At 45.7% G+C, this 57,671-nt stretch carries 56 protein-coding genes, 1 pseudogene and 2 riboswitches (2 of these 59 running past the window's edge); of the genes and pseudogenes, 46 read left to right on the forward strand and 11 right to left on the reverse strand.

Annotated features, from left to right (window positions below):
- The 24 genes from NYE38_RS03275 to purD form a co-directional block, all read left to right on the forward strand.
- Nucleotides 1-571: the 3' portion of an ATP-grasp domain-containing protein gene (locus NYE38_RS03275; protein WP_017419013.1), read on the forward strand. Its footprint begins 692 nt before the window's first position; only the last 571 of its 1,263 coding nucleotides appear in the window; its start codon lies beyond the left edge, outside the window; it ends in the stop codon at nucleotides 569-571.
- The gene (locus NYE38_RS03280; RefSeq protein WP_340803127.1) at nucleotides 534-1,745 is read left to right on the forward strand and encodes an ATP-grasp domain-containing protein; all 1,212 of its coding nucleotides are present in this window, start codon (nucleotides 534-536) and stop codon (nucleotides 1,743-1,745) included. Before NYE38_RS03275 ends, NYE38_RS03280 begins: the two co-directional genes overlap by 38 nt.
- An 8-nt stretch (nucleotides 1,746-1,753) precedes the next feature.
- Nucleotides 1,754-2,053 carry an isocitrate lyase/phosphoenolpyruvate mutase family protein gene (locus tag NYE38_RS03285; protein WP_032864365.1) on the forward strand — a complete coding sequence of 100 codons (300 nt, stop codon included), beginning with the start codon at nucleotides 1,754-1,756 and terminating at the stop codon, nucleotides 2,051-2,053.
- Nucleotides 2,037-2,246 carry an aminotransferase class I/II-fold pyridoxal phosphate-dependent enzyme gene (locus NYE38_RS03290; protein ID WP_327945690.1) on the forward strand — a complete coding sequence of 70 codons (210 nt, stop codon included), beginning with the start codon at nucleotides 2,037-2,039 and terminating at the stop codon, nucleotides 2,244-2,246. The genes NYE38_RS03285 and NYE38_RS03290 overlap by 17 nt, the downstream gene beginning before the upstream one ends.
- A 64-nt stretch (nucleotides 2,247-2,310) precedes the next feature.
- Nucleotides 2,311-3,543 (forward strand): MFS transporter, encoded by a 1,233-nt coding sequence (locus NYE38_RS03295; RefSeq protein ID WP_340803126.1) that lies wholly within the window; start codon nucleotides 2,311-2,313, stop codon nucleotides 3,541-3,543.
- A gap of 318 nt (nucleotides 3,544-3,861) precedes the next feature.
- Nucleotides 3,862-4,395: a sigma-70 family RNA polymerase sigma factor gene (locus tag NYE38_RS03300; protein ID WP_025649887.1), complete on the forward strand. Its 534-nt coding sequence runs from the start codon at nucleotides 3,862-3,864 to the stop codon at nucleotides 4,393-4,395.
- Nucleotides 4,377-5,819 (forward strand): DUF4179 domain-containing protein, encoded by a 1,443-nt coding sequence (locus NYE38_RS03305; RefSeq protein ID WP_340803125.1) that lies wholly within the window; start codon nucleotides 4,377-4,379, stop codon nucleotides 5,817-5,819. The genes NYE38_RS03300 and NYE38_RS03305 overlap by 19 nt, the downstream gene beginning before the upstream one ends.
- Nucleotides 5,820-5,942: 123 nt before the next feature.
- Nucleotides 5,943-6,044, forward strand: a riboswitch (purine riboswitch).
- 131 nt (nucleotides 6,045-6,175) lie between these two features.
- The gene (locus NYE38_RS03310; protein ID WP_007408891.1) at nucleotides 6,176-7,498 is read left to right on the forward strand and encodes an NCS2 family permease; all 1,323 of its coding nucleotides are present in this window, start codon (nucleotides 6,176-6,178) and stop codon (nucleotides 7,496-7,498) included.
- 197 nt (nucleotides 7,499-7,695) lie between these two features.
- Nucleotides 7,696-8,478, forward strand: coding sequence for a hypothetical protein (locus tag NYE38_RS03315; protein WP_276786953.1), 783 nt, complete (start codon nucleotides 7,696-7,698; stop codon nucleotides 8,476-8,478).
- A gap of 138 nt (nucleotides 8,479-8,616) precedes the next feature.
- Nucleotides 8,617-8,790 (forward strand): Fur-regulated basic protein FbpA, encoded by a 174-nt coding sequence (locus NYE38_RS03320; protein WP_003155777.1) that lies wholly within the window; start codon nucleotides 8,617-8,619, stop codon nucleotides 8,788-8,790.
- Between the two features lie 121 nt (nucleotides 8,791-8,911).
- Nucleotides 8,912-9,466 (forward strand): DUF5698 domain-containing protein, encoded by a 555-nt coding sequence (locus NYE38_RS03325; protein ID WP_014469850.1) that lies wholly within the window; start codon nucleotides 8,912-8,914, stop codon nucleotides 9,464-9,466.
- Nucleotides 9,463-9,660, forward strand: a complete 198-nt coding sequence (locus NYE38_RS03330) for an NETI motif-containing protein (protein WP_007609843.1) — start codon at nucleotides 9,463-9,465, stop codon at nucleotides 9,658-9,660. The genes NYE38_RS03325 and NYE38_RS03330 overlap by 4 nt, the downstream gene beginning before the upstream one ends.
- Before the next feature lie 78 nt (nucleotides 9,661-9,738).
- A riboswitch (purine riboswitch) is annotated at nucleotides 9,739-9,840 on the forward strand.
- 132 nt (nucleotides 9,841-9,972) lie between these two features.
- Nucleotides 9,973-10,461, forward strand: coding sequence for a 5-(carboxyamino)imidazole ribonucleotide mutase (purE, locus tag NYE38_RS03335; protein WP_003155768.1), 489 nt, complete (start codon nucleotides 9,973-9,975; stop codon nucleotides 10,459-10,461).
- Nucleotides 10,415-11,596, forward strand: a complete 1,182-nt coding sequence (gene purK / locus NYE38_RS03340) for a 5-(carboxyamino)imidazole ribonucleotide synthase (RefSeq protein WP_050586600.1) — start codon at nucleotides 10,415-10,417, stop codon at nucleotides 11,594-11,596. The genes purE and purK overlap by 47 nt, the downstream gene beginning before the upstream one ends.
- Nucleotides 11,596-12,888 carry an adenylosuccinate lyase gene (gene purB, locus NYE38_RS03345; protein ID WP_014417100.1) on the forward strand — a complete coding sequence of 431 codons (1,293 nt, stop codon included), beginning with the start codon at nucleotides 11,596-11,598 and terminating at the stop codon, nucleotides 12,886-12,888. The genes purK and purB overlap by 1 nt, the downstream gene beginning before the upstream one ends.
- A 75-nt stretch (nucleotides 12,889-12,963) precedes the next feature.
- Nucleotides 12,964-13,683, forward strand: coding sequence for a phosphoribosylaminoimidazolesuccinocarboxamide synthase (gene purC, locus NYE38_RS03350; protein WP_017419023.1), 720 nt, complete (start codon nucleotides 12,964-12,966; stop codon nucleotides 13,681-13,683).
- On the forward strand, nucleotides 13,683-13,937 hold the full coding sequence (purS, locus tag NYE38_RS03355) for a phosphoribosylformylglycinamidine synthase subunit PurS (RefSeq protein WP_017419024.1): 255 nt from the start codon (nucleotides 13,683-13,685) through the stop codon (nucleotides 13,935-13,937). The genes purC and purS overlap by 1 nt, the downstream gene beginning before the upstream one ends.
- Nucleotides 13,934-14,617 (forward strand): phosphoribosylformylglycinamidine synthase subunit PurQ, encoded by a 684-nt coding sequence (purQ, locus tag NYE38_RS03360; protein WP_017419025.1) that lies wholly within the window; start codon nucleotides 13,934-13,936, stop codon nucleotides 14,615-14,617. Before purS ends, purQ begins: the two co-directional genes overlap by 4 nt.
- Nucleotides 14,601-16,829: a phosphoribosylformylglycinamidine synthase subunit PurL gene (purL, locus tag NYE38_RS03365; protein WP_017419026.1), complete on the forward strand. Its 2,229-nt coding sequence runs from the start codon at nucleotides 14,601-14,603 to the stop codon at nucleotides 16,827-16,829. The genes purQ and purL overlap by 17 nt, the downstream gene beginning before the upstream one ends.
- Nucleotides 16,805-18,235: an amidophosphoribosyltransferase gene (gene purF / locus NYE38_RS03370; protein ID WP_007609856.1), complete on the forward strand. Its 1,431-nt coding sequence runs from the start codon at nucleotides 16,805-16,807 to the stop codon at nucleotides 18,233-18,235. The genes purL and purF overlap by 25 nt, the downstream gene beginning before the upstream one ends.
- Nucleotides 18,236-18,326: 91 nt before the next feature.
- Complete coding sequence (gene purM / locus NYE38_RS03375) at nucleotides 18,327-19,367, forward strand: phosphoribosylformylglycinamidine cyclo-ligase (RefSeq protein WP_007609857.1); 1,041 nt, start codon at nucleotides 18,327-18,329, stop codon at nucleotides 19,365-19,367.
- Entirely contained in the window at nucleotides 19,364-19,951 is a 588-nt protein-coding gene (gene purN / locus NYE38_RS03380) for a phosphoribosylglycinamide formyltransferase (protein WP_007408902.1), read from the forward strand. Before purM ends, purN begins: the two co-directional genes overlap by 4 nt.
- Nucleotides 19,948-21,486, forward strand: coding sequence for a bifunctional phosphoribosylaminoimidazolecarboxamide formyltransferase/IMP cyclohydrolase (purH, locus tag NYE38_RS03385; protein ID WP_017419028.1), 1,539 nt, complete (start codon nucleotides 19,948-19,950; stop codon nucleotides 21,484-21,486). The genes purN and purH overlap by 4 nt, the downstream gene beginning before the upstream one ends.
- Nucleotides 21,487-21,501: 15 nt before the next feature.
- Nucleotides 21,502-22,770 (forward strand): phosphoribosylamine--glycine ligase, encoded by a 1,269-nt coding sequence (purD, locus tag NYE38_RS03390; RefSeq protein WP_017419029.1) that lies wholly within the window; start codon nucleotides 21,502-21,504, stop codon nucleotides 22,768-22,770.
- Between the two features lie 156 nt (nucleotides 22,771-22,926).
- Here purD and NYE38_RS03395 read toward each other — a convergent pair whose 3' ends face one another.
- Nucleotides 22,927-23,157 carry a DUF2892 domain-containing protein gene (locus NYE38_RS03395; protein WP_017419030.1) on the reverse strand — a complete coding sequence of 77 codons (231 nt, stop codon included), beginning with the start codon at nucleotides 23,155-23,157 and terminating at the stop codon, nucleotides 22,927-22,929.
- Between the two features lie 121 nt (nucleotides 23,158-23,278).
- Between NYE38_RS03395 and NYE38_RS03400 the strand changes: the two genes are divergently transcribed.
- Genes NYE38_RS03400 through NYE38_RS03410 form a run of 3 tightly spaced genes read left to right on the forward strand, consistent with a single transcriptional unit; the run spans nucleotide 23,279 to nucleotide 26,355 of the window.
- Nucleotides 23,279-25,021: an adenine deaminase gene (locus NYE38_RS03400; RefSeq protein WP_263612283.1), complete on the forward strand. Its 1,743-nt coding sequence runs from the start codon at nucleotides 23,279-23,281 to the stop codon at nucleotides 25,019-25,021.
- Nucleotides 25,022-25,045: 24 nt separating this feature from the next.
- Nucleotides 25,046-26,041 (forward strand): DUF3048 domain-containing protein, encoded by a 996-nt coding sequence (locus NYE38_RS03405; RefSeq protein WP_017419031.1) that lies wholly within the window; start codon nucleotides 25,046-25,048, stop codon nucleotides 26,039-26,041.
- A gap of 2 nt (nucleotides 26,042-26,043) precedes the next feature.
- Nucleotides 26,044-26,355, forward strand: coding sequence for a YerC/YecD family TrpR-related protein (locus NYE38_RS03410; RefSeq protein WP_003155745.1), 312 nt, complete (start codon nucleotides 26,044-26,046; stop codon nucleotides 26,353-26,355).
- A 34-nt stretch (nucleotides 26,356-26,389) separates the two neighbouring features.
- On the opposite strand, the gene NYE38_RS03415 is transcribed toward NYE38_RS03410, so the two are convergent.
- Nucleotides 26,390-27,964, reverse strand: coding sequence for an FMN-binding glutamate synthase family protein (locus NYE38_RS03415; RefSeq protein WP_095273376.1), 1,575 nt, complete (start codon nucleotides 27,962-27,964; stop codon nucleotides 26,390-26,392).
- A 195-nt stretch (nucleotides 27,965-28,159) separates the two neighbouring features.
- On the opposite strand from NYE38_RS03415, the gene NYE38_RS03420 reads away from it, so the two are divergent.
- From NYE38_RS03420 to NYE38_RS03440, 5 genes are all read left to right on the forward strand, one after another.
- Nucleotides 28,160-28,849, forward strand: a complete 690-nt coding sequence (locus NYE38_RS03420) for a heptaprenylglyceryl phosphate synthase (protein WP_003155740.1) — start codon at nucleotides 28,160-28,162, stop codon at nucleotides 28,847-28,849.
- A 57-nt stretch (nucleotides 28,850-28,906) separates the two neighbouring features.
- Nucleotides 28,907-31,126, forward strand: a complete 2,220-nt coding sequence (pcrA, locus tag NYE38_RS03425; RefSeq protein ID WP_017419033.1) for a DNA helicase PcrA — start codon at nucleotides 28,907-28,909, stop codon at nucleotides 31,124-31,126.
- Nucleotides 31,127-31,150: 24 nt separating this feature from the next.
- Nucleotides 31,151-33,157 (forward strand): NAD-dependent DNA ligase LigA, encoded by a 2,007-nt coding sequence (gene ligA, locus NYE38_RS03430; RefSeq protein WP_025649898.1) that lies wholly within the window; start codon nucleotides 31,151-31,153, stop codon nucleotides 33,155-33,157.
- A 15-nt stretch (nucleotides 33,158-33,172) separates the two neighbouring features.
- Nucleotides 33,173-34,369 (forward strand): CamS family sex pheromone protein, encoded by a 1,197-nt coding sequence (locus NYE38_RS03435; RefSeq protein ID WP_017419035.1) that lies wholly within the window; start codon nucleotides 33,173-33,175, stop codon nucleotides 34,367-34,369.
- A gap of 236 nt (nucleotides 34,370-34,605) precedes the next feature.
- Nucleotides 34,606-35,601: a phosphotransferase enzyme family protein gene (locus NYE38_RS03440; protein WP_104843148.1), complete on the forward strand. Its 996-nt coding sequence runs from the start codon at nucleotides 34,606-34,608 to the stop codon at nucleotides 35,599-35,601.
- Between the two features lie 37 nt (nucleotides 35,602-35,638).
- Here NYE38_RS03440 and NYE38_RS03445 read toward each other — a convergent pair whose 3' ends face one another.
- Both NYE38_RS03445 and putP read right to left on the reverse strand, forming a co-directional pair.
- On the reverse strand, nucleotides 35,639-36,331 hold the full coding sequence (locus NYE38_RS03445) for an MgtC/SapB family protein (protein WP_014417117.1): 693 nt from the start codon (nucleotides 36,329-36,331) through the stop codon (nucleotides 35,639-35,641).
- A gap of 120 nt (nucleotides 36,332-36,451) precedes the next feature.
- Nucleotides 36,452-37,930, reverse strand: a complete 1,479-nt coding sequence (gene putP / locus NYE38_RS03450) for a sodium/proline symporter PutP (RefSeq protein ID WP_021495172.1) — start codon at nucleotides 37,928-37,930, stop codon at nucleotides 36,452-36,454.
- Nucleotides 37,931-38,351: 421 nt separating this feature from the next.
- Here putP and gatC point away from each other — a divergent pair, with 421 nt between their 5' ends.
- The 3 genes from gatC to gatB are packed head-to-tail and all read left to right on the forward strand — an operon-like array spanning nucleotide 38,352 to nucleotide 41,558.
- Complete coding sequence (gene gatC / locus NYE38_RS03455; RefSeq protein ID WP_003155732.1) at nucleotides 38,352-38,642, forward strand: Asp-tRNA(Asn)/Glu-tRNA(Gln) amidotransferase subunit GatC; 291 nt, start codon at nucleotides 38,352-38,354, stop codon at nucleotides 38,640-38,642.
- Nucleotides 38,643-38,656: 14 nt separating this feature from the next.
- Nucleotides 38,657-40,114, forward strand: coding sequence for an Asp-tRNA(Asn)/Glu-tRNA(Gln) amidotransferase subunit GatA (gene gatA, locus NYE38_RS03460; protein ID WP_017419037.1), 1,458 nt, complete (start codon nucleotides 38,657-38,659; stop codon nucleotides 40,112-40,114).
- 13 nt (nucleotides 40,115-40,127) lie between these two features.
- Nucleotides 40,128-41,558, forward strand: a complete 1,431-nt coding sequence (gene gatB, locus NYE38_RS03465; RefSeq protein WP_003155730.1) for an Asp-tRNA(Asn)/Glu-tRNA(Gln) amidotransferase subunit GatB — start codon at nucleotides 40,128-40,130, stop codon at nucleotides 41,556-41,558.
- Between the two features lie 62 nt (nucleotides 41,559-41,620).
- Here the strand turns inward: gatB and NYE38_RS03470 are convergent, their stop codons facing one another.
- A complete protein-coding gene (locus tag NYE38_RS03470) occupies nucleotides 41,621-42,469 on the reverse strand; it encodes a TetR/AcrR family transcriptional regulator (protein ID WP_017419038.1) in 849 nt (282 codons plus the stop codon).
- Nucleotides 42,470-42,597: 128 nt separating this feature from the next.
- Between NYE38_RS03470 and NYE38_RS03475 the strand changes: the two genes are divergently transcribed.
- From NYE38_RS03475 to rlmD, 3 genes are all read left to right on the forward strand, one after another.
- Nucleotides 42,598-45,741: an efflux RND transporter permease subunit gene (locus NYE38_RS03475; RefSeq protein ID WP_340803124.1), complete on the forward strand. Its 3,144-nt coding sequence runs from the start codon at nucleotides 42,598-42,600 to the stop codon at nucleotides 45,739-45,741.
- A 152-nt stretch (nucleotides 45,742-45,893) separates the two neighbouring features.
- Entirely contained in the window at nucleotides 45,894-46,805 is a 912-nt protein-coding gene (locus tag NYE38_RS03480) for a diacylglycerol kinase (RefSeq protein ID WP_015239327.1), read from the forward strand.
- Between the two features lie 147 nt (nucleotides 46,806-46,952).
- Nucleotides 46,953-48,341, forward strand: coding sequence for a 23S rRNA (uracil(1939)-C(5))-methyltransferase RlmD (rlmD, locus tag NYE38_RS03485; protein ID WP_167859955.1), 1,389 nt, complete (start codon nucleotides 46,953-46,955; stop codon nucleotides 48,339-48,341).
- Nucleotides 48,342-48,423: 82 nt separating this feature from the next.
- On the opposite strand, the gene NYE38_RS03490 is transcribed toward rlmD, so the two are convergent.
- Complete coding sequence (locus tag NYE38_RS03490) at nucleotides 48,424-49,026, reverse strand: response regulator transcription factor (protein WP_017419041.1); 603 nt, start codon at nucleotides 49,024-49,026, stop codon at nucleotides 48,424-48,426.
- A 610-nt stretch (nucleotides 49,027-49,636) separates the two neighbouring features.
- Here NYE38_RS03490 and NYE38_RS03495 point away from each other — a divergent pair.
- Genes NYE38_RS03495 through NYE38_RS03530 form a run of 8 tightly spaced genes read left to right on the forward strand, consistent with a single transcriptional unit; the run spans nucleotide 49,637 to nucleotide 55,683 of the window.
- Nucleotides 49,637-50,200 (forward strand): hypothetical protein, encoded by a 564-nt coding sequence (locus NYE38_RS03495; RefSeq protein ID WP_017419042.1) that lies wholly within the window; start codon nucleotides 49,637-49,639, stop codon nucleotides 50,198-50,200.
- A 17-nt stretch (nucleotides 50,201-50,217) separates the two neighbouring features.
- A complete protein-coding gene (locus NYE38_RS03500; RefSeq protein WP_025853972.1) occupies nucleotides 50,218-50,481 on the forward strand; it encodes an acyl carrier protein in 264 nt (87 codons plus the stop codon).
- 1 nt (nucleotide 50,482) lies between these two features.
- The gene (gene fabZ, locus NYE38_RS03505; protein WP_007609902.1) at nucleotides 50,483-50,923 is read left to right on the forward strand and encodes a 3-hydroxyacyl-ACP dehydratase FabZ; all 441 of its coding nucleotides are present in this window, start codon (nucleotides 50,483-50,485) and stop codon (nucleotides 50,921-50,923) included.
- Nucleotide 50,924: 1 nt separating this feature from the next.
- Entirely contained in the window at nucleotides 50,925-52,124 is a 1,200-nt protein-coding gene (locus NYE38_RS03510; protein WP_017419044.1) for a beta-ketoacyl-[acyl-carrier-protein] synthase family protein, read from the forward strand.
- An 18-nt stretch (nucleotides 52,125-52,142) separates the two neighbouring features.
- Nucleotides 52,143-53,093: a beta-ketoacyl synthase N-terminal-like domain-containing protein gene (locus NYE38_RS03515; protein WP_017419045.1), complete on the forward strand. Its 951-nt coding sequence runs from the start codon at nucleotides 52,143-52,145 to the stop codon at nucleotides 53,091-53,093.
- 10 nt (nucleotides 53,094-53,103) lie between these two features.
- Nucleotides 53,104-53,817: an SDR family oxidoreductase gene (locus tag NYE38_RS03520; protein WP_017419046.1), complete on the forward strand. Its 714-nt coding sequence runs from the start codon at nucleotides 53,104-53,106 to the stop codon at nucleotides 53,815-53,817.
- A gap of 36 nt (nucleotides 53,818-53,853) precedes the next feature.
- Nucleotides 53,854-54,807 carry an ABC transporter ATP-binding protein gene (locus tag NYE38_RS03525; protein ID WP_025649904.1) on the forward strand — a complete coding sequence of 318 codons (954 nt, stop codon included), beginning with the start codon at nucleotides 53,854-53,856 and terminating at the stop codon, nucleotides 54,805-54,807.
- Complete coding sequence (locus NYE38_RS03530; protein ID WP_003155719.1) at nucleotides 54,808-55,683, forward strand: ABC transporter permease; 876 nt, start codon at nucleotides 54,808-54,810, stop codon at nucleotides 55,681-55,683.
- Nucleotides 55,684-55,750: 67 nt separating this feature from the next.
- Here NYE38_RS03530 and NYE38_RS03535 read toward each other — a convergent pair.
- The 5 genes and pseudogenes from NYE38_RS03535 to NYE38_RS03555 all read right to left on the reverse strand — a co-directional run.
- Nucleotides 55,751-55,994, reverse strand: a pseudogene (locus tag NYE38_RS03535) (TIGR01741 family protein); the annotation flags it as partial.
- Between the two features lie 101 nt (nucleotides 55,995-56,095).
- The gene (locus NYE38_RS03540) at nucleotides 56,096-56,566 is read right to left on the reverse strand and encodes an antitoxin YezG family protein (RefSeq protein ID WP_252053037.1); all 471 of its coding nucleotides are present in this window, start codon (nucleotides 56,564-56,566) and stop codon (nucleotides 56,096-56,098) included.
- A gap of 24 nt (nucleotides 56,567-56,590) precedes the next feature.
- Nucleotides 56,591-57,061, reverse strand: a complete 471-nt coding sequence (locus tag NYE38_RS03545) for an immunity protein YezG family protein (protein ID WP_252053036.1) — start codon at nucleotides 57,059-57,061, stop codon at nucleotides 56,591-56,593.
- Complete coding sequence (locus NYE38_RS03550; protein ID WP_340803123.1) at nucleotides 57,051-57,524, reverse strand: antitoxin YezG family protein; 474 nt, start codon at nucleotides 57,522-57,524, stop codon at nucleotides 57,051-57,053. The genes NYE38_RS03545 and NYE38_RS03550 overlap by 11 nt, the downstream gene beginning before the upstream one ends.
- 5 nt (nucleotides 57,525-57,529) lie before the next feature.
- A protein-coding gene (locus NYE38_RS03555; protein WP_339075659.1) for a T7SS effector LXG polymorphic toxin crosses the window boundary here: on the reverse strand, nucleotides 57,530-57,671 show its end. 1,865 nt of this gene lie beyond the right edge of the window; only the last 142 of its 2,007 coding nucleotides appear in the window; its start codon lies off the right edge, out of view; its stop codon occupies nucleotides 57,530-57,532.

Consider the following 57,671-nt stretch of genomic DNA (forward strand, 5'->3'; position numbering starts at 1 on the left):
ATACCAGCATGCATTTCCCGCCAGGCTGCCGGAGGCTGTGGAACGTGAATTATTCCACATCACCAGTGAAGGGATAAAAGCTTTGGAGCTGAACAATTGTGGTTTTCATGCCGAGGTCATGATCACAGAGAAAGGGTGCAAGATTATCGAGATCAACGGTCGTCTGGGCGGCGATTTTATTACTACCCATTTGGTTCCTCTAGCCAAAGGTATAAATATAACGCGCGCAAACCTATTGGCTGTATTAGGAGAAACAATAAGCTTTGAAGCTTCGAAAAGAAGAGCTGCCTGCGTCAGGTTTTTAATTGCAGACCGTGCTGGTGTGATAGAAAAGTGGGAAGGTGTCGAATCGATCAAAGAAATGCCCGGGGTCGTTGAATTTGTTTTAGAAAAGCAGCCGGGCGATCATGTTGGCCTGCCGCCTGAAAAGTTTCATGATTCCCGGATTGCTTATGTCATCACAGAAGCTGAAGATACAGAAAAAGCGATCGAATATGCTGAAAATGCTTTATCTGAAGTGAGGTGTTTCATCAATGGAGAGGAAAAGACTGTTCCTGATCGGGATTCCTGAAACGCATATTGAGAAGGCCGTTACGAGGGCAAAACAACTTGGTTTTGACGTCTTATTAGGAGATACAGAAGCTTCATTAAAAAAATATGAGCATTTAATAAAGGAAGCTGACCAAAAAATCGCATTAGATTATACCAATCATGAGAATCTATTCTCAGTCGCTAAAGAAATCCATGACAAAGAGCCTTTAGATGCCATATTTACTTTCAAAGAAGCCGGCTTATTCAATGTATCCAAACTTCAGCAGGCATTTCATTTAAAAGGAAATCCTCCGTCTGTGGTGCAAGCATGCCTTGATAAATATACAACGCGCCGGCTTTTAAAAAAGGCAGGACTAAACTCTCCCGATTTTGGATTGTGCAGGAGCGTGGAAGACGTATACGATTTTTGGAATACATCTCAGCATCCTATCATTTTAAAGCCGAGATCTCAGCAAGGCAGTATAGGCGTCATAAAAGTTGAGAAAAAAGAGGACATTGAGGCGTGTTTTAAAGAGTGTTCAAAACATGACGAGGAGAAGTCAGTATTAGCCGAAGAATTTATAGAAGGGCAGGAAATTTCAATAGAAGCCGTTGTCTGCCAAGGCAAGGCCGACATATTTGGTGTGACCGAAAAGCTGCTATACCCCGGGACTTTTGTAGAATCTGGGCATATATCGCCGTATAAACATAAAGAAAAACATCAGGATTTGTATAAGAATCTGGTCAAGGAAGTTGTTCATGTCATGGGGATCGTATTTGGCCCCTTGCATATTGAAGGGTATCACACAAATAAAGGATTTGTGGTTGGCGAGGTACACACCCGCTATGGCGGAGACAACATAGTGACCATTACAGAAATCGCCATGAAATGTGATATGCATACACCTATTTTTGCGGAACTGGCGGGCATCCCATATCAACCGGAAAGGAAACATGCTCAAAGCGAAGTATGCGCCGTTCGTTTTTTAGAAACGAACCAAGGGGTTGTACGCGCAATCAAAGGGATCAGCGATCTCAAAATGATGGGGAATGTAGTAGATTTTCATGTAAATTGCAGTGTCGGTGATAGAATCAGACCGATCAAAAACAGCTACGATAGAGCAGGATGGATGATTGTAAAGGGGAAAAATGAGCGAGAAGTCAATCACGCATTACATGATGCGATTGACAAAATAAAAATAATCATTAGGTGAAGGGGAGAATGATGGTGAAAAACAGAAAATCATCAATTTTTAGAGATGCTTTAAACAGTAAAGGTTTGGTGAAAGTTGCGGGAGCTCATGACGGTTTAAGCGCCAAATTAGCAGAGAAAAACGGATTTAATGCCGTATGGGCAAGCGGTTTGGGAATCTCGGCTGTGCAAACTGTACCTGATGCCAGTATATTAACGATGACTGAATTTCTTGAAGCCGCCGTCATTATGAATGAATCATGCAATTTGCCGGTCATCGCTGACTGTGATTCCGGCTACGGGAACATTCACAATGTCACCCGCGTTTGAAGATCAACAAATAATTGATGCGGAGACATTTTGTCATCTTCTGTTGGAAAAACAGCACGTGTCAGCTGTTCCCGGCACAGCATTCGGAGAGCCGAACAACATTCGTTTGAATTTTGCCATACCAAAGGATCTTATCACAGAGGCTTTGAAAAGAATTAATAATTTTACAACTCAGCTGGCAGTTAAGGTATAACAGAGCGCTGAAAGCTTAAACGAGCCTCTTTATATCTGCATCTAATGTTTAGGCAGGTGGTTTTTTGAAAGGCATACGATTAAGAATTCACCCTGTGGGCTGGAATATCATTTTAGGCACCTTGTTTAGCAGAATGTCAGTCTCGATGAGCATTCCCTTCCTTTCTATTTACCTAACACAAGTAAAAGGTGTTTCTCCTGCTTTAACCGGCATCATTGTTTCAGTAAGTTCGCTGGCTGGGATTGTAATAAGCTTTTACGGAGGGTATTTGTCTGATCTTTTTGGCAGGAAAATTGTGATTATAACGTCTGTATTTTGTTGGGCGCTTGTTTTTGTAAGTTTTATGTTTGCAGATAGTGTACTCGCATTTTTTGTCATCAATGCGCTTAACGGGCTGTGTCAATCTATCTTTGAACCGGCGTCAAGAGCATTATTATCCGATATAAGCAAAGAAGAAAATCGTTTGAAGATGTTTAATTTGCGGTATACTGCGATCAATATCGGCGTAGTTTTCGGTCCTCTTTTAGGCCTTAGATTGGGAGCTGCCAAGACGGCTCTCCCATTTCTGTTCGCAGGTTTTACATATTTTCTTTATGGTCTATCTCTCGTATTTTCATTCCGAAAATTTAAATTAGACGAGAACATTCGAAAAGAAAATAAAACGACTATTGCTACGGCTTTTAATGTGACAAGGAAAGACAAGGTTTTTCTTATCACATTACTTGGAGTGATATTATCAATATCCGGATATGCGCACTTTTCTACAACATTGCCCCAATATTTTGCCGCCAAAATAGAGGACGGGGTGACCATATTTTCATGGCTTTTAGCTTTGAATGCAATTGTCGTCTTAATTGTTCAATACCCTATTGTGAATATCATGAAAAAGTTCCCGCCGATTCATTCAATCATTCTGGGAAATGCTTTAATTAGTTTCAGTTTATTATTTTTTTCGCTATCGGCTAACCCATTCATATGGGGCTCTATCGTCGTGTTTTTCACAATAGGGGAAGTTTTGATTTTTTCGATGGTTGATATGCTGGTGGATGAAATTGCAAAACCAGGCTTCAAAGGGACATACTTTGGAGCAGCAGGCTTTAACCGTTTAGGAAATGTAATCGGTCCTTGGCTGGGAGGGATTCTTCTTTCCTTTTTTGGTGTAAACGGGTCCTTCTATATGTTTTTGATCATTTTTATAACGACAGCCTCGGGAATTCCGGTTTTATTTTTGGCAAAAAAACATCTTGATAAGAGCGGACATTCAAAAGTTGATGTAACAGAATCTCATAGGAGTTAAATGTTTTAACACAATGAAGAATTAATGGCAAAGTCTTTGAACCTCAAAGGTTTAAAGGCTTTTTTCTTTTCAGCAGCGCCCCATCAGAATGGGAAACAAGAGTGTTTATATTTTTGGGGAGAGGAATACAGACTGAACGGCGAACAAAGAAGGTATTAATCTAAGGGACTGACCCCATAAGATGAGACAAATAAAAAACACCTTCAAGTTTGAAAACGGATCGTTGTTATCCGAAATTAGACTTTGAGGCGTTTTTTTTTCATCTTTTTGAAACCGTTTTGCCTTGATTCATATCTAACAGCATAGGAGGTGGATAAGGTGAAGGAAGAACGATTGATCAAAAAGGCGAAAAAAGGTGATGCCTCAGCCTTTGAAAAACTGATCACAACCCATCAGGAGACTTTATATAAAACAGCTTATCTCTATTTGCATCACAAGGAAGATACACTGGACGCTGTTCAGGAAACGGCTTACAAGGCTTTTCTTCATATCGCGCAGCTGAAGGAGCCGAAATATTTTAAAACGTGGCTGATCCGGATTCTGCTTCATACGATTTTTGCGATGAGGAAAAAGCACGGAGACGTCATTCCGTTTGAGCCGCAGCATGATACGCGCGCGGAGAATAAGAACATTGAAGAATACATAGATCTTCGGAATGCCCTTGAAACGCTTGACGAACATATACAGCTGACCATTCAGCTTTATTATTTTCAAGATTTCTCGATTGCTATGATCGCTGAACAGACCGGAATGGCGGAAGGCACTGTAAAAACGCATCTGCACAGGGCGAGAAAAGCATTGAAGCAGGAGCTGGAAAAGGAGGATAAACACATATGGAAAAGCATCAAATGAAGCAATTGTATCAGAACATTGACGTGCCGAAAGCTGAATTGAAAAACGTGATACATAGCGCCGCTGTCCGTGCCGGAAAAGAAGGCGCCGTCAGACGGAGATGGGGACGAAAAGTGATAAACGGCCTTGCGGTTGCTGCTGCTTTGTTTATTCTGTATCTGTCCTCAGGCTTGTTCATGCCCTCCGTTAATACGGCTATGGGAAACATTCCTGTTGCCGGACAAATTTACAGTCTGTTTCAGGATAAGGCAGGTTCTGCGCTGTTTAAAAGCAATTTGGTGACAAAACTGAACGAGAAAGCGGAATCACGCGGAATCACGGTGACAGTGAAAAGTGTGTATTACGACAGCGGACAGCTCGTTTACAATTTTATCGTTGATAATTTGAAATCAGATGAGGAGAGCATCTCTTTTCAAGTTGATTATAAAGATCCACGGAATATGTTAGCAGAGGATTATGACAGCAGTGATATGAAAAAAATGAAAGACGGGCGGTACGCGGGGCAGCTTCGCCTGTTCACGGACGGCTCAAAGCTGAAAGACGGTGATAAGCTTCCGCTTGTCATTACACAAATCAAGGATATCCCCGGAAACTGGCGCTTTACACTCCCTATTAAAAAACAAAAGTCCGTTTCTCTTGAAGGAACGAAAGCTGTGAATGTAAATCACGGATTATACCGCTTTTTCGATATCCGGGCGGAAAACGGAACGACGGGATCGGCTCTCCTGTATTCTATCGACTTCTATGATGCAGCCAAAAATGATGCCATCTCGATTTACGAGGCAACGGATGATGCCGGAAACCATTATGAAATGACGGCGTCGAATATTGAACTTGGCGGCAGAAAGAATCTTCCCGGCGGCGGGAAAAGAATACGCGGCCAAACTCAATTCAGCAAACCGATAGACCCGAAAGCGAAAACACTTTTCATAACGGGCGATATAAAAACAGAATCAGAGCCGGGAGAAATCGTGCCTCTGAAAACAAAACTGCCCGTCAGTTATAAAACGAAACATCATCATGTCGGCATTACCATCAAAAAGATCAAACAGCAAGACAGACGGGTAATTGTCGATTATCAATTCAGCGGAATTGATGTAAGCAAGGCGGATGAAGATCAGCTGATGAATGTCGGTGAATCAATCGGTCTCGGCAATACGAAAAAAATGAAAACTTGGCCATCGCTTAATGAGTATGAAAAAGGCTATTATCTGAAAGGGAATAAGGCGAAAGTCACGAATCTTAAAACGGGTGAAATGGAATCCGTTTTTGAATTGGATGATTCATCCGATAAAGACTATTCATTGCGCGATTTCTCATTCGATTCATATGCTTTGTACGTCAATCAAACGGTTATGAACTTGCTGGCGGATGACAAGGGGATCACATTCGCGGTGCCGGTTCGGCCTGCGGACGGAAAATGATGTCGGGAAGGCGGCTTTTGCCGTCTTCCATTTTTGGTCAATTAACGAATAAACCAAATTTTTTTACCGGGATTGTTCGTTTTTTTTATTGAGTTTTCAAAATTGAATTGATACAATAGACTCAGAAATCAAATATGCAGATATCGTATAATGGCGGGGATATGGCCCGCAAGTTTCTACCAAGCTACCGTAAATGGCTTGACTACGGATCAATCTCAATCGTTTGATATAAATAATCCATTCTTATTTATTCAGACTGAACGTATGTAGTCAAGCGTCCCAAATGTATTTGGGGCGTTTTTTATTTGGCGGATAACGGGCAGAATAAATGGGAGAGAATGAAGGAGGCAATTGGCTTGAAGCAATTTTTTCAGTTTGATGAGCTGGGGACAAGCTATCGTAATGAAATCATCGGCGGTTTAACGACCTTTTTGTCAATGGCGTACATTCTGTTCGTCAATCCGCTGACATTGTCTTTAAACGGTGTGAAGGGATTTCCGGAAGCATTAAAAATTGATCAGGGCGCGGTGTTCACCGCTACAGCCTTGGCGTCTGCGGCCGGCTGTATTTTAATGGGGCTCATTGCAAAGTATCCGATCGCGATTGCGCCGGGTATGGGATTAAATGCGTTTTTTGCTTTCTCTGTCGTCCTCGGCATGGGGATTTCATGGCAGGCTGCGCTTTCCGGCGTCTTGATTTCCGGAATTATCTTCGTGGCGCTTTCGCTGACGGGACTGCGGGAAAAAATCATTAATGCGATTCCGCCTGAGCTGAAATTGGCGGTCGGCGCGGGTATCGGTTTGTTTATCACATTTGTCGGTTTGCAGGGTTCGGGCATTATTGAAGCGAACTCATCGACTCTGGTGTCTATCGGCAATATTCACAGCGGCCCTGTGCTTCTGACGGTTTTCGGTGTTATTGTGACTGTCATTCTGATGGTGCTTCGCGTAAACGGCGGCGTATTTATCGGAATGCTTCTGACGGCGGTTGCCGGCATGGTCTGCGGGCTGATTCCGGTTCCGACGCACATTGTCGGCAGCGTGCCGAGTCTTGCGCCGACTTTCGGACAGGCGTGGATGCATCTTCCGGATATCTTCTCCGTACAAATGCTGATTGTCATTTTAACTTTCTTGTTCGTCGGGTTTTTCGATACGGCCGGAACGCTGGTGGCTGTAGCGACACAGGCCGGGCTGATGAAGGAAAACAAACTTCCGCGTGCGGGAAGAGCGCTTCTGGCAGATTCAACATCAATCGTTATCGGAGCCGTACTCGGTACGTCTACAACGACTTCTTATGTTGAATCCAGCTCAGGCGTTGCGGCGGGGGCGCGCTCCGGCTTCGCGGCTGTTGTGACGGGCATTCTCTTTTTGCTGGCGATGTTTTTCTCGCCGCTTCTGTCAGTTGTCACCACGAATGTGACGGCTCCGGCTTTAATTATTGTCGGCGCGCTGATGGTGGCGCCGCTCGGTAAGATCGCCTGGGATAAATTCGAGGTGGCTGTGCCGGCATTCTTAACGATGATTATGATGCCGCTGACGTACAGCATTGCGACGGGGATTGCGATCGGTTTTATATTCTACCCGATTACAATGATCTGCAAAGGAAAAGGAAAAAGCGTTCACCCGATTATGTACGGGCTGTTCGTCATCTTTATCCTGTATTTCATCTTCTTGAAATAACGGAAAAACCGGCTGAGGAAAGCCGGTTTTTTGTTTTTGTCCTATTCCGTAAAACCAATACATACTATAAAACGTCATGTGGGTGTCCGGGTGAAGAAAACCGCTTGACTGTTTAAGGACGCTTCGGTACCTTATATAAGTGTTTTATTTTCTTGTTTAACAAATTCCGCCGTATTTTTTTGATAGGAGTTGCTGACATGACGGAAGAAAGAAAAGAAACGTTGGAAGAAGAAAAACAGCATCAGGGGACTGATGAAGAACCGCTGTCGAGAATGTCCAGAAATGCGGGACGTTATCAAAAGCAAAAGAAAAAAGAAAAGGAACGGCGCCCGGCTCCGGCTTTTACGGAAAAACTCGCTTCTGCATGGGCCGCGGTCAAACGTTATTGCCGTTTCGCGCTGCGCATTTTGACATCACCGGTGAAGGTCGTTGGGGAAGACGGCTTTTCCCGCTTTAAATATGCTCTTATTTCAATGCTTGTATTCAGTATCTTTTTCTCAATCGGAAATTGGTTTCAGCTGAGGGCAAGCCAGCAAAGGCCTCTCGGATACGGGGAGCGGCATCATACGTTTTTTGACGGCTTTACCGTCGTTCTCGTGTATACGCTCGTCTTTTTTGCCGCTGCGGCCGGCGCGGTCTGGCTTGTATCACGTTATGTGATGAAACAGAAAATTACGATGCGGGATGCGGCCGCGGGGGTCGGATCGCTTTTGGTTCCGGCTGTCGCCTGCTCTATCGTGTGGATGATTTTCGCGATATTGAATCTGCCGGTCGTCACCGTGGTGTTTACGGCGCTGACCTTGTTTCTGGCCGCCTCGGCGATGGTGCAGTTTGTGCAGATTCTATACAAATCGGCTGAAAAGCCTGCGGCTGACGTGATGTACTGTATTTCCGCGGCGGTCATCATCATGCTCGTTTTTACGGCTGTGACATGGCCGCTCATTTCCGAGTACTTTACTGCTTCGCTGATCCCTTTATAAGTCGAAATTTGTCTTTCACAATGTTTACAAATTTTTCTAATAAAGCGTATTGTTTTGAGGACCCGGCCGAGATATGATGAGAGCAACAGCAATTCGAAAGCGGCACTGCTCTTTATGATTCGGAAAGGGATGATGAAGATGGCCCCGTTGTTGCGAGAAGCCATTAATCGGAAAAAGCAGCACCTGAGGACAAAGCTGATCCGCTCAGGGTTTTATCAAGACCATGTTCAGGAACTGTCCGGGTACACGCTGAGTGAACTTGAGAAGGAATATGAAGCCGTCAAACGATTGAAAAAAGCCGAGCTTCACTGATAAGAGCTTAACAGTCTGCCTTGCGGGGCGGGCTTTTTTTCTTTTGAAAATGATGAAAAGAGGGTAAACTATCCTTAATTGAAGGATTGATGCTTTTCAAAGTATCAGAGGAGGGGAATCAGTGATGCAGACGATTTTATCCAACAGTATAGGTATGGTTCTCATTATTCTCATCATTAACATTATATATGTCTCTTTCTTTACGATCAGGATGATTCTGACATTAAAGGGACAGCGCTATTTCGCCGCAGGCATCAGTACGATTGAAATCCTTGTGTATGTGACCGGCCTGAGTCTCGTGCTCGGCAATCTGAATCAAATTCAAAACGTCATTGCCTATGCGCTCGGCTACGGCCTCGGCGTCATAGTGGGAATGAAAATTGAAGAGAAACTGGCGCTCGGCTATATTACAGTCAACGTCATTACGAAGGAGCTCGATCTGGACCTGCCGAAACAGCTCCGGGAAAAAGGATACGGGGTTACAAGCTGGGTTGCGGGCGGACTTGAAGGAGACCGGACCGCCATGCAGATTCTGACGCCGCGCAAATATGAGCTTCAGCTTTATGATACGATTAAAACGCTTGATGAAAAAGCGTTTATTATCGCCTTTGAGCCGAAAACGATCCACGGCGGATTCTGGGTGAAAGCAGTGAAGAAGAGGAGAATTAAGGAATGACAAAGCCAAAAAAGAAACGGTTTGAAGTAACGGAAGATGAAACGATTGACACCATTCTCACTTTAATGAAGGAAGAGGGTTATATGCCCGTCCGGCGGATGGAAGAGCCGATCTTTACAGAAAAGAAAGAAAATGGATCAATTCAAGTCGTTCCTTGCGGGAAAAAAATCGTATTTGAAGGGAAATTGATCTAAACACGAACATTAAAAGAAAGAATTTTTATATCGTTCGATAATGTCGTTGACATTATCCAAGTCCGTTGTTAAGATAAACATGAAATCAAAACACGACCTCATATAATCTTGGGAATATGGCCCATAAGTTTCTACCCGGCTGCCGTAAACGGCCGGACTATGCAGGAAAGTGATAAACAGCTGACATGGATATCGCAGAAGCGAACGACTGACGATACGCGCGCCATGCCCGGTTTGTATTGCTTCCTCATAGTTGCAATATAAGCCGGGCTTTTTTTTCTGAAAAACAAAGCATGAGAAGGTGGGAACAGAATGCAGCCGCTAGCAGGAATCATCATGGGAAGCACCTCCGATTGGGAGACAATGAAACATGCATGCGACATACTTGACGAACTTCACATTCCTTATGAAAAACAGGTGGTATCCGCGCACCGGACGCCTGATTTGATGTTTGAATATGCAGAAAGCGCCAGAGACAGGGGCTTAAAAGTCATTATTGCCGGAGCCGGAGGAGCGGCGCATCTGCCGGGAATGACGGCGGCCAAAACGACGCTGCCGGTGATCGGCGTACCGGTTCAGACAAAATCGCTTAACGGGCTTGATTCTCTTCTGTCTATCGTACAGATGCCCGGCGGCGTGCCGGTCGCGACGACGGCGATCGGAAAAGCGGGCGCAGTGAACGCGGGTCTGTTAGCCGCGCAAATTTTGTCGGCATTTGACGGTGATATTGCGGATAAACTAGAGGCGAGAAGAAATGCGACAAAACAAACGGTGCTGGAAAGCAGTGATCAGCTTGTCTGATAAAAAAACGATTTATCCCGGCGCCGTCATCGGCATTATCGGAGGCGGACAGCTCGGAAAAATGATGGCTGTCGCCGCAAAACAGATGGGCTATAAAGTCGCTGTCGTCGATCCCGTGAAAGACTCGCCATGCGGACAGATCGCCGATATTGAGATTACCGCCCAGTACAATGACCGTGAAGCGATTCAAAAATTGGCCGGAGTCAGTGACATCATTACGTACGAATTTGAAAATATCGATTACGAGGCGCTCAACTGGCTCAAAGAACATGCATATCTTCCCCAGGGAAGCGAGCTGCTGCTCATCACCCAAAACAGGGAAACGGAAAAAAAGGCGATCCAGTCAGCAGGCTGTCAAGTCGCTCCTTATCGGATCGTAAACAGCGGACGGGAGCTTGAGGAAGCCGTTCAGGCACTGGGGCTCCCGGCGGTGCTGAAAACATGCCGCGGCGGATATGACGGCAAAGGCCAATTTGTCATTAAGGAAGAAGGACAGACAGATGAAGCGGCCGCGCTGTTAGAAAACGGCACGTGCATACTTGAAAGCTGGGTATCGTTCCGGATGGAGCTTTCCGTTATCGTGACGAGATCGGTGCACGGTGAGATTTCAACCTTTCCGGCTGCTGAAAATATCCACAAAAATAATATTCTGTTCCAAAGCATCGTGCCCGCGAGAGCGGAGGAAACGGTTCAGAAGCGGGCAGAGGCGCTTGCCGTTCAGCTCGCGGAGAAATTGGAACTTGTCGGGCCGCTTGCGGTGGAAATGTTCGTCACGGAAGACGGAGACCTTTTGATTAATGAACTGGCGCCGCGTCCTCACAACTCCGGGCATTATACGCTCGACCTTTGTGAAACGAGCCAATTCGAACAGCACATCAGAGCGGTCTGCGGACTTCCTCTCGGCAGAACCGATCTTCTCAAACCGGGAATGATGGTGAATCTGCTCGGTGATGAAGTGAAGCTTGCGGAGGAGCATACGGAGCTTTTAAAGGAAGCCAAACTGTACCTGTACGGAAAACACGAGATTAAAAAAGGCCGCAAAATGGGGCATATGACATTTTTGCGGAAGCCTGATGAAACATGGATTCAGGACATCACGAACATATGGATGAATAGAGACGGAGGACGAGCATAATGATCGAACGTTATTCAAGACCTGAAATGTCCGCGATCTGGACGGACGAAAACAGATACCAGGCATGGCTGGAAGTCGAGATTTTAGCCTGTGAAGCCTGGGCTGAGCTTGGCGTCATTCCGAAAGAAGACGTCAAGGTCATGCGCGAAAACGCGTCTTTCGACATCAACCGCATTTTGGAAATCGAGCAGGATACGCGCCATGACGTCGTTGCATTCACCCGCGCGGTTTCAGAATCATTAGGCGAAGAAAGAAAATGGGTTCACTACGGCCTGACGTCAACAGATGTCGTGGATACCGCTCTTTCCTATCTATTAAAACAGGCGAATGAGATCTTGCTCAAGGACATTGAGAGATTTGTTGACATTATTAAAGAAAAAGCGAAAGAACATAAATACACGGTCATGATGGGCCGCACGCACGGCGTACACGCGGAACCGACGACATTCGGCCTGAAACTCGCGCTTTGGCATGAAGAAATGAAACGCAACCTTGAACGTTTCAAGCAGGCAAAAGAAGGGATCGAAGTCGGGAAGCTTTCCGGCGCGGTCGGCACATATGCAAATATTGATCCGTTCGTAGAGCAGTATGTCTGTGAAAAACTCGGCCTGAAAGCGGCGCCGATTTCCACTCAGACATTACAGCGCGACCGTCATGCGGATTACATGGCGGCACTGGCTTTGATCGCGACGAGCATTGAAAAATTCGCAGTGGAAATCCGCGGTCTGCAAAAGAGTGAAACACGTGAAGTGGAAGAGTTTTTTGCGAAAGGACAAAAAGGTTCATCGGCTATGCCTCATAAACGGAATCCGATCGGGTCGGAAAATATGACGGGCATGGCGCGCGTGATCCGCGGGTACATGCTGACGGCATACGAAAATGTTCCGTTATGGCATGAGCGTGATATTTCTCATTCATCAGCTGAACGCATCATTCTTCCTGACGCGACAATCGCGCTGAATTACATGCTGAACCGATTCAGCAATATCGTCAAAAACTTAACGGTATTCCCGGAAAATATGAAACGCAACATGGACCGCACACTCGGTTTAATCTACTCTCAGCGCGTGCTGCTCGCTTTAATCGACACGGGTCTGCCTCGTGAAGAAGCATATGACACGGTTCAGCCGAAAGCGATGGAAGCGTGGGAAAAACAAGTGCCGTTCCGCCAGCTTGTCGAAGCGGAGGAAAAAATCACGTCCCGTCTCACACCGGAACAGATTGCCGATTGCTTTGACTACAATTATCATCTGAAAAACGTCGACTTGATCTTTGATCGTTTAGGTTTATAGAAGAAGCCAGCCGGAGGCGGCTTCTTCAGTCGCCATAGATTGAATATTCCCAACATTCGGGTTAGGAGGCCTTCCGTGAATATTGTGAACAATAATCTTCTTTATGAAGGAAAAGCGAAACGGATTTATCAAACTGAAGACGAACAGATTCTCCGCGTGGTCTACAAGGATTCCGCAACAGCCTTTAACGGTGAGAAAAAAGCGGAGATCAGCGGAAAGGGCCGTCTGAACAATGAAATTTCAAGCCTGATTTTCAAACATCTGCACGCCAAAGGAATTGACAACCACTTTGTGGAGCGTGTTTCAAAATCAGAGCAGCTTATCAAAAAAGTGAGCATCATTCCGCTTGAAGTCGTGGTCAGAAACATTGCCGCCGGAAGCATGTCGAAACGTCTCGGCATCCCGGAAGGAACAGAGCTTCCGCAGCCGATTATCGAATTTTACTACAAGGATGACGCGCTGGGCGATCCGCTCATCACAGAAGATCATATCTGGCTCTTGAAAGCGGCTGCTCCTGAGCAGGTCAAAACGATCAAATCGATTACAAACCAGGTGAATCAAGAGCTGCAGCATATTTTTGAAGGCTGCGGCGTCAGATTAATAGATTTTAAGCTGGAATTCGGCTTAGACGGAGAGGGACGGGTGCTTTTAGCGGATGAAATTTCTCCTGACACGTGCCGTCTGTGGGACAAAGACACAAACGAAAAGCTCGATAAAGATTTGTTCAGACGGAACCTGGGAAGCTTAACCGACGCATATGAAGAGATTTTCAAAAGACTGGGAGGCATTTCATAATGTATAAAGTGAAAGTTTATGTCAGCTTAAAAGAAAGTGTGCTCGATCCTCAAGGAAGCGCGGTGCAGCATGCATTGCACAGCATGAGCTACAATGAAGTGCAGGATGTGCGCATCGGAAAATACATGGAGCTGACGATTGAAAAATCTGACCGCGATCTTGACGCGCTCGTGAAAGAAATGTGTGAAAAGCTCCTTGCCAATACAGTCATTGAAGACTACCGATATGAAGTTGAGGAGGTTGTCGCACAGTGAAATTTGCGGTGATTGTGCTACCCGGCTCCAACTGTGATATTGATATGTTCCACGCCGTAAAGGACGAACTCGGCGAAGAAGTCGAGTATGTCTGGCACGAGGAAACAAACCTTGACGGATTTGACGGCGTGCTCATCCCCGGCGGGTTTTCATACGGCGACTACTTGAGATGCGGCGCCATCGCCAGATTCGCAAACATCATGCCGGCTGTGAAAAAAGCGGCTGCCGAAGGAAAACCGGTTCTCGGCGTCTGCAACGGATTCCAGATTCTGCAGGAGCTCGGACTTCTGCCCGGCGCGATGAGACGCAATAAAGATTTAAAGTTCATCTGCCGCCCGGTTGAATTAATCGTGCAGAACAGCGGCACGTTATTCACATCTTCCTATGAAAAAGGACAATCGATTACGATTCCGGTTGCCCACGGCGAAGGCAATTTCTACTGTGATGACGAAACGCTTGAAAGATTAAAAGAAAACAATCAAATCGCCTTCACATACGGCGGCGATATTAACGGAAGCGTCAGCGGCATTGCCGGCGTCGTGAATGAGAAAGGCAACGTATTAGGCATGATGCCTCACCCTGAGCGCGCAGTCGATGAACTGCTCGGCAGCGCAGACGGTCTTACATTGTTCCGGTCTATCGTGAAAAATTGGAGGGAAACTCATGTCGCTACTGCTTGAACCAAGTAAAGAACAAATAAAAGAAGAGAAACTCTATCAGCAAATGGGTGTCAGTGATGACGAGTTCGCACTCATTGAATCTATTATCGGAAGATTGCCGAACTACACGGAAATCGGGATTTTTTCCGTGATGTGGTCAGAGCACTGCAGCTATAAAAACTCAAAACCGGTTTTACGCAAATTCCCGACTAGCGGCGAACGAGTGCTGCAGGGTCCCGGAGAAGGCGCGGGAATCGTTGACATCGGTGACAATCAGGCGGTCGTGTTCAAAATTGAATCGCATAACCATCCGTCAGCGCTTGAGCCATACCAGGGTGCTGCGACCGGAGTGGGCGGTATCATCCGTGACGTTTTCTCAATGGGCGCCCGTCCGATAGCTGTATTAAACTCTCTTCGATTTGGTGAACTCACTTCACCTCGTGTGAAGTACTTGTTTGAAGAAGTAGTGGCGGGAATCGCGGGATACGGAAACTGTATCGGCATCCCGACGGTCGGCGGAGAAGTGCAGTTTGACGCAAGCTATGAAGGCAATCCGCTTGTCAATGCAATGTGCGTCGGCTTGATTGATCATAAAGATATTAAAAAAGGCCAGGCGAAAGGTGTCGGCAACACGGTCATGTACGTCGGCGCTAAAACGGGCCGCGACGGCATACACGGCGCTACTTTCGCATCAGAAGAAATGTCAGATTCATCTGAAGAAAAACGTTCTGCCGTGCAGGTCGGCGATCCTTTCATGGAAAAACTTCTCCTGGAAGCATGCCTTGAAGTCATCCAATGCGACGCCTTAGTCGGCATTCAGGATATGGGGGCGGCCGGTCTGACAAGTTCGAGTGCTGAAATGGCAAGCAAAGCCGGCTCCGGCATTGAAATGAACCTTGATCTCATTCCGCAGCGGGAAACGGGTATGACCGCTTACGAAATGATGCTTTCCGAGTCTCAGGAACGCATGCTTCTCGTCATTGAACGCGGACGTGAACAGGAAATTGTCGATATTTTTGATAAATATGATCTTGAAGCGGTTTCCGTAGGTCATGTTACGGATGATAAAATGCTCCGCCTCCGCCATAACGGAGAGGTTGTTTGCGAACTTCCGGTCGACGCACTGGCAGAAGAGGCGCCTGTATACCACAAACCGTCAGCGGAACCCGCGTACTACCGCGAGTTTCAGGAAACAGAAGTTGCCGCGCCTGAAGTGAAAGATGCGACAGAGACGCTTTTTGACCTGCTGCAGCAGCCGACAATCGCCAGCAAAGAGTGGGTGTATGATCAATATGACTACATGGTGCGCACAAATACGGTGGTCGCTCCCGGCTCTGACGCGGGAGTGCTCAGAATCCGCGGCACGAAAAAAGCGCTGGCGATGACGACGGATTGCAACGCGCGTTATTTATATCTTGATCCAGAAGAAGGCGGGAAAATCGCCGTTGCCGAAGCGGCGCGCAACATCGTATGCTCCGGCGCCGAACCGCTTGCGGTCACGGATAATCTGAATTTCGGGAACCCGGAAAAACCTGAAATTTTCTGGCAGATCGAAAAAGCGGCCGACGGCATCAGCGAGGCGTGCAATGTTCTCAGCACTCCCGTCATCGGCGGTAACGTATCACTTTATAATGAATCGAACGGAACGGCGATCTACCCGACGCCTGTTATCGGCATGGTCGGCTTAATTGAAGATACAGCTCATATTACGACACAGCATTTCAAACAAGCGGGGGATCTTGTATACGTGATCGGCGAAACAAAACCTGAGTTTGCCGGAAGCGAACTGCAAAAAATGACAGAAGGCCGCATTTACGGCAAAGCGCCGCAAATCGATCTTGATATAGAGCTGTCACGCCAAAAAGCATTGCTTGACGCGATTAAAAAAGGCTTCGTTCAATCAGCGCATGATGTGTCTGAAGGCGGCTTAGGCGTAGCGGTTGCAGAAAGCGTCATGACGACGGAAAACCTTGGCGCCAACGTGACTGTAGAAGGGGAAGCGGCATTATTATTCTCTGAATCTCAATCACGCTTCGTCGTTTCGGTGAAAAAAGAACACCAAGCGGCGTTTGAAGCGGCTGCGGCTGATGCGGTTCATATCGGTGAGGTAACGGCTGACGGACTTCTGGCGATTCAAAACCAGGACGGACAACAATTGGTTCACGCGCAAACGAAAGAACTTGAGCGCGCGTGGAAAGGAGCTATTCCATGCTTGCTGAAATCAAAGGCCTGAATGAAGAATGCGGTGTGTTTGGCATCTGGGGACATGAAGAAGCCCCGCAGATCACATATTACGGCCTGCACAGCCTCCAGCACAGAGGACAGGAAGGCGCGGGAATTGTCGCAACTGACGGTGAAAAACTGACGGCGCATAAAGGACAGGGGCTTATTACCGAGGTTTTTCAAAACGGCGAACTGAGCAAAGTGAAGGGAAAGGGCGCGATCGGGCACGTCCGTTATGCGACGGCAGGCGGAGGCGGATATGAAAATGTCCAGCCGCTCCTGTTCCGTTCGCAAAACAACGGCAGCCTCGCGCTTGCTCATAACGGCAACTTGGTCAACGCCACACAGTTGAAGCAGCAGCTTGAAAACCAAGGGAGCATCTTTCAGACTTCCTCCGATACGGAAGTGCTGGCTCATCTGATTAAACGCAGCGGACACTTTTCGCTGAAGGATCAGATCAAAAATTCGCTGTCTATGCTGAAAGGCGCTTATGCCTTTTTAATCATGACTGAAACAGAAATGATCGTAGCGCTTGACCCGAACGGACTCAGACCGCTGTCAATCGGCATGATGGGCGATGCTTACGTCGTGGCATCAGAAACGTGCGCATTCGATGTGGTCGGCGCGACATACCTTCGCGAGGTAGAGCCGGGCGAAATGCTGATCATCAATGATGAAGGCATGAAATCAGAGCGTTTCTCCATGAATATCAACCGTTCCATCTGCAGCATGGAGTACATTTATTTCTCAAGACCTGACAGCAATATCGACGGCATTAACGTGCACAGCGCCCGAAAAAACCTCGGAAAAATGCTTGCCCAGGAGTCCGCGGTTGAAGCGGATGTCGTCACAGGCGTGCCTGATTCCAGTATTTCTGCAGCCATCGGCTATGCCGAGGCAACGGGCATTCCGTACGAACTCGGTCTCATTAAAAACCGTTATGTCGGCAGAACATTTATTCAGCCGTCCCAGGCTCTGCGTGAGCAAGGCGTGAGAATGAAGCTGTCTGCGGTGCGCGGGGTTGTTGAAGGAAAACGGGTCGTCATGGTTGATGATTCCATCGTGCGCGGGACGACAAGCCGCCGGATTGTCACAATGCTCAGAGAAGCGGGAGCGACAGAGGTGCACGTCAAGATCAGTTCACCGCCGATCGCTCATCCGTGCTTCTACGGCATCGACACATCAACCCATGAGGAGCTGATCGCTTCTTCTCATTCCGTGGAAGAAATCCGCCAGATCATCGGTGCCGACACGCTTTCTTTCTTAAGTGTAGACGGATTGTTAAAAGGAGTCGGCCGAAAATTTGAAGACACCAACTGCGGACAATGCCTCGCTTGTTTTACGGGCAAATATCCGACGGAAATTTATCAGGATACAGTGCTTCCTCACGTAAAAGAAGCGGTGCTGACAAAATAAAATGTGAAAATGACATAAAGGCAGCGGGAATTCAGGCTGCCTTTCTCTTTCTGCCTTTTAAGGAGAAACGAATTGACAAGGAGTGATAGGGATGTCTGATGCTTATAAAAATGCCGGAGTTGACATCGAAGCCGGATACGAAGCCGTCAAACGAATGAAAAAACACGTGGAGCGCACGAAAAGGCTCGGCGTTATGGGAAGCCTGGGCGGTTTTGGCGGAATGTTTGATCTGTCAGAGCTTCCGTATCAAAAGCCTGTTTTAATTTCCGGAACAGACGGTGTCGGCACCAAGCTGAAACTCGCATTTTCAATGGATAAACATGACACGATCGGCGTCGATGCGGTCGCGATGTGTGTAAATGATGTGCTTGCCCAAGGAGCGGAGCCGCTGTTTTTCCTTGATTATTTGGCGGTCGGCAAGGCTGATCCGGTAAAAATTGAGCAGATCGTTCAGGGCGTGGCGGACGGATGCGAGCAGTCAGGATCAGCGCTTATCGGCGGTGAGACGGCGGAAATGCCGGGGCTGTATACGGCTGATGAATACGATATTGCGGGCTTTTCAGTCGGCGTCGCGGAAAAAGACGAAATCGTCACCGGTGAACATATCGAAGAGGGGCATCTCTTAATCGGACTTACTTCAAGCGGCCTTCACAGCAACGGATTTTCCCTTGTGAGAAAAGTGCTTCTTGATGACGGCGGACTTGATTTGGATACTGTCTATGAACCGTTTGCGCGTCCTCTCGGAGAAGAATTGCTGGAACCGACGAGAATATATGTGAAGCCGGTGCTCAAGGCGGTGAAAAGCGGTAAGGTGGACGGCATGGCGCATGTGACAGGCGGAGGATTCATCGAGAACATCCCGCGGATGCTGCCGGACGGATTGAGTGCGGAAATTGATCACGGATCATGGCCGATCCCGCCGATTTTTCCGTTTCTGCAGGAGCACGGCAAGCTGAAAGAAGAAGAAATGTTCAATGTTTTTAATATGGGCATAGGTTTTGTCCTTGCCGTTAAAGAAGAAAACCTGACAGACGTCATCGACACGCTTGAAGCTCAGGGCGAGAAGGCTTATCTGATCGGCCGGGTCAAGCGGGGCGAAGGCATTTCTTTCGGCGGTGCGGCTCTTTCATGAAAAAGTTTGCGGTATTTGCTTCAGGAAACGGATCGAACTTCGAGGCCATTGCCAAACGCATGAGAGAAGAGAAGTGGGATGCGGAGCTCTCGCTTCTCGTGACGGATAAGCCTCAGGCAAAGGCGGTGGAAAGGGCGGAGGCTTTACACATTCCGTCATTTGCCTTTGAACCGTCATCTTTTGAAAACAAAGCGGCCTTTGAACGGGCCGTTATTGAACAGCTGCGCCTGCACGGGGCGGAATTAATCGTTCTCGCCGGCTATATGAGACTGATTGGAGATACGCTGCTTGAAGCATACGGGGGCCGCATTATTAATATACATCCCTCGCTTCTTCCGGCATTCCCCGGGATTGACGCTGTCGGACAGGCGTATCGGGCCGGTGTGAAAGTGGCGGGCATTACCGTTCATTACGTCGACGAAGGCATGGACACCGGACCGATTATCGCGCAAAAAGCATTCGAAATACAGGAAAACGATACGCTTGAAGACATAGAGCATACAATACACGAGCTTGAGCACAAATGGTATCCGAGCGTTGTGAAACAGCTGCTGGGACTAAATAACAGAGGTGAAAAGGCATGACAATCAAACGCGCACTAATCAGTGTTTCTGATAAAACAAATCTCGTACCTTTCGTAAAGGAACTGACAGAGCTCGGCGTCGAAGTCATTTCGACCGGAGGAACAAAAAAACTTCTCCAGGAAAACGGTGTGGATGTCATCGGCATTTCAGAAGTGACCGGATTTCCTGAAATTATGGACGGACGGTTAAAAACCCTCCATCCTAATATTCACGGCGGCCTGCTTGCCGTAAGAGACAATGAAGAGCATATGGCGCAGATCAATGAGCACGGCATTGCACCGATTGACCTTGTGGTTGTCAACCTTTATCCGTTTAAAGAAACGATTTCAAAAGAAGATGTAACATACGATGAAGCGATAGAAAACATTGATATCGGCGGCCCCGGCATGCTGCGCGCCGCATCGAAAAACCATCAGGATGTGACGGTCATCACAGATCCGGCCGATTACAGCTCCGTGCTCAATGAGATGAAAGAACACGGCGGCGTTTCACTTAAAAGAAAACGCGAGCTTGCGGCCAAAGTATTCCGCCATACCGCGGCATACGACGCATTAATCGCTGATTACTTAACACGCGAGGCCGGTGAGAAAGACCCTGAACAATTCACCGTTACATTTGAGAAAAAACAATCGCTCCGCTACGGTGAAAACCCTCACCAAGAGGCGGTTTTCTACCAAAGCGCACTTCCTGTCTCCGGTTCCATCGCGGCGGCAAAACAGCTTCACGGCAAAGAGCTTTCTTACAACAATATTAAGGACGCGGATGCGGCCGTTCAAATCGTCCGGGAGTTTACAGAACCCGCGGCTGTCGCCGTTAAACATATGAACCCGTGCGGAGTCGGTACGGGAGCTTCAATTGAGGAAGCATTCAATAAAGCGTATGAAGCTGATAAAACCTCTATTTTCGGCGGCATCATCGCGCTGAACCGTGAAGTTGATCAGGCAACGGCTGAAGCCCTTCACGGCATCTTTTTAGAAATCATTATCGCCCCTTCTTTCAGTGAAGAAGCGCTGAACGTGCTGACGGCGAAGAAAAACCTTCGTCTGCTCACGCTTGACGTGACCGCATCAGGGAAGAAAGAAAAACAGCTGACATCCGTACAGGGCGGCCTTTTGATTCAAGATTTAGACGTCCATGGATTTGATGACGCCGACATCAGCATCCCGACAAAAAGAGAGCCGAACGAGCAGGAATGGGAAGATCTGAAGCTCGCCTGGAAAGTCGTCAAACACGTAAAATCCAACGCGATCGTTCTTGCAAAAGACCATATGACGGTCGGTGTGGGCGCAGGACAGATGAATCGCGTCGGTTCAGCTAAAATCGCCATTGAGCAGGCCGGAGAAAAAGCAAAAGGCAGCGCGCTCGGATCAGACGCGTTTTTCCCGATGCCGGATACAGTCGAAGAAGCCGCAAAAGCCGGTGTCACGGCGATTATCCAGCCAGGCGGATCGGTCCGCGATGAAGATTCGATTAAAAAAGCGGATGAATACGGGATCGCCATGGTATTCACCGGCATCAGACATTTCAAACATTAAGAGGGGGAACGAAGCGTGAATGTATTGATTATCGGAAAAGGCGGCAGAGAGCATACATTGGCTTGGAAAGCGGCGCAAAGCCCGCTTGTTGACACGGTGTACGCCGCGCCCGGAAATGACGGTATGGCAGACTGCGCGACGCTGGCCAACATTGAAGAAAGCGATCATGCCGCACTCATTGCGTTTGCGAAAGAACATCATGTCGGGCTGACGATTATCGGCCCTGAAGTTCCTCTGATTGAAGGAATAGCGGACGAGTTTGAAAAAGCCGGACTGCTTGTTTTCGGACCGTCTGAAAAAGCGGCAATCATTGAAGGAAGCAAACAGTTTGCCAAGGATTTAATGAAAAAATACGGCATTCCGACGGCGGAATATGAGACGTTTACTTCATTTGAAGAGGCGAAAGCATATGTGCAGCAAAAAGGCGCGCCGATTGTCATTAAAGCGGACGGGCTTGCCGCCGGAAAAGGTGTCACGGTCGCGATGACGGAAGAAGAAGCGATTGAATGCCTGCACGATTTTCTTGAGGATGAGAAATTCGGCGAGGCGAGCGCATCTGTTGTCATTGAAGAGTTCCTCGCCGGCGAAGAATTTTCTTTAATGGCGTTTGTAAAAGGGGAGACCGTCTATCCGATGGTAATCGCTCAAGATCATAAACGCGCCTTCGATGGAGACAAAGGGCCGAATACGGGCGGAATGGGCGCCTACTCACCGGTGCCGCACATTTCCGATGATATCGTCAGAAGCGCAGTCGAAACGATTGTGAAGCCGGCGGCAAAAGCAATGGTGAAAGAGGGACGCTCCTTCACGGGCGTGCTGTACGCGGGGCTGATTTTGACGGAAAACGGATCAAAAGTCATTGAATTCAACGCGCGCTTCGGAGATCCGGAAACACAGGTTGTCGTGCCCAGAATGGAATCTGACCTCATCCAGGTGCTTTTGGATCTGCTGCATGAGAAGGATGTTGACCTAAGGTGGAAAGATACGGCCGCCGTCAGCGTTGTGCTGGCTTCTGAAGGCTATCCGGAAGGCTATGCAAAAGGGACGCCGATCGGCAGTTTGACGTCCGCTGAAGACGGGATCGCTGTTTTTCATGCCGGAACGAAAAAAGACGGCGGCCAATTTGTTACAAACGGCGGCCGGGTCGCCAATGTCACCGCATTTGCTGAGACATTTGAAGCGGCGAGAGATAAAGTGTACAGCGCCGTTTCAGGGCTGACAAAACCCGGACTGTTTTACAGAAGCGACATCGGCGCCCGAGCGCTGAAAGCATCGCAGCGATAAAGAGGAAAACCCCGCGTTATGTAAGCTGCGGGGTTTTTTACGTAAGCTGAGGACGGCCTAGGTTGTCGGCTTGCCAGTCATCGATGAAGGCGTATAGACGGATTCTTCTCAGACTCGCGGGACAGGAGAAATTAAATAACAAGCCGAAACGGCTTGTTATTTTTCTTGCTGATGGCTGTCATCCTGATTCATTCCGGTTTGGAACATATATGTCACCGGGCAGAAGCGGAGGATGCCGGACGCCGCTTTCATTGCGCCCATCATCATACAGAAGAGATGCATCTTGCACCAAGGTTTTCTCGTGTATTTCGCTGAAGCAGCAGACAAAATGGTGAGGCCGCAAGTGATGCGCATAACGGCATTTAATAAACTGATATTCGGTTTCATCATTTCAGCTCCCTTAGAAAAAGTTTTTCATTCATCTTCAATAATTTGTAACGTTTTAGCCGTGCGATAATTGTGCGGATGTGATACGATGGGTCTAATATAAGCGAAGGAGAGTATGTGAATGTCCGAACGTACCTTTAACTGGAAAAATAAAGACATCAGATCACAGGCGGATGTTGTAGACTCAAAGCTGCTTCCAACGCTACTTTTACGGGATGCTCTCGTATTAAATCCTTTTTTAAAACAATGGCTGAAAAAGAACGTCTGGATTTACGGAGACCGAATTGTATATGTTGGTGATGAGCTTCCTGATGCAGCTGAGCACATTCATACCATAAATTGTGAAGGAAAATACATTGTGCCAGGTTACATTGAACCGCATACACATCCTTTTCAAATATATAATCCCCAAACGCTCGCCGAATATGTGTCTCAATTCGGAACAACGACGTTTGTTAATGATAACTTGTTTTTTCTTTTGCACAGCGGTAAAAAGAAAGCGCTTACTATATTGGAAGAACTGAAAAAACAGCCGGTGCAATATTTCTGGTGGTCCAGATATGATCTGCAGACTGAAGTGCTGAATGAGGATCAGCTTCTTTCTTTTGATGTCCGAAAGCAATGGATTGAGCACCCGGATGTCATTCAAGGCGGAGAATTGACCGGATGGCCGCGCCTCATGGACGGCGATGACCTGATGCTTCATTGCATGCAGGCGACAAAGAAACTGCGCAAGCGGATAGAAGGGCATTTTCCCGGAGCCTCTGAAAAAACACTGACGAAGATGAAACTGTTCGGAGCTGATTCCGACCACGAGGCGATGAATGGCGGCGAGGTAATGAGACGGCTTGAATTGGGCTACTATGTTTCGCTCAGACATTCATCCATCCGCCCTGATTTGAGAACGATTTTGCAGGATCTTCATCAAAAAGGCTTCCGGCATTATGATCATTTCTTCTACACGACGGATGGAGCGACGCCGCATTTTTATAAAGGCGGCATGACGAATGAATTGATCAAAATCGCTTTGGAGGAAGGGGTTCCGGCGATCGATGCCTACAATATGGCGTCCTTTAATATCGCGAAGTATTATCAGATGGACGACTTTCTCGGTGTGATCGGTCCGGGCCGGCTTGCTTCATTGAACATTCTCGATGACCCGATGAATCCTGACCCGGTCACGGTGATCTCCAAAGGCATCCTGCTGAGGGAAGACGGCCGAAATATGAATGCGTTTACAGAAACGGATTGGAAAAAGGGCGGTCTTGTCCCTCTTGAGCTTTCATATGATATGACGATGGATGATTTACAGTTTTCAATGCCGATGGGTGTGACCATGCGCAACGCGGTCATTATGGAGCCGTATATGATTGCGATTGATAATTCTGTTGACCAGCTTTCTTTTGATCATGATGAATGCTATCTCACGCTTCTCGATAAGCATGGAAAATGGCGGGTCAATACAATGCTGAAAGGTTTTGCCGATCGGGTGCAGGGTTTTGTCAGTTCCTACACGACAACCGGAGATATTATCGCTGTCGGAAAAAATAAGGAAGATATCCTGCTCGCTTTCTCTCGGATGAAAGAAATCGGCGGCGGAATCGTGCTTGCCGAAAACGGGAAGATTCTGCATGAGATTCCCCTCGCCTTAAACGGTTCTGCATCTGCGGAGAATTATGAAGAAGTGCTTGAAAAAGAGCAAAAACTGAGGACGCTGCTGGAGGAGCGGGGCTACCGATTCTGCGATCTGATCTATACGCTGCTCTTTTTGCAGAGCACACACCTGCCTTATATCCGCATTACGCCGAGAGGAATATTCGACGTGATGAAAAAAACTGTACTCTTTCCATCGATAATGCGTTAAAATATAAAAGCAGGGAGCCGACATATGAAAAGATGGAAAACCGTTTGTATGCTTTGTTTTGCGTTTTTGCTGCTTGCCGCCTGCCGGCAGAACAATGCCGATCAGGTGCAGCCGAAAGAAGCGGAAGCTCCTTTAACGGGGCTGAAAACTGAGCAGAAGCTTGCAGAACGCCGTCCGATTGCAGTCGCAGTGAACAATCATCCGAAGGCGAGGCCCCAATCCGGGCTGTCAAAGGCGGATGTTGTCATCGAGGCGCTTGCGGAGGGCCGGATTACGCGGTTTCTTGCGATTTTTCAAAGTGAGATGCCGGAAACGGTCGGGCCTGTGCGGAGCGCGAGGGAATATTTTGTCACGCTCAGCAGCGGGTTTAACAGCATATTTGTCCATCATGGCTGGAGTCCCGGCGCAAAAAAGCAGCTGGAGTCCGGAGCTTACGATTATATAAACGGTTTGGATTTTGACGGAAGCCTGTTTTGGAGAGCCGATTTCAGCAAGCCGCCCCACAATTCCTACACGTCGTATGACAATATCAGGAAGGCGGCGGAACAAAAAGGATACAAGCTGAACGGAAAAACAGAACCGCTCCCATTTCAGACATCAGATGCAAAACCCGGAAACGAAACCTACAATATTCGGATAGATTATGGAACACAAAACATTACAAATCTTGTCGAATACGATTATGATAAAAAAGCTGATGCTTATACAAGAAGCTCTGATGGTGTGAAAGCGACAGACCGGGAGACCGGAAAGCCTTTAGCCATGCACAACATTTTTATTGTTGAAGCCGGCCATCGCATGACAGACAAAGATGGAAGGCGGGCCATCGATATTCAGTCAGGGGGGAAGGGCCTCCTGCTTCAGCACGGCGATGTTATGGAGTCAGACTGGGAATATAAAGACGGCCGTATTCTGCCCGTAAAAGGCGGTGAGATTCTTCCGTTTGTGCCAGGAAAGACATGGATTAATATCGTGCCTGATCTCGATGCAGCTTCCATTAGTAAAGGAGAAGGTGTTTGACGATGCAAATCGATAAATTACGCGGAAAAGAACTGGACCAGTTATTTTTATCTATTTTATCGCTGAAAGATCTGGAGGAATGCTATCGTTTCTTTGACGATCTTTGTACGATTAATGAAATCCAATCGCTGGCGCAGCGTTTGGAAGTGGCAAGAATGCTCCGCGAAGGAAATACGTATCACAAAATTGAAAGCGAAACGGGTGCTTCCACAGCGACGATTTCCCGGGTGAAGCGCTGCTTAAATTACGGAAACGACGCCTATGAAATGGCGCTTGACCGCGTAAACAAAGGAGAATCCTCCTCAGCTACGTAAAAAACCGCTCTGCCGATGACGGCAGGCGGTTTTTTTATGCGTGCTGATTCAAAAGGCCGGGAAGTTCCCTCAGGCTTCCGTCTTCCTCCCGGTATACGATGTGTTCAGCTGAGAAATGAACCGGCGAGCTGATGCCCGCCGCCGCGGCAAGGTGAAACAGCCCTTCACGCAACGAGAGCACGTAGTTGCAGACGCGGTGCTGTTTATCCTCGATACTGAGCGCGCGCTGAAGTTTTGGATCGGTTGTCGCCACTCCGACAGGACAATGATTGGTGTGGCATACTTGAGCGCGGATACAGCCGACTGAAAACATCATTCCCCGGGCAATATTGACAAAATCCGCGCCTAACGCGAGGGCAACGGCAATCTTATCCGGAGTGAGCAGCTTTCCGGATGCGAAAATTTTCAGCTTATCTCTTATCCCGTATGTCTTCAAAAGGCCGTCAACAAGGGGAAGGCCGGTCAGAATCGGCAGGCCGACGGAATCCGCCAGCTCATGGAAAGAAGCTCCCGTTCCCCCTTCACTGCCGTCAATCGTAATAAAGTCGGGAAGTTTGCCTGATGAGCTCATACAGGAAATAAGGTCTTCAAGGTCTTTGCGGCTTCCCGGGACAATTTTGATGCCGACCGGTTTTTCGCCGACAGTCCTTAATTTCTCAATGAAATCAAGCATGTCCGGAACATTTGAGAACTCGTTGAAGCGGTTTGGGCTGTCAATGGATTGTCCGGGCTGCACATTTCTGATGGCGGCAATTTCTTCGGTCACCTTTGAACCGTCAATATGCCCGCCTCTTGCTTTCGCCCCTTGCGCAAGCTTTAATTCAAAGGCTTTAATCTGCTCGAGGCGGCTTTTTTTCTTAAATTCTTCCCATGAAAATTCTCCATCTTCAGTGCGCACGCCGAACAGCCCGGGACCGATTTGGCAGATAATATCCGCGCCGCCTTTCAGGTGATACTCAGACAGGCCGCCTTCGCCTGTATTCATCCATGTGCCGCCGGCCTGGTGCAGCCCTTTTGACAGGGCGGTAATTGCCCGGTCGCCAAGTGAGCCGTAGCTCATCGCTGATTGTCCGATTAACCCTTTCACATAAAACGGCTTCTTGCATGTATCGCGGCCGATCACTTGCACATCGTCCGGATGCAGGTAATAAGGGTCCGCCTTTGCTTTTTCGCGGTGTTCGCTGCGTTTCAGCAGGTTGTCTTTGTCAATTTTGTATATCATCGTGTCGATCTTCGGCGTCTGATCTGCGCGCAGCTCCTCCCTTTGTTTCGGGAAGAGGGCGTTACGGATATAATAGCCCGGCTGATCGAAATCCCGTTCTGAGCCGAAGCCCATCATTCTGCTTTTATACTTTCCCGACATGACCGTCTGTTCATATTCTCTCCGGGAAAACGGCTGTTCTTCGTTATCATTGCTGAATAAATACTGCCGCAGCTCAGGTCCGATTTTTTCAAATATATAGCGCAGTTTTCCCGCTACGGGATAATTGCGCAGCACTGAATGTTCTTCCTGCTTTTCGTCTCTTATGTATATCCAGAGAAACAATGCGGCGGGAACTAAAATAATAAAGATCAATATACAAATCAGTACGATAATGGCTTGTTCCATTGAGATCAGACTCCTTGTCTTTTTTCTCTTTGACATTCCACATATTGTCTGTTTTCAAACATAGCCGTTTCCCGTCCGGCGGAGCGCAATCTTTTTTTGTGAATCAGGTGAATGACGTCTTTTTCCGTTTTTCCGGGCCAAACGAATTTGTTATAATGTTTAAATGGCAAGAAACGAATGGAGGAACGAAAACGCATGTACGATGTTAACGAGTGGAAGCATGTTTTTAAACTCGATCCGAATAAAGATTTACCGGATGAACAGCTGGAACGGCTTTGTGAATCAGGGACTGACGCCATTGTGATCGGAGGAAGCGACAATATCACCGAGGACAATGTGCTGAGACTGATGTCAAAGGTGCGGCGGTTTTTAGTGCCGTGCGTACTTGAGGTGTCGACGATTGATTCCATTGTGCCCGGGTTTGATCTTTATTTCATTCCGAGTGTGCTCAACAGCAAAAAGGCGGACTGGATTGTCGGCATGCATCATCAGGCGATGAAAGAATACGGAGAGCTCATGTCAATGGAGGAAATCGTTACGGAGGGCTACTGCATCGTCAACCCTGATTGTAAGGCGGCCGCTTTGACGGAGGCGGATACACATATAGAAACAGAAGATATTCTCGCCTATGCGCGGGTCGCGGAACATTTGCTTCATCTCCCGATTTTTTATCTGGAATACAGCGGGATGCTGGCGGACATAGAAACGGTGGAGAAAACGAAGGCTGTGCTGGACAAGTCCGTCCTGTTTTACGGAGGCGGCATTAAAGACGCGGAAACGGCGGAACGGTTCGGCCGTCATGCCGATGTCATCGTTGTCGGAAATGCCGTATATGAAGATTTTGATCAGGCGCTTAAAACGGTGGCGGCTGTAAAGACAAAGTAGCCAAGCGGACGAAATTGATTTATGATAGAACATATGTTTGATAGGCGGTGAACGGATATGAATTACATTAGCAATCAATTATTAAGCGGATTAAATCCCGTTCAGCAGGAAGCGGTCAAGACGACGGACGGTCCGCTGCTTCTGATGGCGGGCGCGGGAAGCGGAAAAACACGTGTGCTGACGCACAGAATCGCATACTTAATGGCGGAAAAACACGTGGCGCCATGGAACATTCTGGCGATTACATTTACAAATAAAGCAGCCAGAGAAATGAAGGAGCGGGTTGAGAGCATTCTCGGACCCGGCGCGGATGAAATCTGGATTTCCACCTTCCACAGCATGTGCGTGCGGATTCTGCGCAGGGATATTGACAGAATCGGCATCAACCGAAATTTCTCCATTCTTGATACGGCTGATCAGCTTTCCGTTATTAAAGGGATTCTGAAAGAGCGGAATATCGATCCGAAAAAGTTTGATCCGAGAAGTATTTTAGGCTCCATCAGCAGCGCAAAAAACGAGCTGATCGAACCTGAGGAATTCGCAAAAACGGCCGGCGGCTACTACGATCAGGTCACGAGTGACGTGTATACCGATTATCAGAAAAAACTGCTGAAAAACCAATCGCTCGATTTTGATGATTTAATCATGACGACGATTAAGCTTTTCGAGCGTGTGCCGGAAGTGCTTGAGTTTTATCAGCGTAAATTCCAATACATTCACGTAGACGAGTATCAGGATACGAACAGGGCGCAATACCTGCTTGTGAAGCAGCTTGCGGCCCGTCTTGAAAATATCTGCGTCGTCGGTGACTCCGACCAGTCCATTTACAGATGGCGCGGGGCGGATATCGCGAATATCCTTTCCTTTGAAAAAGATTATCCGAGCGCAAACGTGATTCTGCTCGAGCAAAACTACCGCTCAACAAAGCGGATTCTGCAAGCGGCTAACGAAGTGATCAAAAACAACTCAAACCGCAAGCCGAAAAACCTGTGGACGGAAAATGACGAAGGCATCAAGCTTTCTTATTACAGCGGCGACAATGAATTCGGCGAAGGCCAATTCGTCGCGGGCAAAATTTATGAGCTGCACAGCTCGGGGCGGCGGAAGCTTTCCGATATCGCGATTTTATACCGGACAAACGCCCAGTCGCGCGTCATTGAGGAAACCCTTTTAAAATCCGGACTGAACTACAATATCGTCGGCGGAACCAAGTTCTACGACAGGAAAGAAATTAAAGACATTCTCGCATACCTGCGCCTTGTGTCAAACCCGGACGACGACATCAGTTTTACGCGGATCGTCAATGTGCCGAAGCGGGGCGTCGGCGCAACTTCGCTAGAAAAAATCGCTTCATATGCGGCGATGAACGGAATGTCAATGTTCCAGGCGATCAAACAGGTTGATTTCATCGGCGTCAGCGCGAAAGCGGCAAACGCGCTTGACGGTTTTGGCGTAATGATTGAAAATCTGACGAACATGCAGGATTACCTGTCCATTACGGAACTCACGGAAGAAATTCTCGAGAAAACGGAATACAGAGAAATGCTGAAGGCCGAAAAATCAATCGAAGCCCAAAGCCGCCTTGAAAATATCGACGAGTTTCTTTCCGTGACGAAAAACTTCGAACAAAAAAGCGAAGACAAGTCTCTCGTCGCGTTTCTGACTGATTTGGCGCTGATTGCGGATATTGACCAGCTCGACGAGAAGGAAGAGGAATCAGGCGGAAAGGATGCCGTCACTTTAATGACACTGCACGCCGCTAAGGGGCTTGAATTTCCTGTCGTGTTCTTAATGGGCATGGAAGAAGGCGTGTTCCCGCACAGCCGCTCCCTGATGGAAGAAGCCGAGATGGAAGAAGAACGCAGGCTCGCATATGTAGGCATTACGAGGGCGGAAGAAGAACTGTATTTAACGAATGCCAAAATGCGCACCTTATTCGGCCGCACCAATATGAATCCGGAATCCCGCTTTATTAGGGAAATACCTGGCGATTTATTGGAGAACCTAAATGAGAAGAAAACACCTCGCATGCAGCCGGGAAGAAAAGTGCAGCCAAAACGCGGGCCCGTATCCCGTCCCGTTTCCTATGCGAACAAAACAGGCGGCGACTCGCTCAGCTGGGCGGTCGGCGATAAAGCGGGCCATAAAAAATGGGGCACCGGAACGGTTGTCAGCGTAAAAGGAGAAGGCGAAAGCACCGAGCTTGATATCGCATTCCCGAGCCCAGTCGGCGTGAAGCGTCTGCTTGCCGCTTTTGCGCCGATTGAAAAGCAGTAACCTGAAGAGGAAAGGAAGAACATGATGGACAAAGAAACAGCGAAACACCGGGCAGAAGAATTGCGCCGCACCATCGATCAGTACAGTTATGAATATTACACCTTAGATGAACCGAGCGTGCCGGATTCCGAGTACGACAGACTGATGCAGGAGCTGATTGCCATAGAGGAAGAGCACCCGGAACTCAGAACGCCTGATTCGCCCACACAGCGGGTCGGGGGAGCGGTGCTTGAATCGTTTCAAAAGGTGCAGCACGGCACGCCGATGCTCAGTCTCGGCAACGCATTTAACGATGATGATCTCCGCGATTTTGACCGCCGCGTCCGTCAGGCTGTCGGTGCCGGCGTCGCTTATAATGTGGAGCTGAAAATAGACGGTCTTGCTGTTTCTCTCCGTTATGAAGACGGCTATTTCGTCAGAGGCGCGACAAGAGGAGACGGAACGACGGGCGAAGATATCACGGAAAACTTAAAAACGATCCGCAACATTCCGCTGAAAATGAAACGGAATCTTTCCATAGAAGTGCGCGGAGAGGCGTACATGCCGAAACAGTCATTTGAAGCCCTCAATGAAGAAAGGCTGAAACATGAAGAGGAGCCGTTCGCCAATCCCCGGAACGCGGCTGCGGGCTCACTCAGACAGCTCGATCCGAAAATTGCAGCGAAACGAAATCTTGACATCTTCGTCTACAGTATAGCGGAGCTTGACGAAATGGGTGTGGAAACACAGAGTCAGGGCCTGGATTTTCTGGATGAGCTCGGTTTTAAAACAAACCAGGAACGGAAAAAATGCGCCACGATAGATGAAGTCATTGAAATGATCGAAGAGCTGCAGGCGAAGCGGGCCGATCTCCCGTATGAAATTGACGGGATCGTCATCAAAGTCGATTCGCTCGATCAACAGGAAGAACTCGGGTATACGGCAAAAAGCCCGCGCTGGGCGATTGCTTATAAATTCCCGGCGGAAGAGGTCGTGACAAAACTGCTCGATATCGAACTGAATGTCGGAAGAACGGGCGTCATTACGCCGACCGCCGTTCTGGAACCGGTAAAAGTCGCGGGAACGACGGTCTCAAGAGCATCCCTTCATAACGAAGATTTAATTAAAGAGAAGGATATCCGCATTCTCGATAAAGTGGTCGTCAAAAAAGCGGGCGACATCATCCCTGAGGTCGTCAATGTCTTAATCGAACAGCGGACCGGGGAAGAAAAAGAATTCAATATGCCTACCAGCTGCCCTGAGTGCGAGAGCGAACTTGTCCGCATTGAAGGGGAAGTCGCGCTGCGCTGCATCAATCCGGAATGTCCGGCGCAGATCAGAGAAGGCCTGATTCACTTTGTCTCACGCAACGCGATGAATATTGACGGACTCGGAGAACGTGTCATCACACAGCTTTTCCGTGAACATCTCGTCCGTAATGTCGCTGATTTGTATAAGCTGACGAAAGAGCAGGTCATCCGGCTTGAGCGGATGGGGGAAAAATCAACTGACAATCTGATCAGCTCCATCCAAAAGTCGAAAGAGAATTCGCTGGAACGCCTGCTGTTCGGTCTCGGCATCCGTTTTATCGGCTCAAAAGCGGCAAAAACACTCGCCATGCATTTTGAAAGCCTGGAAAATTTGAAACAAGCCACGGAAGAAGAGCTGCTTGCGGTAGATGAAATCGGCGAAAAGATGGCCGATGCCGTTATTACCTATTTCCGCAAAGAAGAAATGCTTGAGCTATTGAATGAACTTGAGGAACTCGGTGTGAACACACTCTACAAAGGCCCGAAAAAAGTAAAAGCGGAGGACAGCGACTCTTATTTTGCCGGCAAAACCATCGTGTTAACCGGAAAGCTTGAAGAGCTGTCCAGAAATGAAGCCAAGGCGCAGATTGAAGCGCTCGGCGGAAAGCTGACGGGATCTGTCAGCAAAAAAACAGACTTGCTGATTGCCGGAGAAGCGGCCGGAAGCAAGCTGACAAAAGCGCAGGAATTAAACATTGAAGTATGGAATGAAGCACAGCTATTGGGAGAGCTAAAGAAATAAGAGGAGTGTTTTCTATTGAAAAAGATGTTGGCATTGGCGGCGACGGCAACGGCGGCAGTACTCATGCTGTCGGCCTGTTCGCCGAGTTTCGGGGGGAACAAAGAGGAAGAGATCACGCAGAAAACGGCAAAGTCTTCTGAAAAAGCGATCATACCGAAATATAATATCTCTGATTCCTACTATAAAATGGTGCTTCCGTTTAAGGCCGGAAAAGCGCGCGGCCTGACCGCGGACCGGCTGAACACGAGGCTGGACATCGATGAATTCGAGACGGGTCTGATGCGGCTCGCTCAAGACACGTTCCCGACGGATGACTATTTGTATCAGGAAGGCCAGTATTTAGATGAGGACACGGTACTCAGCTGGCTTGACCGCAAAAAAGAGGGCAGTGATCTGAAAAAGGCGAAAAAGGCAGACGCCAATTTTCAGAATCTCGGCTTAAACCCGGTGCTGCCAAGCTCGGGATCGACAAAAGAGAAAAATGAAAACAGCCCGATTTACTTAGCGTCTATGCTTGAACAGGATTACTTAGTAAGAAAAGATAAAAATTCCATCCAGCTTGGCGGTGTCATGATCGGTCTCGCTCTCAACTCTGTTTACTATTACCGCGAAAACACAGGTGATCCGCAGCAGGAAGTGGAGCTCAGCGACAAAACGATCCGCAGCCACGGTGAAGAAATCGCCCAGGAAGTCGTTAACCGCCTTCGGAAAATGGATAACCTGAAAAATGTGCCGATTACCGTCGCCCTTTATAAACAAGCGCCGAAAACATCAATCGTGCCGGGGAATTACATTGCGAAAACAGAAGTCAAGGCCGGCTCATCCACCATTTCAAACTGGGATGATGTCAAAGAAAAGTACGTCTTCTATCCGGCGGATACAGACACGGCAAAGAAATACCCTGATGATTCCGAAGTGTTTAAACGCTTCAAAAACGCCATCGACAGCTACTTCCCGAATTACACCGGAGTCGTCGGAACGGCAATGTACGAAAACGATGAAATGAGAAAAATGAAGATTGAAATCCCGATGCAATTTTACGGGAAAAGCGAAGTTATCGCCTTTACCCAATACTTAACAGGTGAGCTGATGGATTATTATTCAAAAAGCTCAGTTGATGTCGAAATTAACATTACCTCGTCTGACGGACAGGAAGCGCTGATCGTCCGCAATGCGGGTGACAAAGAACCGACCGTCCATATTTACGATTAACCAAGATGCCCTTGTTCATTTCTGTATGAGCAAGGGTTTTTTATTGTGAATATCGTTGGAGCTAGGAATGAGGTATGTTAAGATATTTGTATAATTAGGAATTAACAGGAAAACACATTTCATTTCTAAGCGGATGTTACGAATCTGCTGTGAAAAAAGAAGGGCAGGAATGTTGATGAATGACATTTGCTGAGTACACACACCGCCTACAAACGTTATGAAAAGGGTGAATCAGCATGCATAAAGATATTAAAGCGATTTTTGAGGAAGAGAAGGTGCTCGCTGAAGCAGGTGAAATATACGGCTTTACCAAGTTTCAATTTATCGCGGACGCAGAGAACTACGTATACGAAATTGTGAAAGATAACGAACCTTATATCTTAAAAATTACGCATACGATCAGAAGAACACCGGAATATATTCTCGGAGAAATGGAATGGCTTCATCATCTGGCAAAGGGCGGGCTTTCAGCAGCGAAACCGATTCCTTCATTAAATGGCAAAGATGTCGAAGAAGTGCCGGATGGAAAAGGCGGAGCATTTTTAGTAAGAGTCTATGAAAAAGCGCCCGGACGCAAAGTGGAGGAATCAGACTGGAACGGAACTCTGTTTTACGAGCTTGGAAAATACACGGGGAACATGCACCGGCTGACGAAAAGCTACTGTCTGAGCGATCCGGCATATAAAAGGCAGGAATGGGATGAAGAGGAGCAGCTGAAGCTGAGAAAATACGTGCCCGCAGATCAGCATCTCGTATTTGAGCGGGCGGATGCTCTAATGGAAAAACTGCGCCGTTTGCCGAAGAATCCTGAAAACTACGGCCTTGTGCACGCCGATCTGCACCACGGCAATTTCAATTGGGACAACGATAAAATCACTGCATTTGATTTTGATGATACCGGCTACAATTGGTTTGTGAATGATATCAGTATTCTGCTGTACAACATGTTGTGGTATCCGGTCATCCCGTATGAAGACAAGGCCGCGTTTACGGGTGAATTCATGACACACTTTATGAAAGGCTACAGGGAAGAAAATGACCTTGACCCCGCCTGGCTTGAACACATCCCGGATTTTCTCCGGCTGCGCCATATGCTGATCTACGGATTATTGCATCAGGCGTTTGACCTCAATGCACTCGGGGACGAGGAACGTGAGATGCTGAAAACCTTCAGGCGCGATATCGAAAACGAAACCCCGATTACGGAGTATCACTTTTCTGCATTCGTATAAATAGAAAAACGCCGGCTGAGTCCAGCCCGGCGTTTTTTTATAGCGTATCACACTTCACTCCGACGACACCCTGAATTTCTTTAATATCATAATAGACGTCAGTGGTGTAGCGGTTTTTGTGAACACTGACTTTCACTTCCATAATCGGAAATTCTTTTTCGTGCAGATCATCAATCCGGACGGAGTGAATGCGGAGCTGTTTGCTTTTCATTTCCTTTAAAATCTCGGTCATTTTGTCTTTATCGGAAAGAGACATTCTCACGCGGATATCCTTTTCTTTCAAGCGGTTGGGACCGATTTTTCTGATCAGCCACGGAAGAAATTCGACACTGATCAGGATAAACAAGAGGCTTGCGAACGCCTCTTTATAAAAGCCGGCGCCTGTAGCCAGACCGAGCCCGGCCGCGCCCCAGATGATGGCCGATGTCGTCAGGCCGGATATGACGTCATTGCTTTTACGCAGGATCACGCCCGCGCCGATAAAACCGACGCCGGAAATGATTTGGGCGGGGAGGCGGAGCGGATCCATCATGATACGGTAATATTTTGGGAAATGATATGCCGCATTAATGCTGACGATCGTCAGCATACAGGAGCTGACGGCGATGACGATACAGGTTTTCAGGCCGAGCGGTTTGTTTTTCAGCTCGCGTTCAAGACCGATGATCATGCCGATCAGCGTGGCAATGCCCAGCTTTAATAAAATGTCTGGTTCGATAGGCCAGCTCAATTTGCACAGCACCTCCGCAATTTTTCTTATAATAAATTGATATGATTTTCTCACAGTATTTATAGCAGGACAAGTGCGGAAGAAAAAAGCCGTCAGGGATAAAATCTGACGGCTTTTTGTCTATTTCTTGTTTTTCAAAAGAGCTTCCATCCGGCTGAACAGCTGATAAGAAGCATCGGCCGGTTTTTTGGTCAGCAGGCTGACGGCAATACCGGCAATCAGACTGAGGAAGAACCCCGGAATGATTTCGTATATGCCGGTTGAAGCGGCAAGCCCTGTCGTGATCCAGATTAAAACGGCCGCGGCCCCGGTAATCATCGCCGCAAGCGCTCCCCATTCATTCATCCGTTTCCAGTACAGACTGAGCAAGAGCGCCGGGCCGATAGCCGAACCGAAGCCTGCCCACGCATATCCGACCAGATCAAGAATGGTGCTGTTCGGATTCATGGAAAGCAGGATGGCGATAACGGCCACGATCAATACCGACAGGCGTCCGGTCATGACCAATTCTTTATCGCTCGCTTCCCGTCTGAAAAAGGCGCGGTATAAATCTTCCGTAATGGCGCTTGCCGTTACGAGAAGCTGTGAGGAAATGGAACTCATGATCGCCGCTAAAATTGCGGACAGCAAGAAGCCCGTAATCAGCGGATGGAACAAGATTTTAGAAAAAATAATGAAAATCGTTTCGGGATCTTTTACGGAGACCCCGAAGTGATGAGAATACGCAACCCCGATAATCCCGGTAAGCAATGAACCGACAACTGAAATAACCATCCAGCTCATCCCGATTCTGCGGGCGGGTTTTAAATCTTTCACTTCTTTAATCGCCATAAATCGTACGATGATATGAGGCTGGCCGTAATAGCCGAGTCCCCATGCCAAATAAGAAATAATGCTAATGACGCTCGCGCCTTTAAAGATATCCAATAGTTTCGGGTTAACGGCGTTGATCGAATCAATCGTCGTTGAAACGCTCCCGAGCTGGGTAAAAGCAACGATCGGCACAAGCACTAATGCCGCAAACATGATCGCTCCCTGTACAAAGTCAGTCAGACTGACAGCGAGGAAACCGCCAAACAGCGTGTAAAGCACAACAACACCGGCCGTTAAAAACAAACCGAATTTGTAGTCGGCGCCGAATGCCGATTCAAATAACCTGCCTCCGGATACCATCCCGGACGATGTGTACAGCGTGAAAAAGATCATAATAATCACGGCGGAAACAATTTTCAGCAATGATGACGAGTGGCGGAACCGTTTATCGAAAAAATCGGGAATCGTAATCGCATCATCCGCAACTTCCGTGTAAGCGCGCAGCCTCGGAGCAAGCAGCAGATAATTTGAATACGCGCCGATCGTCAAACCGAGCGCCAGCCATAAGGTCGATAACCCCGTTGCGAACATTGCGCCGGGAACTCCCATCAGCATCCATGCGCTCATATCGGCCGCACCTGCGGACAGCGCCGTTACGAACGGGCCTAGTCCTCTTCCGCCCAGCATGTAATCATTAATATTCGTTGTCTTCCTGAATGCGTACCAGCCGATTAACAGCATGGCAGCAAAGTAAATGCCAAGAGATATAATTAATTCAATACTCACGTTTTTGGACCCTCTCTTCTTTCATGTAAATGTTGCATCACCTCTGTAGATTAGTAGTGCCGGAATATGCGCCGGCGATCCAGCCTTTAGTCATCATTCCATGCGGATCGCATGATTTAGTGCTGGCTATGGTTACTAAACCTAACAAAGTATCCCCGATCAATCAACTCTCGAAACCTGGCCCGCTCAAGGAAAAAATCCCCGCCAACATAGAACAGCTTAGAGATGAAAACGCTACCAATAAATTATAAAAGTAAAAATTTTCTGACATATAATTCGTTTCTCTTTCTCCCCGATTTAGGATAAAATAGAGAGGGTTTCATCATGCCTCAGAAGGCGGCGTTTTGTTGCTTTAGAGGGCTCGTTTTTGATATGATCAGTATTATATGACGAAACGGAGAATTATGCGGAGGTGGATCTTATGTCACGAATTTCTATAGAAGAAGTAAAGCATGTCGCTCATTTGGCGAGACTCGCCATTACGGATGAAGAAGCTGAAATGTTCACAGAACAGCTTGACAGCATCATCTCGTTTGCCGAGGAGCTTAATGAAGTGGACACGGATAACGTGGAACCGACAACACACGTGCTGAAAATGAAAAACGTAATGAGAGAAGATGAAGCGGGTAAAGGCCTTCCGGTCGAGGATGTCATGAAAAATGCTCCCGATCATAAAGACGGCTATGTCCGTGTGCCATCTATTCTGGATTAAAGGAGGGAGACAGTATGTCATTATTTGATCACAAAATCACAGAACTGAAACAAATGATACATAAAAAAGAAATCAAGATTTCCGATCTTGTTGATGAATCTTACAAACGGATCGCATCCGTGGATGATAAGGTGCAGGCGTTTTTACAGCTTGATGAAGAAAGAGCCCGCGCTTACGCGAAAGAACTTGACGAAGCGGTTGACGGACGGTCTGAACACGGTCTTCTCTTCGGAATGCCGATCGGCGTCAAAGACAACATCGTGACCAAAGGGCTTCGCACAACATGCTCAAGCAAAATCCTCGAAAACTTCGATCCGATTTACGATGCGACGGTCGTGGAGCGCCTTCAAGCCGCTGAAGCCGTCACGATCGGAAAGCTGAATATGGACGAGTTCGCGATGGGTTCTTCTACTGAAAACTCCGCGTACAAAGCGACGAAAAACCCTTGGAATCTCGATACGGTTCCCGGCGGATCAAGCGGCGGTTCCGCAGCTGCGGTTGCCGCGGGCGAAGTGCCGTTTTCACTCGGATCTGATACGGGCGGCTCCATCCGCCAGCCGGCTTCTTTCTGCGGCGTCGTCGGATTAAAGCCCACATACGGACGCGTGTCGCGTTACGGTTTGGTCGCTTTTGCGTCTTCACTGGACCAGATCGGGCCGATCACAAGAACCGTAGAAGATAACGCATTCCTGCTTCAGGCGATTTCAGGCCCGGACAAAATGGACTCTACGAGCGCCAATGTCGAAGTGCCGGATTTTCTTTCTTCATTAACTGGCGATATTAAAGGCTTAAAAATCGCCGTACCGCAAGAATATCTCGGAGAAGGCGTCGGCAAAGAAGCGAAAGAATCGGTTTTAGCCGCTTTAAAAGTGCTTGAAGACCTCGGAGCGACATGGGAAGAAGTATCTCTGCCGCACAGCAAATACGCGCTTGCGACGTATTATCTGCTGTCTTCTTCCGAAGCGTCTGCAAACCTTGCGCGCTTTGACGGCATCCGCTACGGCTACCGCTCAGACAATGCGGACAACCTGATCGACCTTTATAAACAGACACGCTCTGAAGGATTCGGTAATGAAGTGAAGCGCCGCATCATGCTCGGCACCTTCGCGCTCAGCTCCGGCTACTATGATGCATATTACAAAAAAGCGCAAAAAGTGCGCACGCTTATTAAGAAAGATTTTGAAGACGTATTTGAGAAATACGATGTCATCGTCGGACCGACAACGCCGACACCGGCATTCAAAATCGGCGAAAAAACCAGCGATCCGCTCACAATGTACGCCAACGATATTTTAACGATCCCTGTCAACCTCGCGGGTGTGCCGGGAATCAGCGTGCCGTGCGGATTTGCGGACGGGCTGCCGCTCGGATTGCAAATCATCGGAAAACACTTCGATGAAGGCACTGTATACCGCGTCGCTCATGCTTTTGAGCAGGCAACAGATCATCATAAAGCGAAACCTGAACTGTAAGGGGTGAAATGAAGTGAACTTTGAAACGGTAATCGGACTTGAAGTCCATGTGGAATTAAAAACAAAATCTAAAATTTTCTCAAGCTCACCGACGCCATTCGGCGCGGAAGCGAATACCCAAACGAGCGTCATCGACCTCGGCTATCCCGGCGTGCTGCCCGTTTTGAACAAAGAAGCGGTTGAATTCGCGATGAAAGCCGCAATGGCTTTGAACTGTGAAATCGCAACGGATACGAAGTTTGACCGGAAAAACTATTTCTATCCGGACAACCCGAAGGCATATCAAATTTCTCAATTTGACAAGCCGATCGGCGAAAACGGCTGGATCGAAATCGAAGTCGGCGGAAAAACGAAAAAAATCGGCATTACCCGTCTTCACCTTGAAGAAGATGCGGGAAAACTGACGCATACGGGCGACGGCTATTCCCTCGTTGACTTCAACCGCCAGGGCACGCCGCTTGTCGAGATTGTATCTGAGCCGGATATCCGCACACCGGAGGAAGCTTACGCATATCTCGAAAAGCTGAAATCAATTATTCAATACACAGGCGTTTCCGACTGTAAAATGGAAGAAGGTTCACTGCGTTGTGACGCCAACATTTCCCTCCGTCCGATCGGCCAGGAGAAATTCGGCACAAAAACGGAGCTGAAAAACCTGAACTCCTTCGCGTTCGTGCAAAAAGGACTTGAGCATGAAGAAAAACGCCAAGAGCAGGTCCTTCTGTCAGGCGGAGTCATTCAGCAGGAGACGCGACGCTACGATGAAGCGACGAAAAAAACCATTTTGATGCGTGTCAAAGAAGGTTCGGACGACTATCGTTATTTCCCTGAGCCTGACCTTGTCGAGCTCTACATTGATGACGAATGGAAAGAACGCGTAAGAGCAACCATTCCTGAGCTTCCGGACGAGCGCCGCAAGCGTTATATCGAAGAGCTCGGCCTGCCTGCTTATGACGCAATGGTTCTGACGCTGACGAAAGAAATGGCTGATTTCTTCGAAGAAACGGTCAATAAAGGCGCAGAAGCCAAGCAGGCATCAAACTGGCTGATGGGTGAAGTCTCAGCTTACCTGAACGCCGAACAAAAAGAGCTTGAGGATGTCGCGCTGACTCCTGAAGGCCTTGCCGGCATGATTAAGCTGATTGAAAAAGGAACCATCTCGTCCAAAATCGCGAAGAAAGTCTTTAAAGAATTAATTGAAAAAGGCGGCGACGCAGAAAAAATCGTCAAAGAAAAAGGCCTCGTGCAGATTTCTGACGAAAGCGTGCTTCTGAAGCTGGTAACAGATGCGCTTGACAGCAACCCGCAGTCAATTGAAGACTTCAAAAACGGAAAAGACCGCGCGATCGGCTTCCTTGTCGGGCAGATTATGAAAGCCTCAAAAGGACAGGCCAACCCGCCGATGGTCAACAAGATCTTACTTGAAGAAATCAAAAAACGATAAAAAAAGCAGCCGCCTCTAAGGGCGCTGCTGACACGGAGACCGGTAAGCGCCGGTCTCTTTTTTTATAAGCTGAAATAGGTTTCAATGGAAGCCCGCAGCGTTTCAATCTGCTCATTTCCGCTGCCTGCCAAATTGGACAGCATTCCTTTAATAATCGGTTTTCGCGGCTCTTCCTTTGCGCATTCCTCTTCAATGACTTCAAGCGATACGAGGACGTCCTCAGGCAGCTCCTGCTGTGCTTTTATCTTTTGAATATCCGCAAGCAGTCTTTCTCTATCCGCCGCGGGCTGAGTGAAGATATCCTCAGGCAGCAGCGGATCGGGATTGTCTTTTATCAGTCCCGTAATCAGATCATCGATTCTGGCAATCAGAAAGGCCGCCACGTTTTCCGTCCGGAATGCCGTATGTTCATTAAAAATCAAGAAATGAATATAGGAGCTCACAATTCCTTGCGCCATAACGGACGCGTCCGCTAAAAACGGTGTGACGGCATCTCCGTAAACGGAGAGCAACGCATCCCGATACAGCATGTTAAATTGAATATTGGCCTCATGAAAATACTGCTTGACCTTTTGATTTTCAGGAATGACCTTTTCGCTCAGCAAGAGAATGATAAAGTCCTTGTGCTCCATAAATTCCTGGAATTGATAAGCGATTTGTTTTCGAAATACGTCCTTAGGCGGTTTATGCTGATGTTCTGTTTTGATTTTCTTTATTTCTTCCATAGACATGCCGATGTAATACTCACATGCTGACAGCAAAAGGTCTTCTTTTGATTTGAAATGGAGATAGAAGGCTCCTTTTGAAATTCCGCATTCACCGGCGATTTCCTGAATGGTTGTTGAAGAAAACCCTTTTTTGGCAAATAAATGGATGCCTGTTTTTATGATTTTCTCTTTTTTTTCGTTCATGACGTGCTTCCCCTTAATCCTGAAAAATTTAGAAAAATTTACTGCCTTATTAGTTGACGATGTTGAGTTATACCGTTTAGTATTATATAGAATGACCAGTCAGTCAATAAAAATTAACGGAGGACATGATGAACCACATTATTAACTTTGTACTGAAGAACAAATTCGCAGTTTGGCTGATGACGATTATCGTTACTGTAGCAGGGCTGTATGCCGGTATGAATATGAAGCAGGAATCCATACCGGACGTCAACATGCCTTACCTTTCAGTAAATACGACTTATCCCGGAGCTGCTCCGAGTCAAGTTGCGGATGACGTGACAAAACCGATCGAGCAGGCGGTCCAGAATTTAGAAGGAGTGAGCGTCGTAACGTCCACATCTTCTGAAAACGTCTCATCGGTTATGATTGAATATGATTACAGCAAGGATATGGACAAGGCGAAAACCGAAGTCGCTGAAGCGCTGGACAGTGTCAGCCTTCCTGACGACGCGAAAAAACCTGACATTTCCCGTTACAGCCTCAACTCTTTCCCGATTTTGACGCTCAGTGTGACAAGCGGCAAAAGCTCGCTTGAAGATCTGACTAAAAATGTGGAAAACACTCTCGTTCCTAAGCTTGAAGGCATTCAGGGCGTTGCGTCCGTACAAGTTTCCGGACAGCAGGAAGAGCAGGTGGAATTCTCTTTCAAAGACAAAAAAATGAAAGAGTACGGACTTGATGAAGATACCGTCAAGAAAGTGATCCAAGGCTCTGACGTCAATACGCCGCTTGGATTGTACACATTCGGCAACAAAGAAAAATCAGTTGTCGTTAACGGAAATATTACGTCAATTAAAGATCTGAAAGAGATGAGAATTCCGGTCACATCTTCTTCTGCCGCTCAAGGTCAAGCGGGCGGAGCCGGTGCGGCGTCTGCGGCGGACGCTCAGGCTATGCAGCAGGCACAGCAAAGCGCGTCAGCAGGGGTGCCGACAGTCAAGCTTTCTGACATTGCCGACATTAAAGATGTGAAAAAAGCTGAATCCATTTCCCGCACGAACGGAAAGGACAGCATCGGAATTAATATCGTAAAAGCCAATGACGCCAACACGGTAGAAGTGGCCGATGCGATTAAAGATGAACTGAATCAATACAAAAAAGACCATAAAGGGTTCAAGTACAGCTCGACTCTTGATATGGCAGAGCCGATTACAGAGTCGGTGGATACGATGTTAAGCAAAGCGATTTTCGGCGCGATTTTTGCGGTCGTGATCATTCTCTTATTCTTAAGAGATATTAAATCAACGATGATTTCTATCGTTTCCATCCCGCTGTCACTGCTGATTGCGCTTCTTGTGCTGAATCAGCTTGATGTCACATTGAACATAATGACGCTCGGTGCGATGACGGTCGCCATCGGACGGGTAGTCGACGACTCGATTGTCGTGATCGAAAACATTTACCGCCGCATGAGGCTGAAAGATGAACCTTTACGCGGGAAGCAATTGGTGCGTGAAGCGACGAAAGAAATGTTTAAACCGATCATGTCATCAACGATCGTAACCATTGCTGTATTCCTGCCGCTTGCCATGGTCGGCGGACAGATCGGCGAACTGTTTATGCCGTTTGCATTAACAATCGTCTTCGCGCTTGCCGCATCACTGTTGATTTCGATCACACTGGTGCCGATGCTTGCGCACAGCTTATTCAAAAAATCGCTCACAGGCGCGCCTGTTAAAGCGAAAGAGCATAAGCCGGGCAGATTGGCCAATTTCTATAAAAAAGTGCTGAATTGGTCATTAAGACATAAATGGATTACATCTATCATCGCGGTTCTGATGCTTGTCGGCAGTTTATTCCTCGTACCTCTGATCGGCGCGAGCTACCTGCCTGCGCAAGCGGACAAAACGATGCAGCTCACATACACGCCTGAACCGGGCGAAACGAAAAGCGAAGCTGAAAAAGCTGCGCAAAAAGCGGAAGATATGCTGCTTAAACGCAAACATGTCGATACCGTTCAGTATTCATTAGGCTCGCAAAGTCCGCTCGGCGGAAGCTCAAACGGCGCATTGTTCTACGTGAAATACGAGGATGACACGCCTGATTTTGACAAAGAAAAAGACAATGTCTTAAAAGAAATCAAAAAAACATCCAGCCGCGGCGAATGGAAATCACAAAATTTCAGTTCGTCAGGCAACAACAACGAATTAACGTACTATGTGTACGGAGATTCAGAGTCTGATATTAAAGGCACGGTCAAAGACATCGAAAGCATCATGAAAAAGCAGAAGGATCTGAAAGACATCAACTCAGGCCTTTCCAGCACATATGATGAGTACACGTTCACCGCTGACCAGGAGAAACTCAGCAAGCAGGGCCTGACGGCTTCGCAAATCTCCCAAGCCCTGATGTCCCAAACGTCACAGTCTCCTTTGACAACGGTGAAAAAGGACGGCAAAGAGCTTGACGTCAACATCAAAACAGAAAAAGACCAGTATAAGAGTGTAAAAGAATTAGAGGATAAAACCATCACATCGCCTGCAGGCCAAGAAGTAAAAATCGGCGATGTGGCGAAAGTGAAAAATGGCACGACATCCGATACCATTTCCAAACGCGACGGCAAAGTGTACGCTGACGTAACGGCAACCGTCACTTCTGACAACGTCACGAAGGTGTCATCAGCCGTTCAAAAGAAAGTTGACAAACTGGATAAGCCGGACAATGTATCGATTGATACCGGCGGTGTATCAGCGGATATTGCTGATTCCTTTACGAAACTCGGCTTAGCGATGCTTGCCGCAATCGCCATCGTATACCTCGTTCTTGTGATCACGTTCGGCGGAGCATTAGCGCCGTTTGCGATTCTGTTCTCGCTTCCGTTTACAGTCATCGGCGCATTAGTCGGCCTGTATGTATCCGGAGAGACGGTCAGTCTGAATGCCATGATCGGTATGCTGATGCTGATCGGAATCGTCGTCACAAACGCGATTGTCTTAATTGACCGCGTCATCCATAAAGAAGCGGAAGGCCTATCGACGAGAGAAGCGCTCCTGGAAGCCGGCTCTACGAGATTGCGTCCGATTCTGATGACGGCGATCGCGACAATCGGCGCCCTGCTTCCATTGGCATTGGGCTTTGAAGGCGGAAGCCAAGTCATTTCTAAAGGACTCGGTGTCACTGTTATCGGCGGTTTAATCAGTTCGACTCTGCTGACTCTTCTGATTGTGCCGATCGTATATGAAGTATTAGCGAAATTCCGTAAGAAAAAACCTGGAACGGAAGAAGAGTAAGACAGCGGGCCTTGGCTCCTTAAACGGAGCCGGGGCCTTTTTTCTTCTGGAAATTCCTGTACATATTGTTGCGATTTTCTCAAGTCATAGTATAATTAAAGGTTGTTAGTGTTAATAATGGATCGGATACTCTTAAGTAGGATGATGAGATAATGAAACGTGCACGCATAATATACAATCCGACTTCAGGACGGGAGCTTTTTAAGAAAAATCTTGCCCAGGTCCTGCAAAAATTTGAACAAGCCGGTTATGAAACCTCTACCCATGCCACCACATGCGCGGGGGATGCCACCAACGCCGCAAAAGAAGCCGCTTTGCGGGAGTTTGACCTGATTATCGCAGCCGGCGGAGACGGAACGATTAATGAAGTCGTCAACGGCCTTGCGCCGTTAGACAAACGCCCGACACTCGGCATCATTCCGGTCGGCACGACAAATGATTTCGCCAGAGCGCTGGGCATTCCGAGAGAGAATATACTGAATGCCGCTGATACCGTCATTAACGGCGTGGCCCGCCCGATCGACATCGGACAGGTGAACGGTCAATATTTTATCAACATCGCCGGCGGAGGCCGTCTGACGGAGCTGACGTACGATGTGCCAAGCAAACTGAAAACGATGCTCGGCCAGCTTGCTTATTATTTAAAGGGAATGGAAATGCTGCCTTCACTTCGACCGACAGAAGTCGAGATTGAATATGACGGCAAGCTGTTTCAAGGCGAAATTATGCTGTTTTTAGTGACGCTGACCAACTCGGTCGGCGGATTCGAGAAGCTGGCCCCTGATTCCAGCCTGAATGACGGCATGTTTGATTTAATTATTTTGAAAAAAGCCAATCTCGCGGAGTTTATCAGAGTCGCGAGCATGGCGCTCAGAGGCGATCATATTAACGATCAGCACATTATTTACACAAAAGCGAATCGTGTGAAAGTCAATGTATCAGAAAAGATGCAGCTGAACCTGGACGGCGAGTACGGCGGCATGCTGCCGGGCGAATTCGTGAACCTGTACCGGCATATTCACGTCATCATGCCGAAGGAGAAAGCGGAACAGCTGGATGATTAATACGCGGACAAAATCCTAAAACAGTATTCGTTTTAGGATTTTGTCATCTTTTCAGCGTGATCGGAAACCTTTGAAGGCTGACATTGAATTTGAAGGTTTGCCAGCACGCTGAAACAAGGTTATTGGTAAAACTAGAGGTGATTATAGATGAAAATGAAACCCCCGATAGAAAAAAATGAATACTATGACGTGACATTTGAGGATTTGACGCACGAAGGAGCGGGCGTCGCAAAGGTTCAGGGCTTCCCGATCTTCGTGCCGAACGCCCTGCCTGAGGAAAAAGCGCAAATCAAAGTGACACGCGTCAAAAAAGGCTTCGCTTTCGGCCGCTTGATTGAGCTGAAGGAAGAAAGCCCGCACAGAACGGATGCCCCGTGCCCGATCTACAAACAATGCGGCGGCTGCCAGCTTCAGCACATGACCTATGAAGGCCAGCTCTTGTTTAAACAGAAACAAGTTAAAGACGTCTTGGAACGGATCGGCAAGCTGGACCTCTCAAACGTCACCGTCCACCCGACGCTCGGCATGGAAGACCCGTGGAACTACAGAAACAAAGCGCAGGTGCCGGTAGGAGAAAGAGAAGGCGGACTCGTCGCCGGATTCTATCAGCAAAGAAGCCATGACATCATCGACATGAGCGCCTGCCTGATTCAGCAATCCAAAAACGACGAAGCCGTCCAAGCCGTCAAAGACATCTGTGCAGCATACGGTGTCAAAGCCTATAACGAAGAACGCCACAAAGGCTGGCTCCGTCACATTATGGTCAGATACGGCGTCGTCACGGGCGAAATGATGATCGTCTTCATCACAAGAACAAGTGATTTTCCGCACAAAGCGAAGATCATCGAAGACATTACGGCGCAATTCCCGCACGTTAAATCAATCGTGCAGAACATCAACCCAAATAAAACAAACGTCATCTTTGGGGACAAAACAAACGTCATCTGGGGAGAAGAATACATCTACGACCTCATCGGAGACGTCAAATTCGCCATCTCCGCCAGATCATTCTATCAGGTCAACCCGGAACAGACAAAAGTGCTCTACGACAAAGCGCTTGAGTACGCAGAGCTGCAAGGAGAAGAAACCGTCATCGACGCCTACTGCGGCATCGGTACCATTTCTCTATTTCTGGCGAAGCAGGCGAAAAAAGTGTACGGCGTCGAAATCGTGCCGGAAGCCATCGAGGATGCGAAACGCAACGCTGAGCTGAACGGCATCACAAACGCGGAATTCGCAGTCGGAGAAGCGGAAACCGTCATTCCAAATTGGTACGAAGAAGGCATCACGGCCGACACCCTCGTCGTCGACCCGCCAAGAAAAGGCTGCGACGAAGCCCTCCTGCGGACAATCATCGACATGAAACCGAAGCGGGTGGTGTATGTGTCCTGCAATCCAGGCACGCTTGCAAGAGACCTGAGGGTGCTTGAGGATGGCGGATATGCGACGCTCGAAGTGCAGCCGGTGGATATGTTCCCGCATACGAATCATGTGGAGTGTGTGGCTGTGCTTTATTCTAAGGGTGCAGTTCATTAACTGTTACTAAGAAGAAGGAGTAAAGATAATATATATCTTTACTCCTCTCATTTAAGAAAGTTGCTATTTTATAATCCTTAAGTTATACATGTAGCAGCCCTCGTTTAATTCCGTTCACAACTGCTCCAACTCTTGAGTTGGCATCCATTTTTTGAATAATAGAAGAAATATGACGTTCTACAGTTCTTTTACTTAACTTTAATGCAGAACTGATTTCCATATTTGTTTTATCCTCTGCTATCAACTTCAGTACCTCCAGTTCCTTATGAGTAAGGCGATCAACAGAAAGGTTTACAGCATGTTGAGGAAATACATGGTTTCCTGCAAAAGTTTGTTTGACTGCAGTTATTAGTTCATTAATTGAATTTTCTTTCCTTACATAAGCAGCAGCTCCGGCATTGTATGCTGCATATATATATTCATCATACTCATAACCGGATAATATTACAATTTTTAACTCCGGAAATGTTTTCTTAATGTTTCTTGTCAAGGAGATTCCATTAAAAGATTTCATCCTAATATCAATAATTAGAATATTCGGACGATGATAGTCAATTTCATCATATATCTCTGCAGGATTTGATAAAGTGCTAACTACTTTAACGACTCTGTCGCGTTCTAGCAATTGTTTAATACCTTGTACCATCATCATATGATCATCTAACAGCAATACTTTGATTTTCAACTGATTTACTCCATTCATTGAAAAAGTAGTTGTAACAATATTGTGTTAAAACGTTTTCTCTTTGGTTATAAATTAAAACAGAAAAGGATCGAATATAAGATATCTGCATTGGGCTTTAGTCATTTCTAAAATGATGTAGATTCTGATCATTGGGAAGAAGGTTTATAAACTTTTTTATAGATATATGTCTATAATATGGTCCTTATGGAATATTATATCATTTCCCTTGTTATTAATCTAGATAAAAGTATAATAACTAACCCTTTTTGTTACATATTTCTTAATAATTCATTTTTTTAATTACTCAAATTTCCTAAATTGATAATTGCCTCAAAAAAACATGCAATTAACAATAATAAGTTGGCGACATCGCGCCATATTTTTGGCGTGATTTACGGATTTCATCTGAGTCAATATTTTGATATTTTTATGTAGAGAAGAAAATATTGGTTAAAAAGAGGCGGAATATACTATTTTCACTGATGTTGTTTTTTGATACACCTCAAAAAATACTGTGATGCACTTCAGCTAAGGTGTAGACAGAGTAAACTTTTTAAAGAGTTACAGAGTCAGGATATAATCTTGAGACGGGACAAAGGGAGGGGTAATAATGTTTAAAGTAAAGATCTTAGAAACCGAAGAAGAGAAAAAAGAACTATATGCAACGAGATATAAAATCTTTGTTGAACAGGAAAAATCAGTACCTGCTGAAAATTATAAGGACGGTTTATTAAAGGACCATTCTGATGATCATGCTTACCAAATCGGTTGTTATGAAGGCAGTTTATTAGTTGGGTTTATGACTTTAATTGTGAAAAAAGATGATGAATTATTAGAGGTTGAACAAACTCATAATTTGAAACCGCAAGCTAATGAAAAATATGCAGAAGTCATGAGATTAGTCGTGTTAGAAACATCTTTTACTAAAACGATTTCAATGAAAGGTAAAGTAATGAACCTTCTATTTGATACAGTGAAAGATATTATTATCTCTGAAAATATTACTCATCTTCTCTTGCAGAGCAGAGAGAAATCTAAAAAAATGTACGAAAAAATAGGGTTTAAACAAATCGGTGATTATAAATTATACAGAGAAAAATCGTACCAATGTCCTATGAAACTTGACGTAATGAAAGTAAGCGAAAAGGTAGTAAATATATCGGAATTTATTTAATGAAAGGGATGGAGCAAATGAGTCTGGAAACATTAATTAGTGTAGAAAAAAAAGAAAAGCTAGTGGGAATGATCGCGGAAATCTTGGAAGTGGAACCAGAAGAAATAAAGGATGATACAGATCTGGTTGAAGAATTAGATGCTGACTCAATGATGGCTTTAGAAATCTTAGCCTGTGTCGAAAAGGAGTTTCAAATAAAAATACCGGAAGAAGAGTTACAAAACTTCACCACAGTAAATAATATTATTTCAATTATTGAAGAAAGAATAACGGAAAAATAATATGAATTCATTGTCGCATGATGAGGTTTTAGAGAAATTACCGCAGAGATACCCTTTTGTAATGATAGATCGAGTGATCGAGGCTAATGAAACTTACATAACAGCTATGAAAAATGTATCAGGAAATGAACCGTGCTTCCAAGGGCATTTCCCTGAAAAGAAAATATTTCCGGGTGTGTATATTACAGAAGCGATTGCTCAAACAGCTATTCTTTTGTTTTCACAGAACGAAAATTCTGCAGAAACAAAACAAACTCTTCCTCTCCTTTACCACACAAATGTGAAATTTAAAAAGCCAATTGTACCTGGAGATCAAATGATTATTACATTAAATATAATAAAGAAAATTAGTAAGGCTGCAATTGTGAAAGCTGAAGTGAAAGTAGATGATTCTAAATGTGCATCGGGAGAATTGACCTTTACACTTGTGGGAGATGAATAATTTGAAAAGAGTTGTAGTAACCGGTACAGGAGCTATTACTTCAATAGGCCTTAATTCAAAAGATTTTTGGAGATCTTGTTTGAGTGGAGAGTCCGGCATTTCACCTATTCAAAAAGACGGACTTCAATTATTGGATCCTAAATATGGCGGTCAAATTCATAACTTCAATGCTTCTGAATGGATTAAAGTTAACGATTATAAGTCAATTGGAAGAGGTTCTCAATTATTAATTGCAAGTATGTATGATGCAATCAAAAATGCTGAATTGAAGCCTGAAACTTATAAAATGGCAGATTTATATGTTGGAACCACTATGGGTGAAATATCCATTGAAAAAACTGACTATAATCGTCATTTGGAAGAAGCTAGCCCTCAACATCTTTTAGACCAAGGATTCTTGCATACGTTATTAGCAAATGCCTGCAGAGAATTTGAGTTGCAGGGAGAGACAATGCTTGTTGCAAACGCTTGTTCTGCAGGTAATTATGCAATTATTCAAGGTTATGAAAAGATAAGAAACGGAGAACAATCTATCTGTTTTACAGCAGGAGAAGATCCTTTCTCGACTATTGCTTATTACGGGTTTAACCGATTAAAGGCTATTGCAGCAAAAGAATGTAAACCATTTGATGCTCACAGAGATGGAATGCTTGTTGCTGAAGGAGCGGGCTGTTTAGTATTAGAAGAATTAGAACACGCCCAACAAAGAGGGGCTAATATCCTGGCAGAAGTTAAAGGGTATGGAGTTTCATGTGATGCCTATCATATCACTGCGCCGCATCCTAATTCGACAGGGATAATACAAGCCATGGAAAAAGCTGTAAAAAAGGCTGGTATTACAACTGATGATGTAGATTACATCAGCGCTCATGGTACAGGTACTCAAGCCAATGATAAAGCGGAGTCGTTTGCAGTTAACCAATTATTTAATAAAAAAGTGCCGATGAGTTCAATTAAGTCCATGATAGGTCATTCTATGGGGGCGGCAAGTCTTCTTGAAGCGATTGTATGTTGTAACGCTGTAAAAGAAGACGTTGCACCTCCAACAATAAACTTTGAACTAAAAGATATAAATTGTGATGTGGATTGTATTCCGAATAATAAACGGTCATTTCCTATTGAGTATGCTATGAATAATTCTTATGCTTTTGGTGGCGCCAATTCCAGCATCATTTTTAAGAAATTCAGAGACAATTGCTAAAAATGGAGATGAGTAAAAATGAATATTATTGGAAGAGGTAAAGTCCTTTCTGAAACAATAAGCGTGGAGAGCATAAGAAATAACGTAGAGATAAACGGTATTCTTGAACCTGAGAATTTTGATATAAAACAGTATGTTAAATATAAAGGACTCCGTTCATTAACAAAAGCAACTAATTTAGCAATTGCATCAATAAGTGAGGCAATTACAGATGCGGGAAGCAGATACAGTGAACATTCTCCAGAAAGAATCGGTGTTTTTGTGGGAAGTACATTAAACCCTTTGGATGCCGCTTATCACTTTATGACAGATGTCTATGAAGCTTCTCCGGATTTTGTGAGTCCGGTTAAATTCTCTAGTTCCGTATTAAATAATATTTCCGGATGGGCTTCCATTGTTTACGGGATAACAGGCTTAAACTCAACTGTAATTTCAGGAAATCTTTCTGGAATAGACGCTTTGAAAATGGCAGTTTCATACATAAATAATAATGTTATTGATGTTGCCATTGTGACTGCTGTTGAGGGAAACGAAGCAGGATCCATTTATCAACAAGGGAACCTTCAAAAAAAAGTAAATGCTGTTACAGGTGCAATTTCGTTTATTATAGAAAAAGATGATAAAAACTATCCAATTATAGAAAATATAAATAGTTTCCAACATACTGAAGATAATAGAGATAAAATCATTATGAACTTAGAAAAAGATTTAAATGACGGAATAACAAAAAATTTAATTTATGGTTCAAATAATTGCAATGATGAAATCATTTTTAACTATTTAAAAAGCAAAAAATTTGACGATGAATTAAATATATTGGATATATCTCGAAGCTCCGGGATGTCCAATGCTTTATCCGGGTTTTTGAAGTTGCTGGTATCAATGGACATGGAAGGTGAAACATTAGTGATCGAGACGAATGAAGTTGGAAACGATAGCATCATTAAAATAAATTCAAAAATTAGTTGAGGATCAGATTATGAAAAAAATAGCCATTATAACGGGTGGTACCGGAGATTTAGGACAATCACTTATTGATAAATTTCATCATAATAATTATATTGTTTATTTTACGTATCTCGGAAATGTCGAGAGAGCTAAAATGATTGAAGAAAAATACCCTGGAACAAAAGCTATAAAGGTCGATGTCAGAGAATACAGCCTTGTGAAAGAATTTATCGAGCAAATATATAACACGCATGAACGAATAGATTGTCTGATTAATAATGCCGGAATTAATAAAGATAAAACAATTTCCTTTATGAATCAAAAGTCTTGGTCAGAAGTGATCGATACAAATCTGAACGGTACTTTCAATTGTTGTAAATTCGTCTCGAAATATATGATCAATCAAGGTTATGGTTCAATTATTAATATGTCCTCGGTTTCAGGTATAAAAGGTATTGAAGGTCAGACTAATTATGGTGCGGCAAAAGCAGGGGTTAACGGGCTAACAAAAACATTAGCGAAAGAGTTGGCAAAGTATAATGTTAGGGTCAATTCCGTTTGCCCAGGCTTTATAGAATCAGACATGACAAGTAATTTGGACGAGGACAGGATGATTAATCTTATCCCAATGCAGTATGTAGGAAGTCCGGATGATGTAAGTGAATTATCACTTTTTTTGGCGGAAAATAGATCCAAATACATCACTGGGCAAATGATTGCAGTTGACGGAGGACTAACAATCTAGCATAATTTAGTAATCTTACTTTTCGAGGTGAACAGAATGGGAGAAGAACAAGACATTATTACAGTAACGGATCTGCGCAAAAAATATGGATCATTTGAAGCAGTGAAAGGGGTATCCTTTTCTGTCAAACGCGGCGAACTGTTTGCATTTCTGGGAACGAACGGTGCGGGGAAATCGACCACTATCGATATTCTCTGTACGCTGATTAAAAAGACATCCGGAAAAGTGGTAATAGACGGTTATACGCTTGGTGAGGGGAAAGAGAATAATCATATCCGCAAAAAGATCGGAGTTGTTTTCCAAGAGAGCATTTTGGATGAACGATTGACCGTTTATGAAAATATCATGAACCGCGGACAATATTATCATTTAAGCAAGGCACAAGTGCAAGAGAACTATCAGTTTGTAACAGACTATTTAAAATTGGATGATATTAAGGAGAAAAAATACAGCGATTTGTCAGGCGGACAAAGAAGAAGAGCTGATATTGCCCGTGCCATCATCCATAAACCGACTATATTATTTTTAGATGAGCCTACTACAGGTCTTGATCCGCAAACGAGAGTATTTGTTTGGAATGCGATTAAAAGGCTGCAGGAAGAAACAAACATGACGATCTTTTTAACGACCCATTACATGGAGGAGGCCGCTGTGGCTGATAACGTTGTGGTCATCAAAGAAGGACGTCTGATCGCAGAGGGTACACCGAGTCAGCTGAAAGATCAATATGCGTTTGACAGTCTGCATATGATGTTTAAGCAAGGCGTTGATCCGACGGCATGGTTTGAAAATAAACAACTGGATTTTACGGTTAAAAACTCTATTTATTCTCTTCGTGTAGAGTCCACTCTCCATGCGCTGGACATTTTGAAAGGTCTTGAAGGAAAAATTGAATCTTTCGAGGTGGTTAAAGGGAATATGGATGATGTGTTTATCCATATTATCGAGGAACAAGGAAGCAGTTTGCCAGTAAAGGGGAGCATTGCATAAATGAAGTCTTTATCCAGTTTAATCAGCAGAAATATAAAAATATACTTCCGTGATCGAACGCTTTTGCTTCTTTCTTTGCTGTCAGTATTTATCGTCATTCTGTTATATGCCGTGTTCTTACAGCAGACACAGCTGGACGCCATTAAGGCCTTGGTCGGTTCGACAGATGATTCCAAAGCAATGGTGAACGAATGGATGGTGGCGGGATTGCTGTCCATTACAGCTGTGACAACGACTTTAGGCGCTTTCGGAATTATGGTGAAAGATAAAGAAAGCAAGAGAACGTATGACTTTTTAACAGCTCCTTTATCAAGGGCGACCATCCAATTGAGTTATGTCATTCATTCATTTGTCATCGGCTTGATCTTTTCTTTCATCGCCTTTTTAGGCTGTGAAATTTTTCTCGTTTCAACAGGCAGCAAGCTTTTAAGCGGTACAGATATACTTGAAGTATTGGGGATCATTATTCTTTCAGTTGCACTCTCGAGTTCCATAAATTTATTTTTAACGCTGTTTATTCACACACAAAATGCATTTTCGACGTTAAGTACGATTGTCGGAACAGCCATCGGTTTTTTATGCGGAGTATATGTACCGATCGGCGGCGTACCGGTGTTTGTGCAGAAGATTATTATGTATTTCCCTATCAGCCACACCGCCGTTCTGTTCAGAAAAGCGTTTATGACAGACTCAGTTGATAAAGTATTTAAACATGCTTCTGCGGACCAAATACAGGAATATGAAAAGCATTACGGGATCGTCTACAAGTTAAACGGCCATTTTATCAGTACGGCTGCGAGCTTGTGGGTCATTGTCATTACAGCCATCATATTTACCGTCATATCTATTTTCATATTTAAAAAACAAAATAAATGACTTCTTCAGACGATACATAACGATGTAACAGGCAGCACCCGTTTACTGGATGCTGCCTGTTTTGTTTATCATTATTCTTTTTGTGCTCAATTCTTAATTCCTCAAAAAGTTCTCGGATTTCTCTTAAAAAAGTGTTGAAGATATCTTTATTTACACTGTATCAGGCTGGTAGATCTTGCGAATAAATCAGTTGACGTTTTTTTGGTGTCTTGAAGTGAAAGAGAACCATGGTAGAGTCATCTAATACTTCTGCATAAAGATATATTTTTGCCCATTCACAAGGCATGATGTCATTTAATTCTCTGGTACAAATCTTACGTTTTTTTAGTTTCCAACCTTTTTCACCCTCAATCGTCGAGAGATCCTAGTTATAAAAAATAGCCCAGCAGTAAAGCGCTGAGCCATTATAGATTTATAGACCGAAGTAGCTTATTACAAACTGTTTATCATCCTCATCTTCAGGCAAAATCCCCAAGTTTTGATATTCCCATACCACTTGCCGTTGTGTTCCGTTTAAGTCTGAGGCGATGACATCGGTGTAATCGTAGTCAATTGAGAATTTACCGCTTCGTTCGAGATGCAAAGTGAGGTTTGTCCATAAGTCCTCGTTGTTTGTTTTAAATTCATCCCGTAACTCTTCAAAGTAATCATGCAATTCATATAGAAGTTCGTCATATATATCTTCATCAACATTAAAATGTTCAGGAATATCGTGTGAATATATATATTCCTGATTTTGTGGAGTAGTAAAGAAGAAGTAAACTTCTGAAGAATCATCTAAAATTTCGGCATAAAGAGCAACCTTCTCCCGCTCAGACGGAATGATTTCATTTATTCGCTCAGCGATTTTTTGATATAGTACTCCCATCTTTTCAGTTTCCACAATATCAGAATCCTTTTTAATTTTTTATATGTTTAGATACTCTTCTATGAATTTTCTATCTTCCTCATCAGCTGGCAGTATGCCGAGATTTTGATATTTCCAAACATCTCGTCTTTGAAGGTCATCAAGTTCAGAGGATAAAACATCATCATCATTATAATCAATTGAAAACTTTCCGGTATTTTCTAATTTTAAAGTGAGATTTGTCCAAATATCTTGATTGCCTAGTTTAAATTCTTCTTTTAGTTCTTCAAAAAGCTCTTGAAGTTCAATTAGCAGTTGATCGTAAATCTCTTCGCTCACATCAAAATGTTCAGGTATATTATGAGAAAATAAATAATCACTGTTATTTGGTGTTGTAAAATAAAAGTATATATCCGCTGAGTCATCAAGTATTTCAGCATATAAAGCGATCTGTTCCCATTGAGATGGAATCATTTCATTTAGATGTTCAGCAATCTTTTGATATAGTTCACCCATTTTTTCATTGTTCATTTAGATATTGTTCAAGGAACTTTCTGCTGCTCTCGCTTATTGGCGTAATTCCCAAGTGCTTATATTCCCAAATGACTTGTCGCTCAGTATCAGTATATTTTGAAGCGAGTATATCTTCATAATCATAATCAATTGAGAATTCACCGTTTCTATCTAATTTTAGTGTGAGGTTAGTCCAAATATCTGAGGATTGCTTTTTAAATTCATCCCTTAATTCATCAAATAAATCTTGAAGGTCTAGCAGCATATTTTTGTAAATTCGATTACTTACTTGAAAATGTTCTGGAATATCGTGTGAATAAATATATTCTTCGTCTTCGTGTGTGTTAAAGAAAAAATAAACTTCTCTGGAGTCATCTAAAATTTCGGCGTATAGAGTAACCCTCATCCATTCGGAGGGAATCATATCATTTATTTTTTCAGCAATCTTTTGATATAGTTGTTCCATTTTTGTAGTTTCCATTTTCATCAGCCTCCAATTTGGTTTCTAATTGTTATGCTCTTTGTTCTTTCTTCTCCAATTTTATATGTTATATCAAATAAAGTGGGTCTTAACGAATCGCTCTCATACACATTTTCAATTGTGACCGTAACCTTTTTTGGAGGTTCT

The organism is Bacillus sp. EU63 (genome assembly GCF_038592915.1).
In the GTDB taxonomy this organism is placed as follows: domain Bacteria; phylum Bacillota; class Bacilli; order Bacillales; family Bacillaceae; genus Bacillus; species Bacillus velezensis.

What these genes read in the sequence shown, in the direction of transcription:
- NYE38_RS03280 (WP_340803127.1), top strand. Translation starts at nt 534, where the DNA reads ATGGAGAGGAAAAGACTGTTCCTGATCGGGATTCCTGAAACGCATATT.
- NYE38_RS03285 (WP_032864365.1), top strand. Translation starts at nt 1,754, where the DNA reads ATGATGGTGAAAAACAGAAAATCATCAATTTTTAGAGATGCTTTAAAC.
- NYE38_RS03290 (WP_327945690.1), top strand. Translation starts at nt 2,037, where the DNA reads ATGTCACCCGCGTTTGAAGATCAACAAATAATTGATGCGGAGACATTT.
- NYE38_RS03305 (WP_340803125.1), top strand. Translation starts at nt 4,377, where the DNA reads ATGGAAAAGCATCAAATGAAGCAATTGTATCAGAACATTGACGTGCCG.
- NYE38_RS03315 (WP_276786953.1), top strand. Translation starts at nt 7,696, where the DNA reads ATGACGGAAGAAAGAAAAGAAACGTTGGAAGAAGAAAAACAGCATCAG.
- NYE38_RS03320 (WP_003155777.1), top strand. Translation starts at nt 8,617, where the DNA reads ATGGCCCCGTTGTTGCGAGAAGCCATTAATCGGAAAAAGCAGCACCTG.
- NYE38_RS03330 (WP_007609843.1), top strand. Translation starts at nt 9,463, where the DNA reads ATGACAAAGCCAAAAAAGAAACGGTTTGAAGTAACGGAAGATGAAACG.
- purE (WP_003155768.1), top strand. Translation starts at nt 9,973, where the DNA reads ATGCAGCCGCTAGCAGGAATCATCATGGGAAGCACCTCCGATTGGGAG.
- purK (WP_050586600.1), top strand. Translation starts at nt 10,415, where the DNA reads ATGCGACAAAACAAACGGTGCTGGAAAGCAGTGATCAGCTTGTCTGAT.
- purB (WP_014417100.1), top strand. Translation starts at nt 11,596, where the DNA reads ATGATCGAACGTTATTCAAGACCTGAAATGTCCGCGATCTGGACGGAC.
- purS (WP_017419024.1), top strand. Translation starts at nt 13,683, where the DNA reads ATGTATAAAGTGAAAGTTTATGTCAGCTTAAAAGAAAGTGTGCTCGAT.
- purL (WP_017419026.1), top strand. Translation starts at nt 14,601, where the DNA reads ATGTCGCTACTGCTTGAACCAAGTAAAGAACAAATAAAAGAAGAGAAA.
- purF (WP_007609856.1), top strand. Translation starts at nt 16,805, where the DNA reads ATGCTTGCTGAAATCAAAGGCCTGAATGAAGAATGCGGTGTGTTTGGC.
- purM (WP_007609857.1), top strand. Translation starts at nt 18,327, where the DNA reads ATGTCTGATGCTTATAAAAATGCCGGAGTTGACATCGAAGCCGGATAC.
- purN (WP_007408902.1), top strand. Translation starts at nt 19,364, where the DNA reads ATGAAAAAGTTTGCGGTATTTGCTTCAGGAAACGGATCGAACTTCGAG.
- purH (WP_017419028.1), top strand. Translation starts at nt 19,948, where the DNA reads ATGACAATCAAACGCGCACTAATCAGTGTTTCTGATAAAACAAATCTC.
- NYE38_RS03395 (WP_017419030.1), bottom strand. Translation starts at nt 23,157, where the DNA reads ATGAAACCGAATATCAGTTTATTAAATGCCGTTATGCGCATCACTTGC.
- NYE38_RS03400 (WP_263612283.1), top strand. Translation starts at nt 23,279, where the DNA reads ATGTCCGAACGTACCTTTAACTGGAAAAATAAAGACATCAGATCACAG.
- NYE38_RS03405 (WP_017419031.1), top strand. Translation starts at nt 25,046, where the DNA reads ATGAAAAGATGGAAAACCGTTTGTATGCTTTGTTTTGCGTTTTTGCTG.
- NYE38_RS03410 (WP_003155745.1), top strand. Translation starts at nt 26,044, where the DNA reads ATGCAAATCGATAAATTACGCGGAAAAGAACTGGACCAGTTATTTTTA.
- NYE38_RS03415 (WP_095273376.1), bottom strand. Translation starts at nt 27,964, where the DNA reads ATGGAACAAGCCATTATCGTACTGATTTGTATATTGATCTTTATTATT.
- NYE38_RS03420 (WP_003155740.1), top strand. Translation starts at nt 28,160, where the DNA reads ATGTACGATGTTAACGAGTGGAAGCATGTTTTTAAACTCGATCCGAAT.
- pcrA (WP_017419033.1), top strand. Translation starts at nt 28,907, where the DNA reads ATGAATTACATTAGCAATCAATTATTAAGCGGATTAAATCCCGTTCAG.
- ligA (WP_025649898.1), top strand. Translation starts at nt 31,151, where the DNA reads ATGGACAAAGAAACAGCGAAACACCGGGCAGAAGAATTGCGCCGCACC.
- NYE38_RS03440 (WP_104843148.1), top strand. Translation starts at nt 34,606, where the DNA reads ATGCATAAAGATATTAAAGCGATTTTTGAGGAAGAGAAGGTGCTCGCT.
- gatC (WP_003155732.1), top strand. Translation starts at nt 38,352, where the DNA reads ATGTCACGAATTTCTATAGAAGAAGTAAAGCATGTCGCTCATTTGGCG.
- gatA (WP_017419037.1), top strand. Translation starts at nt 38,657, where the DNA reads ATGTCATTATTTGATCACAAAATCACAGAACTGAAACAAATGATACAT.
- NYE38_RS03470 (WP_017419038.1), bottom strand. Translation starts at nt 42,469, where the DNA reads ATGAACGAAAAAAAAGAGAAAATCATAAAAACAGGCATCCATTTATTT.
- NYE38_RS03475 (WP_340803124.1), top strand. Translation starts at nt 42,598, where the DNA reads ATGAACCACATTATTAACTTTGTACTGAAGAACAAATTCGCAGTTTGG.
- NYE38_RS03480 (WP_015239327.1), top strand. Translation starts at nt 45,894, where the DNA reads ATGAAACGTGCACGCATAATATACAATCCGACTTCAGGACGGGAGCTT.
- rlmD (WP_167859955.1), top strand. Translation starts at nt 46,953, where the DNA reads ATGAAAATGAAACCCCCGATAGAAAAAAATGAATACTATGACGTGACA.
- NYE38_RS03495 (WP_017419042.1), top strand. Translation starts at nt 49,637, where the DNA reads ATGTTTAAAGTAAAGATCTTAGAAACCGAAGAAGAGAAAAAAGAACTA.
- NYE38_RS03500 (WP_025853972.1), top strand. Translation starts at nt 50,218, where the DNA reads ATGAGTCTGGAAACATTAATTAGTGTAGAAAAAAAAGAAAAGCTAGTG.
- fabZ (WP_007609902.1), top strand. Translation starts at nt 50,483, where the DNA reads ATGAATTCATTGTCGCATGATGAGGTTTTAGAGAAATTACCGCAGAGA.
- NYE38_RS03515 (WP_017419045.1), top strand. Translation starts at nt 52,143, where the DNA reads ATGAATATTATTGGAAGAGGTAAAGTCCTTTCTGAAACAATAAGCGTG.
- NYE38_RS03520 (WP_017419046.1), top strand. Translation starts at nt 53,104, where the DNA reads ATGAAAAAAATAGCCATTATAACGGGTGGTACCGGAGATTTAGGACAA.
- NYE38_RS03525 (WP_025649904.1), top strand. Translation starts at nt 53,854, where the DNA reads ATGGGAGAAGAACAAGACATTATTACAGTAACGGATCTGCGCAAAAAA.
- NYE38_RS03530 (WP_003155719.1), top strand. Translation starts at nt 54,808, where the DNA reads ATGAAGTCTTTATCCAGTTTAATCAGCAGAAATATAAAAATATACTTC.
- NYE38_RS03545 (WP_252053036.1), bottom strand. Translation starts at nt 57,061, where the DNA reads ATGAACAATGAAAAAATGGGTGAACTATATCAAAAGATTGCTGAACAT.
- NYE38_RS03550 (WP_340803123.1), bottom strand. Translation starts at nt 57,524, where the DNA reads ATGGAAACTACAAAAATGGAACAACTATATCAAAAGATTGCTGAAAAA.